Origin of the sequence: Methylomicrobium lacus LW14, assembly GCF_000527095.1 — a bacterium.
GTDB lineage: Bacteria > Pseudomonadota > Gammaproteobacteria > Methylococcales > Methylomonadaceae > Methylomicrobium > Methylomicrobium lacus.
Genome location: NZ_AZUN01000001.1, coordinates 2397501 through 2455171, shown reverse-complemented (window position 1 = coordinate 2455171; position 57671 = coordinate 2397501). Strand labels below are relative to the sequence as shown.

Annotated in this window: 44 protein-coding genes and 1 pseudogene (2 of these 45 cut by a window edge); 31 read left to right on the top strand and 14 right to left on the bottom strand. The window is 54.3% G+C overall.

The features are described 5' to 3' along the window. From METLA_RS0111060 to METLA_RS0111040, 5 genes are all read left to right on the top strand, one after another. A protein-coding gene (locus METLA_RS0111060) for an SPFH domain-containing protein (RefSeq protein WP_024298617.1) crosses the window boundary here: on the top strand, positions 1-684 show its 3' portion. Its footprint begins 243 nt before the window's first position; the window shows 684 of its 927 coding nt (coding positions 244-927); its start codon lies beyond the left edge, outside the window; the stop codon is at positions 682-684. Between the two features lie 11 nt (positions 685-695). Continuing rightward, positions 696-1139 carry an NfeD family protein gene (locus METLA_RS0111055; protein ID WP_024298616.1) on the top strand — a complete coding sequence of 148 codons (444 nt, stop codon included), beginning with the start codon at positions 696-698 and terminating at the stop codon, positions 1137-1139. 157 nt (positions 1140-1296) lie between these two features. Continuing rightward, complete coding sequence (locus tag METLA_RS0111050) at positions 1297-3009, top strand: type I secretion system permease/ATPase (RefSeq protein ID WP_024298615.1); 1713 nt, start codon at positions 1297-1299, stop codon at positions 3007-3009. Between the two features lie 18 nt (positions 3010-3027). Continuing rightward, complete coding sequence (locus tag METLA_RS0111045; RefSeq protein ID WP_024298614.1) at positions 3028-4350, top strand: HlyD family type I secretion periplasmic adaptor subunit; 1323 nt, start codon at positions 3028-3030, stop codon at positions 4348-4350. Between the two features lie 7 nt (positions 4351-4357). Further along, the gene (locus METLA_RS0111040) at positions 4358-5728 is read left to right on the top strand and encodes a TolC family outer membrane protein (RefSeq protein WP_024298613.1); all 1371 of its coding nucleotides are present in this window, start codon (positions 4358-4360) and stop codon (positions 5726-5728) included. A 290-nt stretch (positions 5729-6018) separates the two neighbouring features. Here METLA_RS0111040 and METLA_RS22610 read toward each other — a convergent pair whose 3' ends face one another. Beyond that, the gene (locus tag METLA_RS22610; protein ID WP_024298612.1) at positions 6019-6435 is read right to left on the bottom strand and encodes a hypothetical protein; all 417 of its coding nucleotides are present in this window, start codon (positions 6433-6435) and stop codon (positions 6019-6021) included. A 1031-nt stretch (positions 6436-7466) separates the two neighbouring features. On the opposite strand from METLA_RS22610, the gene METLA_RS0111030 reads away from it, so the two are divergent. The 4 genes from METLA_RS0111030 to METLA_RS0111015 all read left to right on the top strand — a co-directional run bounded on the left by METLA_RS0111030 (position 7467) and on the right by METLA_RS0111015 (position 21826). Next, on the top strand, positions 7467-18629 hold the full coding sequence (locus tag METLA_RS0111030; RefSeq protein ID WP_024298611.1) for a beta strand repeat-containing protein: 11163 nt from the start codon (positions 7467-7469) through the stop codon (positions 18627-18629). 413 nt (positions 18630-19042) lie between these two features. Beyond that, positions 19043-19912, top strand: a complete 870-nt coding sequence (locus tag METLA_RS0111025; RefSeq protein ID WP_024298610.1) for a SapC family protein — start codon at positions 19043-19045, stop codon at positions 19910-19912. 125 nt (positions 19913-20037) lie between these two features. Next, on the top strand, positions 20038-20544 hold the full coding sequence (locus METLA_RS0111020) for a hypothetical protein (RefSeq protein ID WP_024298609.1): 507 nt from the start codon (positions 20038-20040) through the stop codon (positions 20542-20544). 271 nt (positions 20545-20815) lie between these two features. Further along, positions 20816-21826 (top strand): IS110 family RNA-guided transposase, encoded by a 1011-nt coding sequence (locus METLA_RS0111015; protein WP_024298608.1) that lies wholly within the window; start codon positions 20816-20818, stop codon positions 21824-21826. A 401-nt stretch (positions 21827-22227) separates the two neighbouring features. Here the strand turns inward: METLA_RS0111015 and dbpA are convergent, their stop codons facing one another. Then, positions 22228-23610, bottom strand: coding sequence for an ATP-dependent RNA helicase DbpA (dbpA, locus tag METLA_RS0111010; protein ID WP_024298607.1), 1383 nt, complete (start codon positions 23608-23610; stop codon positions 22228-22230). A gap of 124 nt (positions 23611-23734) precedes the next feature. Here dbpA and METLA_RS0111005 point away from each other — a divergent pair, with 124 nt between their 5' ends. The 4 genes from METLA_RS0111005 to tadA all read left to right on the top strand — a co-directional run bounded on the left by METLA_RS0111005 (position 23735) and on the right by tadA (position 28293). Further along, a complete protein-coding gene (locus METLA_RS0111005; protein ID WP_024298606.1) occupies positions 23735-24577 on the top strand; it encodes a PA4780 family RIO1-like protein kinase in 843 nt (280 codons plus the stop codon). 105 nt (positions 24578-24682) lie between these two features. Further along, a complete protein-coding gene (gene guaB, locus METLA_RS0111000; RefSeq protein ID WP_024298605.1) occupies positions 24683-26149 on the top strand; it encodes an IMP dehydrogenase in 1467 nt (488 codons plus the stop codon). A 105-nt stretch (positions 26150-26254) separates the two neighbouring features. Continuing rightward, positions 26255-27841 carry a glutamine-hydrolyzing GMP synthase gene (gene guaA / locus METLA_RS0110995; protein ID WP_024298604.1) on the top strand — a complete coding sequence of 529 codons (1587 nt, stop codon included), beginning with the start codon at positions 26255-26257 and terminating at the stop codon, positions 27839-27841. Beyond that, on the top strand, positions 27832-28293 hold the full coding sequence (tadA, locus tag METLA_RS0110990; RefSeq protein ID WP_024298603.1) for a tRNA adenosine(34) deaminase TadA: 462 nt from the start codon (positions 27832-27834) through the stop codon (positions 28291-28293). Before guaA ends, tadA begins: the two co-directional genes overlap by 10 nt. A 105-nt stretch (positions 28294-28398) precedes the next feature. On the opposite strand, the gene pgi is transcribed toward tadA, so the two are convergent. Beyond that, positions 28399-30036, bottom strand: coding sequence for a glucose-6-phosphate isomerase (gene pgi / locus METLA_RS0110980; protein ID WP_024298602.1), 1638 nt, complete (start codon positions 30034-30036; stop codon positions 28399-28401). Between the two features lie 271 nt (positions 30037-30307). On the opposite strand from pgi, the gene METLA_RS0110975 reads away from it, so the two are divergent. From METLA_RS0110975 to METLA_RS21995, 17 genes are all read left to right on the top strand, one after another. Next, positions 30308-30898: a hypothetical protein gene (locus tag METLA_RS0110975; protein WP_024298601.1), complete on the top strand. Its 591-nt coding sequence runs from the start codon at positions 30308-30310 to the stop codon at positions 30896-30898. Positions 30899-30996: 98 nt separating this feature from the next. Further along, on the top strand, positions 30997-31896 hold the full coding sequence (locus METLA_RS0110970; RefSeq protein WP_024298600.1) for a cupredoxin domain-containing protein: 900 nt from the start codon (positions 30997-30999) through the stop codon (positions 31894-31896). Positions 31897-31965: 69 nt separating this feature from the next. Beyond that, the gene (locus METLA_RS0110965) at positions 31966-32391 is read left to right on the top strand and encodes a YqaA family protein (RefSeq protein ID WP_024298599.1); all 426 of its coding nucleotides are present in this window, start codon (positions 31966-31968) and stop codon (positions 32389-32391) included. Positions 32392-32410: 19 nt separating this feature from the next. Then, entirely contained in the window at positions 32411-33193 is a 783-nt protein-coding gene (locus tag METLA_RS0110960; protein ID WP_024298598.1) for a hypothetical protein, read from the top strand. Between the two features lie 25 nt (positions 33194-33218). After that, complete coding sequence (gene rfaQ, locus METLA_RS0110955) at positions 33219-34307, top strand: putative lipopolysaccharide heptosyltransferase III (RefSeq protein WP_029646602.1); 1089 nt, start codon at positions 33219-33221, stop codon at positions 34305-34307. A 57-nt stretch (positions 34308-34364) separates the two neighbouring features. After that, positions 34365-35096 carry a glycosyltransferase family 25 protein gene (locus METLA_RS0110950; RefSeq protein WP_024298596.1) on the top strand — a complete coding sequence of 244 codons (732 nt, stop codon included), beginning with the start codon at positions 34365-34367 and terminating at the stop codon, positions 35094-35096. 11 nt (positions 35097-35107) lie between these two features. Continuing rightward, the gene (locus METLA_RS0110945; RefSeq protein WP_024298595.1) at positions 35108-36328 is read left to right on the top strand and encodes an O-antigen ligase family protein; all 1221 of its coding nucleotides are present in this window, start codon (positions 35108-35110) and stop codon (positions 36326-36328) included. After that, a complete protein-coding gene (locus METLA_RS0110940) occupies positions 36321-37073 on the top strand; it encodes a glycosyltransferase family 2 protein (RefSeq protein ID WP_024298594.1) in 753 nt (250 codons plus the stop codon). Before METLA_RS0110945 ends, METLA_RS0110940 begins: the two co-directional genes overlap by 8 nt. After that, positions 37070-37903, top strand: coding sequence for a glycosyltransferase family 2 protein (locus METLA_RS0110935; protein WP_024298593.1), 834 nt, complete (start codon positions 37070-37072; stop codon positions 37901-37903). The genes METLA_RS0110940 and METLA_RS0110935 overlap by 4 nt, the downstream gene beginning before the upstream one ends. A gap of 3 nt (positions 37904-37906) precedes the next feature. Continuing rightward, on the top strand, positions 37907-39676 hold the full coding sequence (msbA, locus tag METLA_RS0110930; protein WP_024298592.1) for a lipid A export permease/ATP-binding protein MsbA: 1770 nt from the start codon (positions 37907-37909) through the stop codon (positions 39674-39676). 35 nt (positions 39677-39711) lie between these two features. Further along, positions 39712-40287 carry a D-sedoheptulose-7-phosphate isomerase gene (locus tag METLA_RS0110925; protein ID WP_024298591.1) on the top strand — a complete coding sequence of 192 codons (576 nt, stop codon included), beginning with the start codon at positions 39712-39714 and terminating at the stop codon, positions 40285-40287. Further along, complete coding sequence (hldE, locus tag METLA_RS0110920) at positions 40268-41692, top strand: bifunctional D-glycero-beta-D-manno-heptose-7-phosphate kinase/D-glycero-beta-D-manno-heptose 1-phosphate adenylyltransferase HldE (protein ID WP_024298590.1); 1425 nt, start codon at positions 40268-40270, stop codon at positions 41690-41692. The genes METLA_RS0110925 and hldE overlap by 20 nt, the downstream gene beginning before the upstream one ends. Continuing rightward, the gene (rfaD, locus tag METLA_RS0110915; RefSeq protein ID WP_024298589.1) at positions 41689-42651 is read left to right on the top strand and encodes an ADP-glyceromanno-heptose 6-epimerase; all 963 of its coding nucleotides are present in this window, start codon (positions 41689-41691) and stop codon (positions 42649-42651) included. The genes hldE and rfaD overlap by 4 nt, the downstream gene beginning before the upstream one ends. A gap of 316 nt (positions 42652-42967) precedes the next feature. After that, positions 42968-44170 (top strand): AAA family ATPase, encoded by a 1203-nt coding sequence (locus METLA_RS0110910; RefSeq protein WP_024298588.1) that lies wholly within the window; start codon positions 42968-42970, stop codon positions 44168-44170. Further along, positions 44167-44763, top strand: coding sequence for a DUF4276 family protein (locus METLA_RS0110905; RefSeq protein ID WP_024298587.1), 597 nt, complete (start codon positions 44167-44169; stop codon positions 44761-44763). The genes METLA_RS0110910 and METLA_RS0110905 overlap by 4 nt, the downstream gene beginning before the upstream one ends. 353 nt (positions 44764-45116) lie before the next feature. Next, positions 45117-45626, top strand: a complete 510-nt coding sequence (locus METLA_RS0110900) for a hypothetical protein (RefSeq protein ID WP_024298586.1) — start codon at positions 45117-45119, stop codon at positions 45624-45626. Between the two features lie 4 nt (positions 45627-45630). Then, positions 45631-46518 carry a DUF4868 domain-containing protein gene (locus METLA_RS21995; protein WP_084480121.1) on the top strand — a complete coding sequence of 296 codons (888 nt, stop codon included), beginning with the start codon at positions 45631-45633 and terminating at the stop codon, positions 46516-46518. A 112-nt stretch (positions 46519-46630) separates the two neighbouring features. Here METLA_RS21995 and METLA_RS22605 read toward each other — a convergent pair whose 3' ends face one another. The 6 genes from METLA_RS22605 to METLA_RS0110875 all read right to left on the bottom strand — a co-directional run bounded on the left by METLA_RS22605 (position 46631) and on the right by METLA_RS0110875 (position 50700). After that, on the bottom strand, positions 46631-47035 hold the full coding sequence (locus METLA_RS22605; RefSeq protein ID WP_152539421.1) for a hypothetical protein: 405 nt from the start codon (positions 47033-47035) through the stop codon (positions 46631-46633). Positions 47036-47198: 163 nt separating this feature from the next. Then, positions 47199-48791 (bottom strand): IS66 family transposase, encoded by a 1593-nt coding sequence (gene tnpC / locus METLA_RS0110890; protein ID WP_024298584.1) that lies wholly within the window; start codon positions 48789-48791, stop codon positions 47199-47201. Positions 48792-48855: 64 nt separating this feature from the next. Further along, the gene (tnpB, locus tag METLA_RS0110885) at positions 48856-49206 is read right to left on the bottom strand and encodes an IS66 family insertion sequence element accessory protein TnpB (RefSeq protein ID WP_024296659.1); all 351 of its coding nucleotides are present in this window, start codon (positions 49204-49206) and stop codon (positions 48856-48858) included. Next, a complete protein-coding gene (tnpA, locus tag METLA_RS21990) occupies positions 49194-49481 on the bottom strand; it encodes an IS66 family insertion sequence element accessory protein TnpA (protein ID WP_024297133.1) in 288 nt (95 codons plus the stop codon). Before tnpA ends, tnpB begins: the two co-directional genes overlap by 13 nt. A 170-nt stretch (positions 49482-49651) precedes the next feature. After that, positions 49652-50146 carry a DUF488 domain-containing protein gene (locus METLA_RS0110880; RefSeq protein ID WP_029646600.1) on the bottom strand — a complete coding sequence of 165 codons (495 nt, stop codon included), beginning with the start codon at positions 50144-50146 and terminating at the stop codon, positions 49652-49654. Then, a complete protein-coding gene (locus METLA_RS0110875; protein WP_024298582.1) occupies positions 50143-50700 on the bottom strand; it encodes a DUF488 domain-containing protein in 558 nt (185 codons plus the stop codon). The genes METLA_RS0110880 and METLA_RS0110875 overlap by 4 nt, the downstream gene beginning before the upstream one ends. A 423-nt stretch (positions 50701-51123) precedes the next feature. On the opposite strand from METLA_RS0110875, the pseudogene METLA_RS22600 reads away from it, so the two are divergent. Next, positions 51124-51272, top strand: a pseudogene (locus METLA_RS22600) (IS3 family transposase); the annotation flags it as partial. A gap of 246 nt (positions 51273-51518) precedes the next feature. On the opposite strand, the gene METLA_RS0110870 reads toward METLA_RS22600, so the two are convergent. The 5 genes from METLA_RS0110870 to METLA_RS0110850 form a co-directional block, all read right to left on the bottom strand. Continuing rightward, a complete protein-coding gene (locus tag METLA_RS0110870; protein WP_024298581.1) occupies positions 51519-53657 on the bottom strand; it encodes a CHASE2 domain-containing protein in 2139 nt (712 codons plus the stop codon). Continuing rightward, positions 53638-54504 (bottom strand): HD domain-containing protein, encoded by an 867-nt coding sequence (locus tag METLA_RS0110865; protein ID WP_024298580.1) that lies wholly within the window; start codon positions 54502-54504, stop codon positions 53638-53640. Before METLA_RS0110865 ends, METLA_RS0110870 begins: the two co-directional genes overlap by 20 nt. Positions 54505-54516: 12 nt before the next feature. Continuing rightward, complete coding sequence (locus METLA_RS0110860) at positions 54517-56694, bottom strand: HD domain-containing phosphohydrolase (RefSeq protein WP_024298579.1); 2178 nt, start codon at positions 56692-56694, stop codon at positions 54517-54519. Positions 56695-56808: 114 nt separating this feature from the next. Beyond that, the gene (locus METLA_RS0110855) at positions 56809-57411 is read right to left on the bottom strand and encodes an OmpA family protein (protein ID WP_024298578.1); all 603 of its coding nucleotides are present in this window, start codon (positions 57409-57411) and stop codon (positions 56809-56811) included. A gap of 5 nt (positions 57412-57416) precedes the next feature. Then, positions 57417-57671, bottom strand: partial view of a FecR family protein gene (locus METLA_RS0110850; protein WP_024298577.1) — the 3' portion only. It continues 195 nt past the right edge of the window; only the last 255 of its 450 coding nucleotides appear in the window; its start codon lies off the right edge, out of view; its stop codon occupies positions 57417-57419.

The window sequence follows — 57671 nt, the reverse complement described above, 5'->3', positions numbered from 1 at the left end:
ATGGTGACCGTCGACGGCGTGGTGTTTTACCAGGTCATGGACGCCGCGAAAGCCGCGTACGAAGTCAGCAAGCTGGAATGGGCGATCCTGAATCTGGTGATGACCAACATCCGGACCGTGATGGGCTCGATGGATCTGGACGAGTTGCTGTCACGGCGCGACGACATCAATGCGCGCCTCTTGACCGTGGTCGACGATGCGACGACGCCCTGGGGCATCAAGGCCACCCGTATCGAAATCAAGGACATCGCGCCGCCGAAAGACCTGGTCGAAGCGATGGGCAAACAGATGAAGGCGGAACGCTTGAAACGCGCCTCGATCCTGGAAGCGGAAGGGCTCCGGCAATCCGAAATTCTGCGCGCGGAAGGCGCTCAGCAGGCTGCGGTGTTGGAAGCCGAAGGCCGCAAGGAAGCCGCCTATCGGGATGCCGATGCGCGGGAGCGCCTGGCGCAAGCCGAAGCCAGGGCGACCCTGATGGTGTCGGAGGCGATCGGCAAGGGCGACCTGAATGCGATCAATTATTTCATCGCGCAAAAATACATCGACGCGCTGCAAAAAGTCGCTTCCGCGGAAAACGCTAAGTTGATTTTCATGCCGCTGGAAGCCTCCAGCGTGATTGGAGCGCTGGGCGGTATCGGCGAACTGGCCAAGGAAGCGCTGGGCAAAAACACGAAAGGCGCGTAATGGAAATGGCGATGAGCGAACTGGATTTTGTCTTCTGGTACTGGTGGGTCTGGGCGCTGCTGCTGTTGGTGATCGAACTGGTCGCGCCCGGCTTCTTCTTCCTGTGGATGTCCGCGGCGGGTTTCGTGACCGGCTGTCTGGTCTTCCTGTTTCCCGATACGCCTGAAAATTTTCAAATCTTTGAGTTTTCGATACTGTCGGTCGCCGCGATCGCGGTCTGGCGTTTTTATGTCAAAAGACACCCGATTGAAAGCGACCGCCCGCTTTTGAACAAACGCGGCGCGCAATACATCGGCCGCGTTTTCAATCTGTACACGCCGATCGAAAACGGCCAGGGCAAGATCAGGGTGGGAGATTCCATTTGGACGGTGCACGGGCCCGATTGCGACATTCACACCAAAGTCCGGGTGGTTTCGGTGAACGGTACCGTCTTTGAGGTTGAGAAGGTCGAATAATGCGGCAGGGCAAGACGGACGCTCTGGCGATTTAGGCTTTGGCCAATCAATTGCTTTTTAGTATGTGTAGAAATGAGTTGCATCGTTATATTAAGACTGAGTTAAGGCGATTTATGAGACAATCATTGGATTTATTTGAAATTGAAACAATTTGCGCATGAAAACCATCAAGACCGATTTGGAACAGGCTCTAAAACTTTGTAAAGGAGCGTTTCTGTCTGCTGCGGGTTTTAGCTTGTTGATCAATTTCTTAATGATCGCGCCATCGATTTATATGCTGCAAGTGTATGATCGCGTGGTGTCGACCGGCAATAAAACAACGCTTGTGATGCTGACATTGATCGTATTGATGTTATACATCACGATGGCATCCTTGGAGTGGGTGCGATCACAAATTTTAGTCAAAGTCAGTACGCGTTTGGAAATGCTGCTGAATGAGAGGTTGTTCAGGGTTGCTTTTAAGCAAGCCTTATTTTCGGGCGGGCGGCAAGCTACGACGCAGGCGCTCGATGACCTGACCGGATTACGCCAGTTTTTAACCGGAAACGGCTTGTTTGCTTTTTTTGATGCGCCCTGGATGCCGATTTACTTGGGGTTGTTGTTTGTATTTCATCCCTGGTATGGCTGGTTTTCGGTTTTTACCGCCATCTTAGTGAGTCTGGTCGCTGTCGCGAACGAAAAAGCCACGGCTAAGACACTGAGTGAGGCGAACCAAATCTCGATCGCCACGCGTGGGCTGTTAGGCAAGAACTTGCGAAATGCCGAAGTGATCGAGTCGATGGGCATGTTGGGCAATATACGCCGGCGCTGGATGGAAGGCTCGGTAAAAGTCTTGGATTTGCAAGCCATCGCCAGTTCCCGTGCCGGGCTATTAACCTCCCTGTCCAAAGTCATTCGCGTTTCATCGCAATCACTGATTTTAGGGTTAGGCGCCTATTTGACGATCGAGCGCGAAATTTCAGGGGGGCTGATGATTGCCGGCTCCATCCTGATGGGGCGGGCGTTGGCTCCCATCGATATAATGATCGGCAGTTGGAAGGGCTTTGTCAGCGCCCGCGGACAATACAAGCGTCTGAATGAAATTCTGCAGCAAATCCCTGCCGAAAAGGAGCACATGCAATTACCCGACCCCGAGGGGTGCATTCAGCTCGAAAATGCGATTATCACGCCGCCGGGCAGCAAGGTCCCCGTTATCAAGGGGCTCAACCTGGTGATCGAAATAGGCGACATTGTCGGAATGCTCGGCCCTAGCGGCGCCGGCAAGTCGACGTTGGCGCGGGCTATATTGGGTATTTGGCCAACCGCCAACGGTTCAATTCGTCTGGATGGCGCGGAAGTTTTCAACTGGGACCGCGAGCATCTCGGCCGTTTCATTGGCTACTTGCCGCAGGACATTGAGCTATTCGAGGGCACCATCAGCGAAAACATCGCCCGTTTCGGCGAAATTGATCCGGAAAAAGTCGTCGAAGCCGCCAAAATGGCCGATGTGCACGAGATGATTTTGCGCTTGTCTGAAGGCTATGACACTGTCATCGGGGCGACGGGCGGAAACCTGTCGGGAGGGCAGCGGCAACGCATCGGTTTGGCGCGGGCCTTATATGACAATCCGGTTCTGGTTGTTCTCGACGAGCCGAATTCCAATCTCGACGAGCAGGGCGAAAGCGCGCTCGAAAAAGCCTTGCTCAAGCTTAAACAAAAACAGACGACGGTGATTATCATCACGCATCGAAACAATGTGCTGTCCCGCGTTGACAAGCTGCTGATTCTGAATGAGGGGGTTTTGGTGGCTTATGGGCCGAGAGTCCAGGTCGTCGAATATTTGCAGCAACAGCAGCAAAAACAGCAACAGATTGCCACCCCCGTGGCTTAAGCCGCAGATACGCTCAATATGACCGAAAACACTCAAACAATAACAGCGCCTAAAGACTTGCAGACCAATGATCGCTCCGTCCGCCTGATCGGCGCGGTGATCGTGACTTTGACCTTCGGTATTTTTGGCGGCTGGGCATTTCTGGCGCCGTTAGACAGTTCGGCGCTGGCGTCAGGCGTTGTCGTCGTAAAATCGCACCGAAAAACCGTGCAGCATCTCGATGGCGGCATTGTCGCCAAAATCCTGGCCAAGGACGGTGATGTGGTCAAGGAGGGCGATACCTTGTTGATTCTGGACGATACGCAAATAAAAGCCCAGATGGAAATCGCGCGCAGTCAATTCATCGTCTTGTCGGCGCAGGTAGCGCGCTTGCGCGCCGAAAAAGACCTGCTCAATGCGATCAAGTTTCCGGAAGCGCTGAATGATGAAAGCGACCAAAGAATTACGGAGGCTAAACAGGCCGAGAGCAATGTTTTTCACTCCAGAAAAAAAGCCCATGACGGAGAAATGGCGGTACTCAAGGAAAGAATCAGCCAAATTTCCAGCAAAATAAAAGGTTTGCAAAGCCAGGGCGAGAGCAAAAAAATATTGGTCGACTCCTACGGTGAAGAAATTCATGATTTAAAGGAGTTATTGGCGGAAGGCTTCGCCGACAAGCAGCGTTTGCGCGATATGGAGCGCAATCATGCCATGCAGAGTGGCGAAATCGCCCAGCTCAATGCGGAAATCGCCACCAACCAGATGCTGATCAGCGAAACGCGCTTGCAAATCCTGCAGGTCGAAAAGAAATTTCAAGAGGAAGTCGCCGGCAAACTCAGCGAAACGCAGGCCGAGTTAAACGATGTCAATGAGCGGCTGGCCGCATCCCAGGACAAGCTCGATCGAATCATCATCAAGGCGCCAGCCAGCGGCATGGTGATGGGTTTGTCGGTGCATACCCAGAATGGCGTCATTTCGCCCGGTGGTGCGATACTCGACATCGTGCCAAAAGACGCCGAATTGATCATCGAAGCGCAGGTGTCGCCTAACGATATCGATCGTGTCACGGTGGGCTTGCAGGCCGAGGTGCGTTTTAGTGCATTCAAACAGGCAATAACGCCAAAAATGAACGGAACGGTCATTCAATTGTCGGCGGACCGCTTTGTCGATGATGAATCCGGCGTGCCTTATTATCAGGCCCGTGTGGAACTGACGCCTGAGAGCCGAAAGGATCTCGGCAAATTGCAATTGGTGCCCGGCATGCCGGCGGAGGTATTGATCAATACCGGCGAGAGGACCTTGTTTGAATATTTGGCTCAACCCGCGACCAATGCGTTTGCGCGTGCGCTTATCGAAGATTAGACGGTACATGAATAAATTTTACATGCTGTTGGCGTTAGTGCTTGGCTTGCACGTCCAGACGTCGTGGGCGGATGATCTGCTGACCATTTATCGCCAAGCCCTGGAGGCCGATCCGCGGCTCAAGTCGGCGGAAGCAAAAATGGAAGTCGGCGCGGCACAAAAAGGCCAGGCGTTAGGGCAGATGCTGCCGCAAATCAATGCCAGCGCCAACTGGTCGAAAAACAGCCAAAGTAGTGATTCCGGCTTGCGTATTACCAATAGTTCCTATAACGGAACGCGCTACTATGTTTCGCTGAGCCAGACCCTGGTCGATTTTGCCAAATTCTGGGAATGGCGGCGCGCGTCCAAGGTAGAAGATCAATATGCTGCCGAGGAGATCGAGGCCCAGAATGAATTGATTTACAATGTGGTCGATCGTTATTTCACCGTGCTCGAAGCCGAGGATCAATTGGAATTGGCGCGAGCTGAAAAAGAAACAACTCAGCAACAGTTGGTGCAGGTACAAAAACAGTTTGCCAAGCAAGTGCTGAAAATAACCGATGTGTACGCCGTGGAAGCGCGTGTGGATCAGGTCGCTGCCGACGAAATCAAGACGGAAAGCCAGTTGGTAACCAGCCAGCAAGGGCTGCGCGAATTGACTGGGGTTGCGCCTTCAAGCCTGCAAAGGCTGCAAGAAAACATCGAGTACAAAGAACTCGAAGGCGAATTGCAACAATGGATAGACATGGCGCAAGGCCAAAATCCCGCCTTGTCGGCCAAGCGCGTCGCGATAGAGGCGGCGGAAAACAATGTGGCCGTACAAAAATCCAAATACCTGCCGGTTGTTGACCTGCAGTTGAATTATTACGACACCAACACTGGCTATAATAGCCAGAATTTGAACTCGACTGTGCAAACTCAGGTTGCGGCGATCAATGTCAACGTGCCGTTGTTCGCCGGCGGCACGACCACACACCAGTTGTTTGAAGCGAAAAGCCAATTGCGCTTGAGTCAATACGATAATGAGGCCACCTTGCGCGGTCTGGTCAAGGAAACCAGCGATGCCTTCCTCAGCACCAATGCGGACGTCAGGCGCATCAAAGCGGGGCGTAAAGCGCTCGAATCGTCGGTCAAATCGCGCGAATCGATGGAGCGAGGTCTCTACTACGGTGTTGTCACGGTAAGCGATCTCCTGAAGGCGCAAGAGGGTGAGTTTGTCGCCAAAAGAGACCTTGCGCAGGCCAAATACAGCTACATCAAAAATCATATCCGCTTTTTGCTGGCCCTCGGCTCTCTCAGCGAAAGCCACTTGCACGAGATCAATGGCTGGCTGGAGCCGGCGGGGACAAATATAGCGCCGGCTAATCATAAGCTCGAAATAGGGGAGGCGCCTGAGTAAGTTTTTGCCGCATAAGTCATAACAATCACAACCCGGGCGAAGCCCCCACTGCCATTAAGTTAAGGATTTCTCCGTTCGCCCTGAGCTCGTCGAAGGGTGAACGGAGAAATCCGAGCCGCATAAGTTAAGCCGTTCATGCTTCGACAGGCCCAGCACGAACGGCTTAACTTAATGACAGTGGGGGTGAAGCCCTGCCGCCGATGGCTGCCGGTTGACTCGCTGGATAGCTTTCTGGCATGCCCGGTTTACCAACAGTTACCGATGTCAGCCGTAGATGAGCGGTGAGTCGATTATTTGAGTTTCTTGAGTGAGCAGACTAGAGTGCCGTCCGTACGCCAAAGTTGACGGAGCCTGCCTGTTAAGTGCGATTTCGGGTTTTGGGTGGCGGTTGCTCCGGCATTGATTTCTCCGCATTCAGCAATGTCGAGGCCAGGACGAAAGCTGGCTCGCAACAACACCCCCGCAGGCATGCAAGTGTTGCCGCCATGTGCATCGTTAATGTCGCTCTTACGCGCAGGCACAGAGCGGGGCTCGCGGGCATTGGCGACGATGACATCGATACCCGCGCTTTCGAGAATCTCAAAGGCAGGCACCCAGTAAACCCCCGTGGATTCCATGGCGGCTGTCTCAATACCAATAGTCAGCCAACCAATCCGCCGTGCGCTGAATATCAACAGTAAACGCCTGAAAAGTTTGTACGGGCTCATTGCTTAGACTGGGTGGGACCGCAACGACGTGAAATCGGGAACCAATATCGATCCCGGCTGCACGTCACTACCATTAAGTTAAGCCGTTCGCTGAGCGAAGTCGAAGCGATTTGTTGGCTTCGGCTCCGCTCAGCCAACGATAAGTTATGCGAGGAAAACCTTAACTTAATGGCAGTGGGCTGCACGTGGATGAATAACGGGTAGGCCGTTCGTGGGGGGGGCTTGCTTTCGACATGTTCACCTCATTCCGTTGCGCCAGCGCTTGCTGGTAACGGGCTAAGAATTTCTCGTCTTTCTCCCTCGTCATAAGCTTTCCAGTCTGTCGAATCCGTCGCGAGAGGGGGGGGATTCTTTGCCGCCTATTTCTGATGTTTTTTATTTTTGTGAAATAGAACGCATTCTTCAGGAATTGTTAAGCTGAGATAAATATACTGTAGTGGCAGTATTACGTCGGCAGATAGTTTGCCTTAATAAAATTGCAAGAATATTTTAAGTTTATATTAATAATGCCGTTATGGCGTATTGGTGGGTCGGCATCTCAATTTTATGAGAATATTAGGTTTGATAGGTAATCGGACTAAGCGAGATGCGCAAAGAGGGTTTCAATCAATCTAATACAGTTTAAGGCTAAATTAAGCATGAGCGGTAATTTTGCGCAATATTTAAGATTATCCTAACACTTTGATAATGTCTAAGCGCGGATAATGCGGATTTAATAAAGCAATTACGCATAAATACTCATAATAATAGAGTGTAGAGTAATTCGTCATTTCCTCTAAAATGTTTTTAAATTAAACAGCATAGGAAAGAAGGCTGTAAGCGAGGCCTGGTGATCAGGTGACGAATTAAGCAAAAAAATAGACAAAATTGTTTGAATGACCATATACTTCATGCTGCAAGCAAATGAGTGATTATTTAAGGCGCATGAAATAAGTGAAAGCCAATTCAGTCGTTTGTCATGTTAGACGTGGCATTTCTCATCTTTTCAAGTTGTATCAAAAACAAAATCTTGTAACTAAACGGAGTAAATCATGGCGATTAATTCTACACAAAAAGCTCAAGTGATCATCGGAGCTCTTAAGGGAAGCGGTGTCAATTTGACGACTAGCCAGGTAGCGAAGCTGACTGGCTCTATTGCAACTCTATATGCTAAAGGCAAAAGCGACGACTATATTGCCGCGTATGTCCTTAAAAAGCTGTATGTTAAAGCGCAATTAAGCAAGCTGATCAAAGCGCATGACCCACGAGTGGGTGTTGTGGATACCGATGGCAACGGCAAGTTTTCTACTGCCGAAAAAAAGGCGTTTTACGCCCATCTGGCCAGCGACCTTGTCACTGAAACCCAAAAATATGCGCCGACAACGCTGACGCAAGATAAAACGACTGTCACGGAAGGCGTCGATGCGATCACCTTTACGGTGACGGGCACACCAGGCGTGACCCTGAATTGGAACGTTGATGCCAATCACGTCGCCGATGTGAATAACGCTTCCGGCACTGTGACACTGAATGCGGCGGGAACCGCAGTCTTTACCGTAGCTGCAAAAGCGGATGGACTGACCGAAGGTAACGAGCAAATTAATGTCGCCCTGACGAATGATGCCGGCGTAGTCCTCGGCAGCAGTGCGCCTACTACACTTGTTGATACGACGGTACCACCGGATCCGCAATTGCCTGCGGAAAATTTATTTACCTTGACCGAAGTCATTGCGGAACCGGGTACGCCGGCTATTCCTGATTCGACGGTCATCTATTGGGGTTACGACCCGCAGGGGAATGGTATTCCTGTTGCCGATTTGGTCAACTTCCTGACCACGATCACCGGTCTGGACCTGAAGGAACTGGGTCTGATCGATGCAGACGGCCAAGATCCGTTCCAGAACGTCACCAGCCTGACACTGAGCAATCCTCTGTCTCCGACCAGCAACAACTCTGGCGGTGCCTCTCAGGGTGGAGAAATCGACCAAAGCACCAACCTGCGCATCACGTTCGCGGACGGCACTTTCCTGAACGCGGAAGTGGCGCTGGGCGACTCCTATTTCCAATTCCTGAACAACCTGCTGTTCGATGCCGAAGGAAATTCACGTCTTTTCGAAAAAACCGTGGATGGTACTTCCGGCACCGGACCTGTCCTTGCGCCGATCGTTCTGACCCCTACCCAAAACAATGGCGGCACCATAGAAACTGGCGTGACCAGCGCTGACGACGATACGATCGTTGCCGGTCGTCTTGAATTGCTGCACCAGGCCTATATCGACGGCGGCGCAGGTTACAATATCTTGGAAGTTGACGCCAAGGGCACCTACGCGCAACCGCTGACGCTGAAAAATATCCAGGAAGTTCGCGTTAATGACTTGCCGAATTTCTATACTACATACTACGGCGATCCTACTGCCGACGGTAATTTGGACAACACCCAGTTCACCGACACCACTTTGAATTTCCCGACACCGATCGGCGATGGCAGCGACAATAGCTGGATTGATCTGAGCCGCGCTACTGACATCGAGCGACTGGTCGTGACTGACGGGGGCATTGACGATACCGATTACCCTTTCAATAATCATATCGATGGTAACAATCATTTACCGGGATATGACAGTGAATCCGGCGACTTGTACATCGTGGGCGTCCGCAACGCGGCGACCCTACGTTTGGAAGGCGCCTTCCAGAGCGGCACTACGACGATCCAATACGGCCAAGGCCAAACTGGCACCCTGAACGTCGAACTGGCGCTGGGCGATGTCGAGCAAGATATCAACATTCTGCAAAACGCCGCTGTGCTCAACATCGATTCCCAAGGTGTTGAAAACCACATGCACAATTTCTTCGCGGGTGGTTCCGTCAGTCGTTTGCTTGTCAAAGGCACCGGCGTCTTCGGTGTTGACGAAGATCTAAACAGTAGCTTTAACCAGGGCCGTCCCGCCCTGATCGACGCCAGCGCCAATACCGGCGGCCTGGATGTCACCCTGAACGGCCACTACAAAGTTACGATCAAAGGCACCCAAGCCGACGACGAAATCATTTCTAATGGTTATTCTGATAGTGATCCTAACCAACCCGATTATCAGAATCCTGTAATCAGTCAGGGCGACGTCGTCATCGAGGCCGGTAACGGCAACAACGCCATCCAGGCTGATGGCCGCAACATCGTCAAAATCACCAGCGGCATCGGCGATGACAACATTTCTGCCCAAGACGGCAAGACGGTCGTGATCAATGCGGGTGAAGGCGACAATGTCATCAACGCCGATGGAGCAAAAGACTTGGATCGTGTGGTAACGATCACTACCGGGTCCGGCAATGACACCATCTCTGCGGTTCGTGCAGGCACGGTGACCATCGACGCGGGCAACGGCAACAACAACATTACGGCTGCCGCCAACGAAATCACCATCACCACGGGTACCGGTAACGACAAGCTGGTAGTGTCGGGGATGGATGTTTTTTACCTGAATGGTGATAACACCGATACCGACAACAACACGCACGATCTGGAGGGTATCTCCGAAATCCTGACACCAGGCGCTTTGCTCAACATTAACGTCGGCGCTGGCAGCAACACCATCATCCTGGGTCGTGATACCGATGGCTCTCATGGTCCCGCTGCTGATTACGGCGTCACTGCCCTGGAAGGCTCCAGCATTACAGGCTCCAATATCGCGCTGTTCGTCGAGAACACCAGCGACCTGACTGAAGCCGCTCTGTCTGGCATCACCAAGGTCACTCTGAAGCAAGAGCTGACCATCACCGACGATCAGTTCAAGAGCATCGGCGCGTCTGCATTCAGCGTTTACCATGCGGTCTTCGGCGCGACGGAAGACCTCCATATTCGAGTCGATTCCGACGCCAACCTGACCGACCTGCTGAACGCTCAGGCTCTGAGCACCAACGTGCGTCTGAACTTCGAACTGCACAACGGCGCTACCCTGACCCTGACTGCTGAGCAACTACATAAGTATGTGGCAGTAGGCGGTATTGACGGCGCTGATGGCCTCAACGGCAAGATAATCGTTACCGGTGCCGGCGCTAATTTCGATCCGTTCGACAACGGTGCGACGCAACTGGTCATCGACGGCGGCACCATTTCTGCCGGTGACTTGTACGGAGCAGAAGACGTCACCATCATTCGTGACGGCACCTTCGAGCGTCCTGTAGTGGGCGGTCTGGGCGACTTCCTGACCATCAATTCGGACACAACTCCGGTTGTCGACGCCGACGTCATCACCGAAGCCCAAACGCTGAAGATCACCGGCAGCCACAACATTGAATTCAAGCATGTGGTTGACCTCGGCGGCGAAGTTAGCGCGAGTGGCAAGGATATTGTAACTGGCCAGTCTGTCAATGATGTTCTAAACCCTGGAACTCTGGAAACCGACGGCTTCACCGTCGACTTCCACACTCTGACCGGCACAGTCACCGGCCTGACCCTGGACCATTTCCAGGATGTCAAGTCCATCGTCGGCAACAACACCGGCACCCGGATCGATGTCAAGCTGAACGCTGACGTCGGTGCGGCAGGTGTGAACAAGGGCTTGAACACCCAAGGTGTTGCGCAATATGTGGTCACCTCCATTGATGTGGATCAAGACGGCGACATTACCGACGGCGGCAACAACGTCATCGTCCACCTGTGCGATCTGACCAAAGACGTTCAAGTGATCGGTCTGCACGGCAACGCGGGTAACAGCGTGACCTTCACGGCAGTGCCTTGGGGCCTGGTTGCTCCAAGCATCCTGCTCGAAGGCGACGGCTATGCCAACTGGAATGGAGGTCTAAAGGTTGACGGCAATCCGGATACCTCCGACATCGGTACGGTCAACGTCGAGTACTTCACTCCAGGCGCGCCGGCGGTTATTAACATCAACAACGGCGGCGTTGAACTGGGTGTGACCTCCACTGGCACCGAGCGCAAGTTCTTGGTTGATGGCATCAATCTGACCAATGCGGCCTCTGCAACTATCAATGTCACCCAAGGCGATGCGGTCATTACTGAAATCAGCAGTGATTCCGGCCTCAAGACCTTGACTGTAACGGCCACCGAAGACGTAACGATCAACGGCGAGCTGCCCACATCGCTGACCGCAATCAACGCGTCTGGCGTAGTCGGTCACTTCACCGCCACAATCGACCAGCCGGCTGATGACTTTACCTTTGTCGGTTCGCAAGGCGGTTCCAACCTGACCTTGCAAGAGGTCTTAGATGCCACTGCGGACACCCACATCGACGGCGGTGTCGGTGGCGTGGTGCTGACCATCGGCGGCGATTATCCAGGGGATGATAACGTCGATCTCAGCGCGGCCACACTGACCCACGTGACTGCTGTGGTGTTGACTGACGGTGCTGATCTGTCATTGACGATTGAGCAAGCTAATCAAATCGGCGCGGCGAATTTCTCAGTAGAAGAGGGCGCTACGGCGAGCCTGCACCTGAGTGGTTTGAATGACCAGCCTTTCGCGCTGGCAAACTTCGCTGACGGTATTACTGTCTCTGTTGTTGATGTTGCGGCATTGCCAACTGTCACGCTCGATCCGGCTACCGACCTGACCGGCATTGGTGGCTTGCTCGTGCACGAAGGCACCGTGTTGAACCTGACCGCGGCGCAGTATCAACAACTGACCGATAACGGCAGCATTGTAGCCTCTGATGAAAATGGCGATGGAAACATCGACGTCACGGTCAACATCACCGATCTGACCCAAGCCGATGTCGACAATGGTTTCGATACTTCCGGAATTACCGGTGGTATCAACCTGACTCTCACCCTGGCAGAAAACGTCGCCTTCCCAGACGATGACGGTGCGACCGTTCTGACTAATCTGAGCGGTGTAGAGGCGATCAATGTCGGTGACAACCTGACTCTGACGTTGCCGCATGTCGAAGACGCTGACGGTGTCGATATCAATGGTGGCGCGAACTCCACACTGGCGTTCACCGACACCAGCGCTGGGGCATTCCAAAGCATCGATGCTTCCGGCTTTAACGTTGATACCCTGAAGATACTCAACGTCCTGGTTGATCATCTCAACGTCGACCTGCTGTTTACCGGCCTGCCACAAGCTGTGACGAAGGTGATTTACAACGGCCAAGGCTGGGTAGAAGGCGTCAACCAAACCGTCGTGATCGAAGAAGGTACTACGGTTCCTGGCTTTGTGGTGTTCAACAAGCCAGAGGCTGACGTTGAAATTCAGAACTTCACCTTGAATCTGAATGGTGGTACCGAAATCGGCGGTAATCTGCGCCTTTCCTCTTCAGTGAAGGAAGATGCTTCGGGTAACGATCTGATCCAGACTCACCTGAAGACCGTAACGATCAACTCGACCGGCACCGGCGCAAACCTGTTGTCGGGTAAAACCGCTAATATCATCGATGGTGCGATTACCTCGCAAGGTACGGGTAATCAAGTTTCATACATCAGCGTTGACAACAACCTGCTCGACGTAACCATCAATGCCGAACAAGGGCTGATTGTCCAAGGTGGCATTGTCTTTGAATCGGTGACAGGGGATGACTCTGTAACCGCCAACGACAACGATGAAGCAGTCGCACTGCTGACTGTCAATGGTACTGCGGATGTCAATGTCGGCGCTCTCAACACCAGCGACAGCGATGTCGATGGTCTGAACGTAGTGAACAACGGCACCGGCACCCTGAGCGCGGTCCTCGATAGCGGAGTGATCGACGCAGACGATGCGCTGAGCTTCACCGGCACCGGCGACATCGATCTGACCATCGAAGGTAACGTTGATCTGTCCGACGATGTCCTGACGGCCGTTGATCAGATTAAGATCGATGGCAACGGTGAACTCACGTTGACTCAGGCGCAATTTAATGCGCTGGGCGTGGCAAATCTGTTGCCTGATAGCAGTCCCGCAACGACAGCGCATCTGAACATTGTCGAATTGGGTTCTGCTCCGTTTGATGCGAGCGCGCTTGCCGATGGTATCGTCGTTGACAGCGTGACCATCGCAACTGGCAACATCACGCTCGATCCGGCGACTAATCTGACCGGCGTGCAGCAAATCATCGTACCGGAAGGTAGTACGCTGACTCTGACCGCTGCGCAGTTCCAGCAACTGCAAGGTTCTGGTTCAATCGTGGGTGTCGATGCAACAGGTGCGCCTTCCACCGAATTTACCGTGCATATCACCAGCCTGACTCAGGCAGATGTGAATCACGATGAAAACGGTGACGGTGACTATATCGATGCCGGCGACTCGTTCGTGCTGACGGGTATTGCGGCTGATAACGTCACGGTAGCCCTCGGTGAATCTACCGTGACACTGGGCACCTACGATGAGGACGGCAACCTGCTGGCTGCCGCGGATCTGAATGGGGCCGACGTGATCTTGGCGAACAACCAGACTTTGCGCCTGGTGAACTCGGATCAAGCCGATGGCCTTGATGTCAGCGGCGGCAGCAACACCACACTGGTATTCCTGTTCGACAACACCGGTCTTCCAATAGTTGGCAACGTAGGAACGATTGATGCTTCCGGCTTCAACGTGAGCACGCTGCGGGCGCTGAATACCTTTGTGGATGGAACCGACGTAGAAAACCTGCTGGTAAATCTGCCTAGCGCTGTCACTCTGGTTGTCTATCAAGATCCAGCTGAATTGGGCTTCGTCTCTGCGACCAACCGCGTTGTGGTGATCGAACCCAGCGTTACGGTTCCAGGTTTCCTCGTATTCAACGATTGGCAGGATGACCATGAAGTTCGCACGCTGTCTCTGACTCTGAGTGGCGGCGTCGAAATCGACGGTAACCTGCGTCTTTCGACGACCGACAAGGATCCGGGCCTGGTTGCTCGCTACTTCGATACGCTGACCATCGTGTCTCAAGGCACCGCAGAAAACATCGATAGCCATGAAACCGCCAACGTGATCGATGGCGATATCACCGGCGAAGCGACCTTTGGGCCATCGCGTGAAAACAACCTGCTGAACGTGAACATCAACGCGACGCAGGACTTCATCGTGACTCAAGACATCGTCTTCACCTCGATTGATCCGGACAAGACTGACGCCAAGCTGACCATCACTGGTTCGGCAGATGTGACGGTTCATGGCCTGGATGCGTCGGACGATGACTTTGCAACGCCTGGCGCGGATATCACCACGCTGACCATTGCCAACAACGGCACTGGTACGTTCACTGCCACCGGCGGCACACCAGCTATCTTTGGCGACATCGAAGAACTGGTGTTGACCGGTACGGGCGATATGGCCTTCGGTACCGACGAGCCAGGCGCGGAAGGTGTAACTTCTTCCACCCTGTCCGTGATTGACGCCTCCGGCCTGTCTGGCGACCTCGACCTGGGCGAAGTGAACGACGTCGACTCCGCCGACTTTACCTTCACTTCGGGTACTGGTGTCACCAAGCTGACCCTGACTAGCGATACGCTGGACAGCACCGGCTTGGATGCTGCCCCGGGTACTGCCGACGACACCGCAGGCTGGACTTTTGATTTCAGTTCTGCGGCGGCAGGTAGCGACTTCCATCTGGGTGCAGGTTTGAATCTGGTGGATGGTTCGGTGTTGAACATCAACATGGGCACCAACGGTACGCTGTACATCGACCAGTCGTATGATTTGTCAGGTCTTGACCTGTCCATCCTGCAAAATCAACCGATCGTGTTGGCCGACGGAGCGATACTGACCTTGACTGCTGAACAGGCCAATGGTCTGGATATCATCGCAGGTCCTGATACAGGCGCTGCCGGCATAACCGCGAAGGTGAACATCATTGACCTTGGCGATACTCCGGTCGATTTGAGCGGCATCGCCACTAACATCGCTGGCGTTGTGACGCTGGAAGATAACGATGTGACGCTGGCTGCGGCGACCGATCTGGGCGACTTCACCGTGCAGCTTGATGACATCAGCGGCGACAGCGGTAGTCTGTCAGGTCAAACCATCCGTTTCACGACGGTCGATCAAGCCGCGCGTGCAGTTGATGTGGTTGATACAGGAACGGTTGGAGACAGTTCGGCCAACGTGGTCTGGCTGTTTACCAGCATCCCTGGACCGGTCGATACCAGCAAATACGATTTGGCATTGGGCCGCCTGTGGCTCAACGACGACCTGATCAACAATCAGGGCGGTTTGGTGGAAAATCTGTTCACGACACTGCCAAGCACTATCCTGCGTGTCGATTTTGCCGACTTGACCCAGCTGAACGTCCTGCTGTCTTCCAACGCGGTTGATCGCACGGTCGAGTTTGTGAACTTCACTTCGCTCGGCAACTTGACCTTCAGCGATATCGGGGCGACGCCAGACGAGTATATCCGCAACCTGACGCTGGATCTGGGTGGTCAGGCGACCATCGGCAACATCGTGGTGGATGACGTGATCGGTGGTTCGAACATTAATCCGGCCAGCATTGATTTCAATGCGCTGACCATCAATTCGTTCCGCGCAGTCCGCACTGGGGACATCCTGGCTTCGGAAGGCTTCGTCAACGATAATGATGGCAGCAGCGAAACCAAGGCAACGTCGGATCTCAGCACTGCCCCTGGTGAACAGAATGACGCCTCGTTGGTCGGTAATGAAAACACGCTGCCGAACAACATCAACACGGTCGGCGAAATCAAGGTGGGCGGTGCCAATGGCATCGATCTGGACCTCGTCAACATCAACACCGGTGCGGTGACGGTCATCGTCGACGGCAGCGGCCAGCAGGGCGCGGCGATTGCCACCGGCAAGATCACCTATGACAGCGAAGTGGCCGGCACCGTAGTGAACCTCAACGTGACCGGTGCCAACAATGTCACCATCGCGGCGGTGAACACAGGTGACGCGCAAATCGTCGGCATCGACACCAACACGGCTGGCTTCACCGCCACGCTGAATGCGCCTGGCGCGAGCCCGGCATACGACGTTGACAACACCGAAGGCTTGGTCTTCAGAAATGGTGGCGCAGCGGCCGGTACGATCAACCTGGGTTCGGCGACCAACGCCGGTGTGGCCGGCAACCAGCTGAGCCATATCGACGCCTCGGCCTTTGGCGGTACGCTGAATCTGGGCATCGTCGCCGAGATCGACAGCACCGATGATCTGGCACAGGACTTCAACGGTGACGGTGACACGCTCGACGCCTATGAAGGCGCCAATGTGGCGTTCTCTTTTGTCTCCGGCTCGGGTGTAAACACGTTGACGCTGGCGACTGCGAATGGCAGCACGCCGCAGCTCAACGCAGGCCAAACCTGGAGCTTCGACTACACGGGAGCCGATCCTGGCAGCTACCTGGAAATCACCGATGACGTGATCTTCCAGCCAACGGTCGATCCGCTGGATCCGACCACGCTGAAGCTGATCAATGTGCCGCTGGTCATCAACGGTAACGTCGACTTGTCCAAGATCACGCTCGATATAACCGGTGGCAGCATCAGCGTGCCGGCGGGATCATCGCTGACGCTGACGATCGATCAAGTGGACTACTTGCATGCACAGGGGGTATTCGTTGAGGGCAGTGGTACTACTTATGTGGTGGGCGATGGCACGGATCATGATCTGACAATCAACGCCGACGTGCTGAACACAGTAGGTGTTGACTACTCTGGCGTGACGCTGGATACGACGCTGCCAGCTCCGCAGGACGCAGATGGTCGGTTTGCGTTTAAGGTCTGGGGTGCGGTGGACGATACCAACGTTGCTGCTGTGCAGAACATCGTCGGCTCGGATTACGGCGACGATATCGACGAGTCGTTGAACTCCATTGTCGGTGCCACGGTGACCGGCGGACTTGGCGATGATGCAATCAATTCGCTGTTCAATGGCGGCTCGACGACCTTCAATGTCGATGCTGGGACGGACACGATCCAGGGGATGTGGACCAATGGGGCTGGAACTATCCGGGATGTGCTCGTGGTTTCGGCAGGCGCTACTACAAACGCGTTCGTCTACGACTCCTCGAACTTCGTGGCGACCGCCGCGACTACGAACGCCGGCACCGCCAACATCAGCAAGGATCCAGGCACCGTGTCCAACACCACGATCGATGTTTCGCTGGCTGGTGGCCCCAATGGCTACAACCTGACGGGCTCCGACAGCGCAACCTCGGCGATCGATACCCTGATTGGCAGTGCCCAGGCTGACGTGATCAACGGCGGCAACCTCCATCAGACCAATGCGGCTGCGGCGGATGTCCTCACCGGTAACGGTGGCGCGGATATCTTCGCGTTCGATCTCGATCTGGGTACTGCCGCTGATCTGGTGGCCGCGACGACGACGGCGGGCGTGGATCGTGAGCTAATCACGATCACCGCTGACGCGACCGATAATGGTAATGAGTCACTCACTGTCAACTACATGATCAACGGTGTCTTAGACAGCGTGTTGGTTGATTTGACGAATGCCTTTGACATTACCGATGCCAGCGCCATCGCGGTGGCTGTTGCCTCTGCACTGAATGCGAAGGCGAACATCGGTGCGACGGCGTCGACTAATGTGGTAACCGTCAGCGGTGATGCCGGCGGTAACCTGACTATCAACTCGGTGACGAACGGCGGTACGACTGACACATTGAGTGGGGTCATCTCGAACGGCACCGATGATAAGCAGGTAACCACCCTTACCATCAACGGTACGCCGAACCCAGGTGATTTCTACAGTCTGGTTGCCGACTACGCTTCTCCGTTGACCGGCGAGTCTGCCGACTACACCGCGTTGCCGGGCGATACTGCAAATAACATTGCAGCAGGTCTGGAGGGTAACTTCACGGACGGTGAAGTGACCGCGACGGTTGTAGGCAATGTGATCACGTTCACGGATAATGGTGGCGATAACGGCGGCTTTGCTTTGGGTACGGACGCCACTGCGGCCTTCGCAGGGTCGGGTGCATCCGATAACGGCGCACTTGACTACACCACTGCCGATGTGATCACGGACTTCCTGTCGGGAGTCGACAAGATCGACTTCGGTCTGCAGGCGGGATCGGGTGGCAACTACCTCGAAGTTGCTGAGGTGGCTACCTACAGTGCCGCTAAGGCTGCCGCCGATGTTGCGTTCTTCACCAACGGGGGCAGTCTGCAGTACTACCTGACCTCGGCGACGGATCTGGATGGTGCTGGCCCGGAAACGAATGGTTCCGGCCTGCTGTTCTTCGATGCCAACCTCGACGGTCAAGTGGATGGTGTGGTGCTGCTGACAGGCGTGACGAACAACTCGTTCTCAGCCCTCGACATCCAAGCCTAAACCCGTAAGGCGGAACCGGTTTACCGGGTTCCGCCGCACGAGCCGCAGGATGACGCATCAGCCGGTCGGATGGCGGATCGCCTAACGGCATCCGCCCTACGTGGGTGATCAATCGCGAACCGAACATAAATAAACCAGGAAAAACGTAAGGTCAAGGATGGCCTGTTAAAAGCCTCCTCGGGGAAATCCGGGGAGGCTTTTTGTTTTTCTGGCCTCCTGATTTCCTGGTTCCCAAGCTCTAGCTTGGGAACCCATATCGTGAAGTTCCGGCTTCACGGCTATACTGGAAGCGGGAGCTTGGGAACGAGAACTGTACGAATTATCCTGGCCCAACCGGACGCTGGAGATCGAAGGGGACAGACGGCCGCAGCCGCTAGGTCCCATATCTGTTTTAATCAACCTTAACGATACAGATGAAACCAAATTACCAACCAATAGACGCAAACACCCATCGGCAACACGGCCGGAAACAATCGAGTGGCTATGCATTTGCCCAAGGCGATGCTTTCGCGCCGTTGTTGATGGCCGAACTGTCTCATGCCATCATTCATTACCCCTTGGCTTTTCGCTCAAGCGAATCCGGCCGTTTTCAATTGATCGCTCTGTTGGGGGTGCACGCAGGCGAAAATCTGTTCGTCGATGCAAACGGGCAATGGCGCTCGCCTTACATCCCGAGCCATTTCCGAGCCTATCCTTTCAGGCTGCTGCAAGTCCTGGCAGAAGGCAAACAATTGATCATGCTGGGCTTTGATCACAGCAGCGGACTCTATCGGGAAGCGCCGGATCCTCTACAGCAAGAGGAACGCTTCTTCGATGATCAGGGACAACCGCAGCCCTGGATGCAGCAGGTGAGCAACTTTCTGGTCGAGAGCGCCAAGAATCAACGCATCACCCAAATTGCGGTCGAGGCCCTGGCTGCCTCCAAAGTGTTGGTGCCTTTGGAATTGCCGCAGTCCAACCCCAAGGATGAACGCGAATTGCTGGGAGATGTCTATTGCATCAGTCCCGACGCGATGAAGACATTGCCTGGCAGTGTGCTGGAAATTTTGCGCGATACGCAGGCTCTTGATCTGGCCTACGCCCAGATGTTTTCGATGCAGCGTTTGACCGAACTGCGCAATTTAGACAGGCAGCGTGCCCAACAAAAAGCCAATACGCCTCTGCCTACGGGGCTGGGGGCTAGAAATGGTAATGTGCCTCTGCCCGGCGGCCTGGATGGATTACTCGGCGCATCAACCCAAAAGGATTCCATCGACCTTGAATGGTTAAAAAATTACAAATAACTTCTGGTTCCCAAGCTCCAGCTTCACGAAAGGCATACGGGACGCTTGAGCTTCCCAGGCTATAGAGCCTGAAAGCAAGGGTGCAGCAGTCTGCACGGAATGCTATTTTTATTCGTTACTAAACCATGACTCTATTAAAACGCATCACAACCGATTATGACGAAGCGGAAGATCGAATCAAACTGGTAGGAGAGTATCAGTCTGGCAATCTAGGCGTGATATGGCTGACGCAGCGCTTATTGTCACGCTTGTTGCCGGTGATACTGGATCGTCTGCAAAAGGCAATGGGCGACATACATCAAGTGGGGCAAGTGGGAAGTGTGGTGCAGGAGTTTGCTCAGCAAGCCGCGCGCGCTCAAATGCCGCCATTACCCCCCTTAAAACCCGAACCTGATGCTCAGGCTTGGTTGGTGAAGTCGATCGACATCGCATCCGTTTCGAATGGTATTCGTCTCACTTTTAAAGGTCCCGGCTTTGAGCAAGCGATTCTAAAATTGGAAGGCCAGTTTTTGCGGCAATGGTTAAACATTCTTTATGATATCAATCGCAAAGCAGGCTGGCCTGTGACCATCTGGCCGGATTGGATCCGTGAAAGCGCGCGCCCATCTGAACAGCAGGTGGTGAAACATTAAGGGATTGTTCGGAAATGAATTGACTCCATTGCGATGTTGTCGTACGGGCAATATAGGAAAATTAAAGGCAAGCCGTGAGTGTGCCACGGCCGTAGGATATAGGGCGTGTTTCATCGAGTCTTGCGGCTATGTGTAGATGTAATAAAGCGGCCCGCAGCCATCCTGCACCGGAACGGGTGGACAGTTTGAATAAAAAGTGTCAGCCTCCGAAAGTTGATTAAACAAACACGGGGCATCCGCAAAGGAAGCCCCAAAATAACCGGAGGCTGAGATGAACTACTGTGGCATTGATTTAGCAAGCAAAGCAAGCGCTATTTGCCTGATGGATGGAACTGGCGCCATTGTGCGGGAAGAAGAGATACCGACCGATGCGGATGGTTTCCGTATCTGCCTTGGCGGTGAGGAGGCGATGAAGTGCGTCGTGGAGGCGTCGCCCTTGGCGGAATGGGTGGTGCAGGTGTTGGAAAGGTTAGGTCACGAAGCGGTGATCATTGATGCGAGGCGCGCCAAGGCGGTGGTCTGTACCAAGAAGAAGACCGATCGCGTGAACGCTCGCGACCTCGCGAATATGGCACGCACGGGTTGGTATACGGCGGTGCACCGTAAATCCGGAGCGGCACGGGAGTTGCGTACTTGGCTGGCGGCGCGGGCGGGGCTAGTCGAGACGGCGAATGCACTCAATGCCCGCATCCGAGGCTTGTTGCGGGCGCATGGGATCAAGTTAGGGAAGGTGGCGGAGCGGGAGTTCGAGATGAAAGTCCAGGCCGTGGTCGAGGCGCGCGAACCTGCCTTGGCGGGCGCTTTAACGCCATTATTGAATCTGTGGCGACAGTCGATCGATGCGGCGGAAGTGTTACGCAAGGAGATCAAGGTGCGGATCCGGCAAGACAGCGTTTGCCGGCGATTGATGAGCGTGCCAGGCGTCGGGCCGTTGACGGCGGCGGCTTACCTGGCCACCATCGACGATCCTGAACGTTTTCAACGCAGCGACCAAGTCGGCGCGTATCTCGGCTTAGTCCCGAGCGTCTATCAATCCGGCGACATCGATTACCGAGGGCGGATTACCAAGGAAGGCGACGGTTTACTTCGCTGGCTGCTGGTGGAGGCGGCGCATAGTCTCTTGAGCCATACGCGGCGAGATTGCGCCTTGAAACGTTGGGGTGAGCGGTTACAGGCACAAAAAGGCATCGGCAAGGCGCGGGTGGCGGTGGTGCGGAAATTGGCGGTCATCCTGCACCGCTTATGGATCACCGGAGAGACATTCGACTGGCAACGGGTTTAGTGCGAAAAACCGAAAGTGTTGTTCAAAATGACTTAGATTCAACGCCTTAACTGCATTCGAAAGGTTAGGAAAGGAGCGGCATTTTTAAAGATAAAAGGTTTCGGAAGGTTGGACCTCGTTCCGGGCTTGGATACAATCCGTCACAGTAGATTGAGGCCAACCCTCCGATTACATCGTGCGGCATTGACCGCGGAGAGAAGCCTGAAAACTTTTTGTCTTTAAACATGAACTGATCGAAATTTCCGAGGAACGAAAAACTGATAAAAATATAGGCACGGGGACTTGGCAACAAGGGCCGCTTTAGAGAAGCCCGGATGCAACGCAGTGGAATCCGGGGGAGCGGAGCATAGTTCCCTCGGATTACGCAAAGCTTCATCCGGGCTATGCTCATCTAGATTCGCTCAACGAACCTTCCAAACCCTAAGCTTACGCCCCTTAATCGTGCCGTCCGCCAATTGCTTGACCGCCTGATTGGCCATACTTCTCTCGATGGCGACATAAGAATAATTATCGGTAATATCGATTTTGCCGACAGACTTGCCTTCAATCCCCGCCGCGCCGGTCAAAGCGCCTAGAATATCGCCGGGCCGGATTTTGCTTTTGCGTCCGCCGTCGATGCAAAGGGTGATCATCGGCGCCGTGAGCTCAACCTTTGTTGCCGGTTGCAAGGTGGCGATATCTACGTAAGTGACAGGATGTTGCTGATAATCCTCAATCGCGTTGATTCTATGGGCATCTCTGGGGCTATACAGACTCAGCGCCAGGCCTTCTTTGCCGGCTCTGCCGGTGCGGCCGATACGGTGAATATAAACTTCGGGTTCGTAGGGAATTTCGTAATTGATTACCGCCTCTAAGTCCTTGATATCCAGGCCGCGTGCGGCGACATCGGTGGCGATCAACAGCGGGCAGCTTTTGTTGGTGAACAGCAATAATACCCGGTCGCGGTCTTTTTGTTCCAGGTCGCCGTTCAATACCAGGGCATGCTGGCCGTGTTTTTCGAGTTCGTCCGCGACCTCCTGGCACTGGACTTTGGTATTGCAGAAAATCACCGCCGATTCGGGGCGGTAATGGGCCAGCAACGTGACTAAATGGTTGCTTCTTTCAGCATGGCTGATTTCAAAAAACAATTGCTCGATCGGATTGTCACGGTGCGTGATTTCAACTTTGACTTCGACCGGATTTTTTTGAATGCCGGCGCTCATTTTCTTGATTTCGTCAGGATAAGTCGCCGAGAATAATAACGATTGCCGGTCTTTCGGCGTGGCCTTGATGATCTTGATGATGTCGTCGTAAAAGCCCATGTCCAGCATGCGGTCGGCTTCATCCAGCACCAGCGTGTTGATTTGGTCCGGATTCAGGGTGCCTTTATCCAGATGCTGTTGAATTCGCCCCGGCGTGCCGACCACGATATGCGGGCTGTGCTGTTGCAGCGACTCGTATTGTGGGCGAATCGGCGTGCCGCCGCACAGGCTGAGTAATTTGATATTCGGGATGAAGCGGGCGAGGCGGCGAATTTCTTTGCTGACCTGATCGGCCAGTTCGCGGGTCGGGCAGAGAATCAGCGCCTGAACCTGGTAATCCTGCGGGTCGAGCCGGGTTAACAGGCCGATGCCGAAGGCGACGGTTTTGCCGCTGCCGGTTTTAGCCTGGGCAATTAAGTCCTGGCCTTTTAAAATAGCCGGGAGGCTGGCTTCTTGAATCGGCGTCATGTGCTGGTAGCCCAGCGAGTCGAGATTGGCGCGCAGGGCGGGGCTTAATAAATCGAGGAAATTGGAGTTGGACACGAATGATGGGTCTCAAGGAATGGAAATAACCGCTATCATAACAGATAAGGGCTCTCCGATTTTTGGCTGCGGCGAATTGACGCCTTTATTTTCACACTTTACAAACTAGGGTATAAAGCCTGTCATGAAAACCCCAAAAACTCTCGAACCCTTGGTGGAAGCCGGCCTGATCGATGAAGTGCTGCGGCCTTTGAAAAGCGGCAAGGAAGCGGCCGTTTATGTGGTGGCCTCCGAAGGCGAAATCCGTTGCGCGAAGGTTTACAAGGAAGCCAGCAAGCGCGGCTTCCATAAACAGGCGCAATACAGCGAAGGGCGCAAAACCCGCAATAGCCGCCAGGCGCGGGCGATGCAAAAAAACACCCGCTACGGCCAACAGCAACAGGAAGCCCTGTGGCAGAATGCCGAAGTCGATGCGTTGTACCGGCTTGCGGGCGCCGGCATCCGCGTGCCGAAGCCGCACAACTTTATCGAAGGCGTCTTGTTGATGGAACTGATCACCGACGAGGACGGCAACGCGGCTCCCCGCTTGAACGACCTGGAGCTAACTCACGAACAGGCGCTGGAATTCCATCAATTCCTGATCCGGGAGGTCGTCAAAATGCTCTGCGCCGGCATCATCCACGGCGATCTTTCCGAATATAACATCCTGGTCGACGGCCAGGGGCCTGTCATCATCGACTTGCCACAGGCGGTCGATGCCGCCGCCAACAATAACGCCGCGAGGATGCTGGAGCGGGACGTCAATAACCTGGCGACCTATTTCGGCCAGTTTGCGCCGGAGCTGCTGACCACGCGTTACGGCAAGGAAATCTGGAAGCTCTACGAAAGCGGTAGCTTGAATCCTGACACGCCGCTGACCGGTCGCTTCAAAAGCAGCGACAAAAAGGCGGATCTAAAAGGCGTGATGAAGGTCATCAAGGATGCCAAAGAAGAAGCGATGCAGCGCAGGTTTGAGCGCGAGAATTAGCGGCAGGCCGGTAGAGTGCGCACAATCAAGCGCAAAAAGCCGCTATAAAAAATGCGTTAGTTATGATAAAGTATACGGTTATTTAATTGCTTTTAGGTCCGGTTTATGCATATAGTTCAAGAAGCGCTCACATTTGATGACGTGTTATTGGTGCCTGCGCACTCGACCGTTTTGCCGCGTGAAGTCGAATTGAAGACGCGGCTGACGCGCGACATTACGTTGAACATTCCGCTGGTTTCCGCGGCGATGGATACGGTAACCGAGGCCCGGCTGGCGATTGCGATGGCGCAGGAAGGCGGCATCGGCATCATTCATAAGAATATGACCGCCGAGCAGCAGGCGCGCGAAGTGAGCAGCGTCAAAAAATACGAAAGCGGCGTGATCAAGGACCCGATCACGGTAACGCCGGAGACCAGCATTCGCGATGTGATCCGCTTGACCCGCGCGAAAAATATTTCCGGGGTGCCGGTCGTGGACGGCGATGAACTGGTCGGTATCGTGACCAGCCGCGATATGCGCTTCGAAACCCGCTATGATGAGCCGGTCACCAAAATCATGACGCCGAAGGATCGCCTGGTCACGGTCAGCGAGAATGCCGACCGCAAGGAAGCGATCGCGTTATTGCATAAGCACCGGATCGAAAAAGTGTTGGTCGTGAATGATGCGTTTCATTTGCGCGGCATGATCACGGTCAAGGACATTCAAAAAGCGAAAGACTACCCGCAGGCCTGCAAGGACGAGTTGGAAAGATTGCGCGTCGGCGCGGCGGTCGGCACCGGACACGGCACCGAAGAGCGCGTCGAGGCATTGGTCGCGGCCGGCGTCGATGTGATCGTGGTCGATACCGCGCACGGCCATTCGCAGGGCGTATTGGACCGGGTGCGCTGGGTCAAGCAGCATTATCCGAACGTGCAGGTGATCGGCGGCAATATCGCGACCGCAGAAGCGGCACTGGCGCTGGTCGAAGCCGGCGCGGACGGCGTCAAGGTCGGCATCGGTCCGGGCTCGATCTGCACCACCCGCATCGTCGCCGGCGTCGGCGTGCCGCAGATCACCGCGATCAGCAATGTCGCACTGGCGCTGAAAGGCACCGGTGTGCCGTTGATCGGCGACGGCGGCATCCGCTATTCCGGCGATGTCGCGAAAGCCTTGGCGGCGGGCGCCTATGCGGTGATGCTCGGCGGCCTGTTCGCCGGCACCGAGGAAGCGCCGGGCGAGACCGAATTGTTTCAGGGGCGTTCGTATAAATCCTACCGGGGCATGGGGTCACTCGGCGCGATGGCGCAGACGCAGGGTTCCAGCGACCGTTATTTCCAGGAAGAAACCGATTCGGCCGAAAAACTGGTGCCGGAAGGCATCGAAGGCCGAGTGCCGTACAAAGGCAGCCTGATTGCGGTGATCCATCAGTTGCTCGGCGGCATCCGCGCCAGCATGGGTTACACCGGCAGCCAGACGATCTCTATCATGCACGATAGGGCGCAGTTTGTGCGCGTAACCAGCGCCGGCATGCGCGAAAGCCATGTGCACGACGTGACGATCACGAAGGAAGCGCCGAATTACCGGCTGGATTGAGATAGCTTCATGTAGGGCGGATCAGCTTCGCGCATCCGCCTTGGGACAAAGGGCTCTTTATCGAGCCCTTTGTTTTTTTATAGACCTGGTCAACGAGTTTTAGACATGCAACATACGCACGCGAACATCCATACCGACAAAATCCTGATCCTGGATTTCGGCTCGCAATACACCCAACTGATCGCGCGCCGGATTCGCGAAATCGGCGTGTATTCGGAAATTTTTTCCTGCGAATGCAGCGCCGACGAGATCAAGCAATTCGCGCCGAACGGCATCATTTTGTCCGGCGGCCCCGAAACGGTGACCAGCGGCGGCACGCCGCGGGCGCCGCAGTCTGTGTTCGAGGCCGGCGTGCCGGTGCTGGGCATCTGCTACGGCTTGCAGACGATGACCGAACAGCTCGGCGGCACGGTCGAATCGTCCAGCCACCGCGAATTCGGCTATGCGCAAATCCGGGCGCGCGGGCATTCTAAATTGCTGGCCGATATCGAGGATCATGTGTCACAGGAAGGCTATGGCCTCTTGGATGTCTGGATGAGCCACGGCGACCGGGTCACTGAGTTGCCTGAAGGCTTCAAGCTGATCGCAAGTTCGGAAGGCGCGCCGATTGCGGGCATCGCGAACGAAGAAAAAAACTTTTACGGCTTGCAGTTTCATCCCGAGGTCACGCACACGAAGCAGGGCGGCCGGATACTCGCACGCTTCGTGCTGGAGATTTGCGGCTGCGAGGCGCTGTGGACCGCGGACAATATCATCGAGGACAGCATTGAATCGGTGCGCGCGAAGGTCGGCAGCGATCAGGTGATTCTGGGGCTGTCCGGCGGCGTCGATTCGTCTGTGGTCGCGGCGCTCTTGCACAAGGCGATCGGCGATCAGCTGACCTGCGTATTCGTCGATACCGGCCTGTTGCGTCTGCATGAAGGCGACCAGGTGATGGCGATGTTCGCCGAGCACATGGGCATCAAGGTGATCCGGGTCGATGCGGAGCCGCGCTACCTGGCCGCATTAAGCGGTGAGGCCGATCCCGAACGGAAGCGCAAGATCATCGGCAATTTGTTCGTCGAAATCTTCGACGAGGAAGCCGGCAAGTTGACCGACGCGAAATGGCTGGCGCAGGGCACCATTTACCCTGACGTGATCGAATCGGCCGGTGCGAAAAGCGGCAAGGCGCACCTGATCAAGTCGCATCACAATGTCGGCGGCCTGCCCGAAAACATGAAATTGAAACTGGTCGAGCCGCTGCGCGAACTGTTCAAGGATGAAGTCAGAAAGCTGGGTCTGGAGCTGGGCCTGCCGGCCGACATGATCCACCGGCATCCGTTTCCGGGGCCGGGCCTGGGCGTGCGCATCCTGGGCGAGGTCAAGAAGGACTACGCCGATCTGCTCCGCAGGGCCGATGCGATTTTCATCGAGGAACTGTACCGCCACGACTTATACCAACAAGTCAGCCAGGCCTTCGCGGTGTTCCTGCCGGTCAAGTCGGTCGGCGTGATGGGCGACGGCCGCCGCTACGATTACGTGGTCGCGCTGCGGGCGGTCGAGACGATCGATTTCATGACCGCGCGCTGGGCGCATCTGCCTTACGATTTTCTCGACCTGGTGTCGCGGCGGATCATCAACGAAGTGCCGGGCATCTCGCGGGTCACTTACGACATTTCCGGCAAGCCGCCCGCGACGATTGAATGGGAGTAAGCGAAACCGACGATGCCGCCTGGATGCGCCATGCCTTCAGGCTCGCCGAGCGGGCCGAGGCGCTCGGCGAGGTGCCGGTCGGCGCGGTCGTGGTCAGGGATGATCGCTGCTTGGCCGAGGGCTGGAATAGCCCGATCGGGATGAACGATCCGACCGCGCATGCGGAAATCATCGCGCTGCGCGCGGCGGGCAGCGCGGTGGGCAATTACCGCCTGATCGATGCGACCTTGTATGTGACGCTGGAGCCCTGCGTGATGTGCATGGGGGCGATCAGCCATGCGCGGGTCAAAAGGTTGGTATTCGGCGCTTTCGATCCGAAGCGTGGGGCGGTCTGCCATGCCTTGAACCTTACCGATGCGCCGTTTTTGAATCATCGCGTGGATTGGCAGGGCGGTGTGTTGGAAGCTGAATGCTCGGGGCTATTAAAAAACTTTTTTAAGTCCCGGCGCTGACTTAGGTTTGCAGAAAAGCATCGCGTAGCATCAATGGAGCGCCGCGGAATCGAGGATTCAAAATTTCGGTCCCTGCGGCATCATCGAAGCGACTTTCGTTCGGCATCAAGCTTCCCGATAGTGTTTATATGCATTGATCAGCGCATTCGTCGAGCAGTCATGGCTGACGACGGTATCGTTGCTCTTCAGCTCCGGTAAAATCACCCTCGCGAGCACCTTGCCCAGTTCGACGCCCATCTGGTCAAACGAATTGATATGCCAGATCACGCCCTGGGTGAAAATCTTATGCTCGTAAAACGCGATCAGCGAGCCCAAGGTTCTGGGTGTCATCTTTTTGAACAGGAAGGAATTGGACGGTTTGTTGCCGTCAAACACTTTCGACGCGACCAGGACCGGGTCGGCGAGGTCTTCAGGCGACAATCTGGCCCTCACTTCGTCCTCGGTCAGGCCGTTCATCAAGGCTTCGGGCTGGGCGAGAAAATTCGAGATCAGGATGTCGTGGTGCTCGGGCAAGTCGTAATGGCTGTTCGCGGCCGCCATGAAGTCGCACGGGATCAGCTTGGTGCCTTGGTGAATCAATTGGAAGAAGGCGTGCTGGCCGTTGGTGCCGGGCTGTCCCCAAATGATCGGGCCGGTGCTGTAATCGACCCGGTTGCCGTCCCTATCGACGCTCTTGCCGTTGCTTTCCATGTCGCCTTGCTGCATGTAATCGGAAAAAAAGCGCATCGACTGGTCGTAAGGAATCACCGCATGCGAGTCGGCGTCGAAGAAATTGTTGTACCAGACGCCAAGCAGCGCCATGATGACCGGAATGTTCTTGTCGAATGGCGTATGGCGGAAGTGCAGGTCGGCCTCATGCGCGCCTTGCAGTAATTCCTCGAAATGGTCCATGCCGATTTGCAGCGCGATCGACAAGCCGACCGAAGACCACAGCGAATAGCGTCCGCCGACCCAGTCCCAGAATTCGAACATGTTGTCGGGATCGATGCCGAATTTGGCGACATTCTCCGCATGCGTCGAGATCGCGACGAAATGTTTCGCGATCGCCTCTTCGGATTTGAGCCGGTCAAGAAACCAGTTTTTCGCCGATCTGGCGTTCATCATGGTTTCCTGGGTGTTGAATACCTTCGAGGCTACCACGAACAAGGTCGTCTCGGCATTCAACGGTTTCAGCACTTCGACCAGATCGGTCTGGTCGACATTCGATACATAATGGACTTTGAGATTGTCCGAGCCGTACGGATTCAGCGCCGCCGAAACCATCTTCGGTCCGAGGCCGGAACCGCCGATGCCGATGCTGACGATGTCGGTGATCGCCTTGCCGGTATAGCCCTTCCAGGCGCCGGACCTGACCTGATCGCAAAAGACGCGCATCTTGGCCAAGGCCCGATTCACATCCGGCATCACATCCTTGCCGGCAAAATAAACCGGATCATTGCTGCGATTGCGCAGAGCGGTATGCAAAACCGCGCGGCGCTCGGTCGTGTTGATCATTTCGCCGCTGAACATCGCCTCGATTTTTTGCTTGAGGCCTTGGCTTTCCGCCAACTCGACGAGCAATGAGACGGTTTCTTCGTTGATGCGGTTTTTGGAGTAATCGAAAATGATGTCGTTGAGCTGGAGAGAGAACTTTTTAAAACGCTCCGGGTCTCTCCTGAAAGCATCCCGCATCGAATCGTTTTGAATGTGCTGAAAGTGGGTTTTGAGTGCGGTCCAGGCTTTAGAATTAGTCAATAACGACATTTTTTAGGGACTCCAGTTTGAATAATCCGAATAATGTGGCGTAAGTCTACGGAAATGAGGGTTCCATGGCAATAGAACATTGGCAGGTCATGGCGTTTGGCTTTGTTACGTTCGCGCGTGATCATCATTGCCTTGAATTTAAGGGTTTTGATGTGCTAGAGTGGGCCGCTGGCAATTGGCTTTATTCGAAATAGGGTTATTTTGAGGAGTTCAAGCGCTGAATAGAGCTTGTTGTTTAAATTATAATAATCTATCAAAACTGGAAGGCATTATGAACAGAGCACATTTTTTTGCAAAGGGTTTTCTAGGGCTTTCGGCTTTGCTGTTGTCGGCTGCGGTCTGGGCGCACGGCGGCGCGGCGGGCACCGATACCGACCAATGTAAATTCGAACTGGAACCCAGCCATTGGATTCATTACACCGCTTATCAGCCTAAATCCTATCCGGCCGAGGAGTTCTGCGGCAAGCTGCCAGGTACAAATACCCCGACCCAATTGGTTTTCGACTATCAGGACATGAGATACCGGAAAATGTCGATTGAGTTCGAAGTGACCAAGGAGCCGGAAGGCACCCGCGTCTTCTTTTTACCCAGCAAAAAGCATTCATCCGGCACCGTCAATCTGGAATTGCCGAACGGCGTGCCGGATGCGGGCAAATATTTGATTCACATCACGCTGGTGCCTGATCAAGGCGAGCGTCTGGATGCGCACATGAGCTTCACCGCCGGCACCGGCGCCAAGACAAGCACATCCAATTTTGTGTTGTATGTCCTGTTTGTATTGGGCGGCCTTTACGTGCTGTATCTATCGAGCGCGCCAGTCAGAAATACGGTTAATTCGTTGATCGGCAAGAAGAAATCCTAGTTTTTGGGGCCCATAAGGGCTCGGTTTTATTCGCGTTAACGTTCCCGTGCGCGCGGGCGTTAACGCGGAATCGTCGAAAAGTCATTTGAGGTAAGGTAATGGTGAAATTATTGTTGGCCGGAGCGCTGATTTTGGGGGCTGCTGCGCCGCTCGCGGCACAGGAATATGAAGACCATAACAAGATGCTGATGGATCACGGCGCCGGCCACTTGATGGACATGGGCGGCGGCATGGTGATGGGGCAAAATACCGAAACGCTGCCGGGCGGTTGCGACAAGATTTCCGAAACGAAGGAAATCACCGTGCACGCGGGCCATAAATATGCCGAGAAATTTCCGGGCAGAATGTTTGCGTTCGATACCCAGGAATATCAGTTCAAGCCTTGCACCAAATTGACGGTTAATTTTATCAATGAAGATAACATCCGGCATCAATGGATGATGCACGGGCTACCGAAATATCTCTATCCTAAAGGGATGTTTCATCTGGAAGTCTCAGGTCCCGCCAAGATTTCCGGCACGTTGATTCTGCCTCCGGGCGACAGAACCTACCTGGTGCATTGCGACATCGCTCAGCACATGGAAAAAGGCATGAAGGGCCAGTTGAAAGTCGGCGCGGGCAGCGGCGATCTGCCGAGCATTCCCGGCGTCACGGCCTATGAAATTCAGGACGATTATCAAGACAGCGGCATTCCGGTGATTGCGAAACCGGCCGCCAAGGCGGCTGCCGCCCCGGCGGATGCTTCGGCGCCTGCGGGCTCTACTGCCGCGGCTCCACAGGAAGATTCTTTCGTTTCCGGCATTACCGTGATCGGGCTCGCGATCGGCTTTTTGTTGGCGCCGGCCTTGGCCCGCGCCTTCAAGGGCATGACCTTTTCGGAAGCGGTCACGCATGCGTTCGTGTTGCTGCGTCACTTGATCGGGTTTGTCTTGGGCGCTATCGCCAGACTGGTCAAGAAGATTACGTCGAATAAATCGAAGATGTTGCCGGGCGGTTAAGCCTTTGAGTTATCCCATAAAACCCCTGCTGCATTTGCGCACGCAGGGGTTTTTTATTATGAATTAAAAATGACAGAAGCCTGGTTAGAAATCGGCGGCCTGTTCGTCAGCGCCTTCGTGTCGTCCACGATCGCGCCGGGCGGCTCCGAAGCGGTGTTGGCCTACCTGATCGCGGAAGGTAGGCATCCGGCCCTGCAATTGGTCGGCGTCGCGACGCTCGGCAATACGCTCGGCGCGATGACGACCTGGGGACTCGGCATGCTGGCCGCGAAGCGTTACCCGGTCGCCGGGCTGCTGCCGGAGAAATCCCAAAAAGCGCTGACTCTAGTCCAAAAACGCGGCGTTTGGGCTTTGTTTTTCTCCTGGCTGCCGGTGATCGGCGATGCGCTGTGTTTCGCGGGCGGCTGGCTGAAATTGCCGCTGTTGTCCGGCGCCCTGATCATCTTGCTCGGCAAACTCGGCCGTTACGGCGCGATTGCCTGGGCATTCGATTAAACAATCCATCGAGGTACGTGTGTTACGCCATTTTCCGAAGGCAGGAGTTGCCTACAGCCATCGAAAACGCGATTATTTCATTGCCGGCTTTACCTTTTTTTGTGTCGCGATCTGTCTGCTCAGCGATGCGACGGCGGGCATCGAAAAACAGAATGCGCTGGGCGTTTGCGGCTGGGTATTTTTGATCGGCCTGCTGCTCGGCGAAAACAAGGAAATTCGGGTGCAGGTCGCGATCGCGGTCGCGTTCGCGACAATCGGCGAACACTTCGCCTCGCCGTTCATGGGCGGCTATACCTACCGCTATCATAACGTGCCCGCCTATGTGCCGCCCGGCCACGGCATGGTCTATCTGACCGCCGTCGCCTTGGCGCGTTCCGGCTTGTTCCAGACCTACGCGCGCGAAATCGCCGCTTTCGTGGTGCTGGTCTGCGGCGCCTGGTCGTTCTGGGGCATCAGCGGCCTCAGCGAACAGGGCGATTGGGTCGGCGCGCTGCTGTTTGTGGTGTTCCTGATTTATCTATTCAAAGGCCGCTCGCCGATGGTCTATCTGGCGGCGTTTTTTATCACCACCTGGCTCGAGCTGATCGGCACCGCGGTCGGCACCTGGAAATGGGCCTCGATCGATCCGGTTTTGCATTTGCCGCAAGGCAATCCGCCGAGCGGCGTCGCCGCCTGGTATTGTCTGGTCGATGCGGTCGCATTGGGCGGCGCGCCGCGCGTGTTGGCGTTTGCCAAAACGCTGGGCGGACGCTGGCGGGCGAGAGCGGATAAGCGTGCCTGGCAGGGCGCGAGCAGCGAATAGACCGATCGCAAAGCCAAGGAAGCCGATGGCTAACCGAATAGTGTTCAAACGTCCTCCTGCGAGGATTTTACTGATCGCCTTGCGCTATCTCGGCGACGCCTTGCTGACGACGCCGCTGCTGCATTCGCTCAAACAGGCCTATCCCGAGGCAAAGATCGACATGCTGATCTTCCGGAATACGGCCGGAATGTTCGAAGGCAATGCCGATATCGATCAGATCATTATGACGCCGAATCGCCCGACATTTAAGGAACTCCGCAGCCTGACCCAGCGCATATTCAGGCGCTACGATCTGGCCGTTGCGGTGCAGGCGGGCGATCGTCCGTTCCTGTACAGTCTGCTGGCCGCGCCGAAGCGTATCGCAGTCGTGCCGCCTAAAGGCGAGACCGGCTGGTGGAAGCGCTATTTTTTGCAAGGCCATGTCGAGCATGACAACGAAAATACGCATACCGTTTTACAAAACCTGAAACTGGCGGATTTGCTGGCGATTCCCCGCTGCTATGCGCTGGTTCCGCCCAGGAGCGAAGCGGCAGCACCAGAAGCTTGGATTGCCGAGGATCGCGCCTATGCGGTGCTGCATCCTTATCCGCAATGGACCTACAAACAGTGGCCGCTGGACGGCTGGGCGGACATCGGCCGCTATCTGGCGGAGGCTGGCTTGCAGCTGGTGTTGTCGGGAGGCCCTGCGGAGCAGGAAATCCGGTTCGTCGCCGAGCTGCAAAAGCGCCTGCCCGAAAATACGGTCAATCTGGCCGGGCAGCTGACATTGGCGCAATTGGCGCACGTCATCGCCGGCGCACGCTGTTTCATCGGTCCCGACACCGGCATCACCCATCTGGCGGCCGCGACGCGGGTTCCGGTCATTGCGCTGTTCGGGCCGACCAATCCGGTCAAATGGGCGCCCTGGCCTTGCGATTACCGGCAAGATCGCAATCCGTTCGAAAAAGTCGGCGACCAGCAGGTGAATAATGTGTCTCTGATCCAAGGCCAGGGCGACTGTGTGCCGTGCGATTTGGAAGGTTGTGACAGGCACAGGCAAAGCCGGAGCCGGTGTTTGGATAGTCTTCCTTCTGCAACCGTTAAACATAGAATCAGACAAGTGTTGGGCCGATAAAATGAACCAGGTTTCGGTCCGGGATACGTTCAGTCTGCCAATTGAGAGCCAAAAATAATGCGCACAGAAACTCCAAAGCAACTCGATCATGTCTATGTCCTTAACGTGAAGGCATTCACCGAACGCCGCGCATTCATGGAAAAGCAGCTTGCGGAAGCGGGCCTGCAAGCGGAGTTCATTTTTGATTGGGATGCCGATGAGTTGAGCGATGACATCGTCGACCGCTATTTCACGAAAGAGAACAACTTGTCTGCGGCGCAAAAATCCTGCGCTTTGAAGCATGTTGTGGCTTTGCAGAAAGTGGTCGAAAACGACAGTCCGTTTAATCTGATCCTGGAAGACGATGCGGTTTTCGCTAAAGATTTTCATGTGGGATTGGCGCGGGCATTGGCGCAAAGCGGGCAGTTTTCGGGCGAAAAAGTCATCTACATCGGTTCGGGCGGGAATTTTTTTACGCCGAAGAGTCAACGCAAACCGGGGCAATATCTTTATCTCGGCGCGCGCGGCCGTTTTACCGATTCCTTCATCATTGATTCGGCCACCGCACGTAAAAGGTTGGACTGGATCACGGCGCACAAGATCAGCGACCCCATCGATAATCAATTTGATAGAATCGACAGACAGCTAGGCATCCAAATCGTTTGGCTGGAGGACCCGGTGGTTGAGCAAGGCAGTAAAAATGGACTGTTTGACAGCGCCGTCGAGCCGGCGCCGCCGACGTGGCTGCAAAAAGTGTTGTTTAACTTCGAAAAGTTAAAGCGCAAATATATTTACCAATTATGGAGATAATTCAAAAAACCATGTTTTCTTACTCCGCTGTGGCCGAGAAATCTCTCCAAACCTGCCGCTATCTGGCGATCATCGCGGCGATTGCCGCGCCCATGTCGACCGCCGTGACCAGCGTGGCTTGCGTTGTGATGATTTTGACCTGGCTGATGTCCGGACAGATCTGGCAGGGCCTTAAACTTTCCGCCGCGCAGCCTGCCGGAAAAATGCTGTTGCTGTTTTTTGCCTGGCTGATTATCGGCAGTTTGTATGCGGATACGTCTTGGGCGGAAAAAATAACCACGCTCACGAGTTGGAAAAAATTAGTTTACACCTTCGTGCTATTGGGGATTTTTTATCAAACGTTATGGAAAAAGCGCTTTGTTGAATACTATTTGGCCGTGATGGCATTCGGCGCGGTGGTTGCGATTCCTTTGTGGTTACTGGATATTCCGATCAAGGGGCGGGGAGAAGCCGGCATCTTTATGACCAACCACTCTTCGCAAAGCATGGCCTTCGTGGTCGCCGCGTTATGTTGTATTTTCCTGCTCAAAGAAGCGCTTAGCATCCAAAAGAAGCGCATATTGCTGGGGATGTTGGCGTTATTTTTACTGAATGTTTTCTTTATCAGCCCTTCCCGGAGCGGCTATCTCGCTTTGCCTGTCGCGGCGGTTTTCGCGTTTATCAACCTGTACGGCTATAAGAAAATTCCGCACATACTGGGCGTTGCCACTCTTGCCCTTGCGCTGGTTCTATTGACTTCGAGCACCTTGCAACAGCGCATCCAGCTCGGCGTGGAAGAAATCACCCATTATCAAAGCAGTGAAAAAGTGACTTCGATGGGAGTCCGCGTCGTTTTTTATCAAAACGCCTGGGAATTGATAAAAAATAAACCGGTGCTCGGTTACGGAACCTCGTCTTTCAAGAATGTTTATAGCGCGCATGTCGCCCCCAAATATCAGGATTGGCGCGGCGAGCCCGCCACCGATCCGCATAATCAGTTTTTATTTGTCTGGGTGGAAAATGGCTTGGTCGGATTGCTGCTGTTTTTAGCGTATATCTTTACGGCGGTCAGACAGGGCGCGGCCCAGCAACCTTATGGAGCGATTGCGGCGAGCGTGTTAGTCGCGATTGCCGCCAGCAGCCTGTTTAATTCAAACTTCAAAACCTTTCCGGAAGGCAATTTATTGGCGTTTTTTGTCGGCTGTTTGCTGGCGCGACAGTCCACCCAGGAGGCGAAGACAGACCGTGCTTAGTGTGATTGTGATCACCAAAAACGAGGCCGCGCACATCGGGCGCTGTCTGGAATCGGTCGCCTGGGCCGACGAGATCATCGTGCTCGATTCCGGCAGCAGCGACGAGACGGTGGCGATTTGCCGCCGCTTTACCGACAAGGTTTTCGAAACCGATTGGCCGGGCTTCGGCATACAGAAGCAGCGCGCGCTCGACAAGGCGCAAGGCGATTGGGTCTTGTCGATCGATGCGGACGAGGTGGTCGGCCCTGAATTGCGGCAGGAAATCGAACAGGCTATCGCATCGGCACAGTTGAGCGGCTTCGAAATTCCGCGCCTGTCCGATTACTGCGGCAGAGCAATTCGCCATGGCGGCTGGTGGCCGGATTATGTGCTGAGGCTGTTCCGCCGTGAGTCGGGCCGCTTCACCGATGCGGTCGTGCATGAACGAGTCATCGTCGAAGGCGAGATCGGCCGCTTCAAATCGCCGATTCTGCACGAGGCCTTTGTCGATTTGGGGGAGGTCCTGCATAAGGTCAACGCTTATTCGACCCTGGGCGCGGAGATGCTGCAGCGAAAAGGCGTGCGTTCCTCGCTGAGCAAGGCGGTATTGAAAGCCTTGTGGACGTTTATCCGCACCTATTGCATCAAGGCGTCTATCCTGGACGGACGCCAAGGCTTCATGCTGGCCGTTTCGAATGCGGAAGGCGCTTATTATAAGTACCTGAAGCTTTGGGAACTGCAAAACCGCAACCTAGGGCCGAAATGAAGCGGATCAGCGTGATCGTGACCACCTATAACTGGCCGGAGGCGCTGAAACTCTGCCTGGACAGTTTATGCGCGCAGACCGACCGTGATTTTGAAATCCTCATCGCCGATGACGGCTCGCGTCCCGAGAATCTCGACAAAGCGCGGCGCTATTGCGCGGAGGCGCAGGTGCCTGTCGACTATGTTCATCATGAAGACAAAGGTTTCCGCGCCGGCACGATTCGAAACAAGGCCGCCGCGCTTAGCCGTGGGGATTATTTGCTTTTTGTCGACGGGGACTGCCTGATGCGGCCCGATTTTATTTCGAAGCATCGCCAGCTGGCGGAAGCCGGCCATTTCGTGCCCGGCAACCGGATCCTATTGAGCCAGGCTTTTACCGCCGAAGTATTAGACAAACCATTGCCGCTTTATTTGCGGAATTGGCCCTATTTCTGCCTGCTCAGGCTTCAGGATAAGATCAACCGGGTTCTCCCGCTGCTGCAATTGCCGCTCGGACCTTTGCGTCTTTTGCAGCCGCAGAAATGGGAAAAGGCGATGACCTGCAATCTGGCCGTCTGGAAAAGCGATTTTATCGCGGTGAATGGCTTTGACGAGCTGTTCGAGGGCTGGGGTTACGAAGATTCCGATCTGGTGATCCGGCTGATCCATGCCGGCATCCGGCGCAAGGAAGGCCGTTTTGCGGTGCCGGTTCTGCACCTGTGGCATCCGCATCACGACAAAAGCCGCCAGGACATCAACTATCAGCGTTTAATGGAACGACTGGCACGGCAGGAGTTTACGGTTGCCGAGCGCGGCGTCTCTCAATATTTGCCTTCCGTACCGGCGCGATAAAACATGAAAGCCAATAAAAAAACCCAAGAAAAAGCCGGCGCCCAAGTCTACAAGCGGCTATTGCGCTATGTGATCCCGCACCGGGGGCTGTTTCTGATCAGTATCCTGGGCTTCCTGCTGTATTCGGGGACGCAGACGCTGTTTGCGGCGCTGGTCAAACACATCATCGATACCCTGCAAACCGAAACGCGCGAAGGCATGTTTTATCTGCCGCTGCTGTTCAGCGGCTTGATCGTGTTCCACGGCATCGGTGCTTTTTTTGGCAATTACTTTCTCGCGAAAGTGTCGGCCAATGTCGTGCATGCGCTGCGCTGTCAGATTTTCAATAAATATACCGAACTGCCGACCAGTTACTTCGATTCGAACAACAGCGGCTACATGATCGCCAGAATCACGAACAATGTCGGCGAAGTCACCCGGGCGACCACCGATTCGGTGCGCACCTTCGTGCGCGAAGGGATGACCTCGATAGGTCTGGTCATTTATTTGTTTTACACGAACTGGCAGATGTCGCTGGTATTTGTCGCGATCACGCCGATCATTGCGGTGTCGGTCACCTATGTCAGCAAGCGGCTGCGCATGATCAGCAAGCGTATTCAGGAGTCGGTCGGCGACATGACCCATATCACCTCCGAATTGGTCGGCGGCCACCGGGTCGTGCGCAGCTATGGCGGCGAAGCCTACGAGAAACGACGTTTTCTCGAAAGCAGCCAGTATAACCGGCGGCAATCGTTGAAGCTCGCGACCACGATGGCGATCCATAATCCGTTGATGCAGTTAATCATCGCGATCGCGCTGTCAGGCATGATGTATCTGGCGCTGTTCTTCATGCAGAAGGCCAGTGTCGGCGAATTCGTCGGCTATCTGACCGCGGCTTTCTTGCTGCCGCGGCCGATCCGCCAACTCAGCGATGCGAACAGCGAAATCCAGAAAGGCATCGCGGCGGCCGAATCGCTGTTCGATATTCTGGACGAGAAAGGCGAGCCGGATCAGGGCGACTACGAAACGGGTCGCAGCCAGGGCGCTCTGGAATTCAAAAACCTGTCGTTCCGTTATGCGGGCGCCAACGATTGGGCGCTGAAGGATATTAGCGTCAGGATCGAGCCGGGCCAGACGGTCGCGCTGGTCGGCGCTTCCGGCGGCGGCAAGAGCACATTCGCGAATCTGATCTCGCGCTTCTATCCCCATGAACAGGGCGAGATTTTGCTCGACGGCATCGAGATCAACCGGTATAAGCTGGCCAATCTGCGCCGGCAGATCGCCCTGGTCACCCAGCAGGTGATCCTGTTCAATGATTCGATCGCGAACAATATCGCCTATGGCGCCATGGCCGGCAGCGAGCGGGAAAAAATCGAGGCCGCCGCGCGCGATGCGTATGCGCTGGAGTTCGTCGACAAGCTCGATCTGGGGCTCGATAGCGAAATCGGCGAGAACGGCGTCAAGCTGTCCGGCGGACAAAGGCAGCGTCTGGCGCTGGCCCGCGCGCTGTTGAAGGATGCGCCGATTCTGATTCTGGATGAGGCGACTTCGGCGCTCGATACCGAATCGGAGCGCTACATTCAGGCGGCGCTGCAAAAAGTGATGCGGGGCCGAACCACGCTGGTGATCGCGCACCGGTTATCGACGATCGAAAATGCTGATATGATTCTGGTCATGGAGCATGGCCGCATCGTCGAGCGCGGCTCGCATCGGGAATTGCTCGCGCGGAACGGCGCTTATGCGAGGCTGCACCAGTTGCAGTTTAAAGAACCCGCCGAAGACGATATTACCTGATTGACCTGTCTTAAAAGTATTGAGAGGACGTTATTTTGAAAACATTTATGGCCGAGCTTGAACAGCATCAGGCGATGATCGAAAAGCTCAGGACCCGCAGCGACGTGATCGAGTCGGCGGGTGAGCTCTTAGTCGATACGCTCAAGCAGGGCGGCAAAATCCTGTTGTGCGGCAACGGCGGCAGCGCGGCCGACTGCCAGCATATCGCGGCCGAGTTTGTAGTCCGCTATGAAAAGCACCGGCGGCCCTTGGCGGCGATCGCGTTGACGACCGATTCCTCGATTCTGACCGCGCATTCAAACGACTATCATTTCGACAGCGTCTATGCGCGCCAGGTCGAAGCGCTCGGCAACGAAAACGACTGCCTGATCGCGATTTCGACCTCGGGGTGCAGCAAAAACGTGCTGAACGCGGCCGAGGCGGCGATCGACAAAGGCATGGCGGTGATCGGCCTGACCGGCTGCGGCGGCGGCATGCTGGCCGGTATCGCGACGATGTCGGTGGTAGTGCCGGAACAGGTTACCGCGCGGATTCAGGAAGCGCACATTTTAATCGGGCACTGGTGGTGCGGTCTGGTCGAGGAGGCTTTTAGTGATCGCGACAACGCCTGATTTCAGCCGCGCCCGGATCATCGTCGTCGGCGACGTGATGCTGGACCGCTACTGGTCCGGCCAGGCCGCGCGCATCTCGCCGGAAGCCCCGGTGCCGGTCGTCAAGGTCAAAGGCAGCGAAGAACGCATCGGCGGCGCCGGCAACGTGGCGCTGAACATCGCCAAGCTCGGCGGCAAGGTGACCCTGCTCGCGGTGGTCGGCGATGACGCCGAAGGCCAGACGATCAAGCAACTGCTCGAAGCCGAGGGCGTCGTTTGCGATTTCGTGATCGCGGAAGGCGCGCGCAGCATCTGCAAATTGCGCATCATGGCTCAGCATCAGCAATTGCTTCGGCTCGATTTCGAAGATACGCCGATCGCTTTCGACCGCGAGGCGATGACGACCAAACTCAGAAAGCATCTGCCTGACCATCAGGCGGTCGTGTTTTCGGATTACGACAAAGGTACGCTGGCCGATGTGACGCACCATATCGCGACCGCGAAACAGGCCGGGCTGAAAGTGCTGGTCGATCCGAAGGGCGTCGATTACCTGCGCTACCGGCTTGCCGATGTGATCACGCCGAACCTGTCCGAATTTCTCGCGGTGGCCGGCGCTTGCGCGGGCGAGCGCGACATTCTCGACAAAGGCCAGGAGCTGTTGCAGCGCTGCATGATGCAAAGCCTGCTGTTGACCCGCGGCGAAGCCGGCATGACCTTGATTCAGGAAAGCGAAACGCATTCCCTGCCGGCGCAGGCGAAAGACGTGTTCGATGTGACCGGCGCCGGCGATACGGTGATCGCGGTGATGGCGCTCGGCGTGGCGCTCGATCTGCCGCTGCGCGAGGCGATGTGCCTGGCCAATCTGGCCGGCGGCATCGTGGTCGGCAAGCTCGGCACCTCGACCGTCTCGGTCGAGGAACTGAGCCGGGGGCTGCACGGCGACCGCGGCGCGCTGTACGGCATCGTTTCGGAAGACGAATTGATGCACATCGTCGCGCGCGCGAAAGCGCACAACGAGAAGGTCATCATGACCAACGGCTGCTTCGACCTCCTGCATGCGGGTCATGTGACCTATCTGGAGCAGGCGAAAGCGCTCGGCGACCGCCTGGTCGTGGCGGTCAACTCGGATGCGTCGGTCAAACAACTGAAAGGCGAGTCGCGCCCGATCAACGGCCTGAAGGAGCGGATGACGGTGCTGTCGGCGCTGGCCTGCGTCGATTGGGTCGTCGCCTTCGAGGAAGAAACGCCCGAGCGTCTTTACTGCCGCCTGCTGCCGGATGTGCTGGTCAAGGGCGGCGATTACATGCCCGATCAGGTCGCCGGCGGCGACTGCGTGATCAAGGCGGGCGGCGAAGTCAAAATTTTGCAGTTCGTCGACGGGCAATCGACGACATCGATGATCAACAAGGCGAGGGGAACAGCATGATCGTAGTCACGGGCGGCGCCGGCTTTATCGGCAGCAATCTGATCAAGGCATTGAACGAACGCGGCGAGCGCAATATCCTGCTGGTCGATAATCTGTTGAACGGCCGCAAGATGCACAATCTGGCCGATCTCGACATCGCCGATTATCTGGACAAGGACCAGTTTCTTCATAAACTCGACTCGCCGTGCTTCCTGAATCAGGTGCGGGGGGTCTTCCATCAGGGCGCCTGTTCCGCGACGACCGAATGGGACGGCCGTTTCGTGATGGAGAACAATTACGATTACTCGAAGCGCATCTTGCATTGGTGCATCGCAAAAAATACATCCTTCCTTTACGCCTCGTCCGCCTCGGTATACGGCAGCGGTGAGCACGGCTTTAGGGTCGAGCGCGCCTGCGAAAAGCCAATCAACATGTACGCCTATTCGAAGTTTCAGTTCGATCAGTATGTGCGGAAGATTTTGCCCGAGAGCCGGATTCCGATCGCCGGCTTCCGTTATTTCAACGTCTACGGGCCGCGCGAACAGCACAAGGGCGCGATGAGCAGCACCGCATTCCATTTCAACCGCCAGGTGAGCGAGCAGAAAAAAGCCCGCCTGTTCGAAGGGGTCGACGGCTACGCGAACGGCGAGCAGAAGCGCGATTTCGTCTATGTCGGCGACGTGGTCGACGTGAACCTCTGGTTTTTCGATCACCCGGAGCAACGCGGCATTTTCAACGTCGGCACCGGCAGGGCCGAGACCTTCAATCAGGTCGCCAGGGCGGTAATCGACTGGCACGGCGAGGGCGAGATCGAATACATCCCGTTCCCGGATCATTTGAAGGGCGCTTATCAGAGCTATACCCAGGCCGATATTTCAGGCCTTAGAGAGGCCGGTTATCAGAAAGAATTCCTGACCGTCAAGCAGGGGGTCGCGAAGTATTTGGATTGGCTGAATGGCACTGATCGTAGCGCAGATTGACGGTAGAACGCATCGCGTTCCAAAAATTAGGCACACTTGGCTCTGATATTGATAGGCAGCTTTCTACCCTTTTCCGCCAATATGCACTCATTTGCAAGAACAAGATAAGGGCAAATAAGCTTTCATTTGCAAATGTGAGTGCGATTAGCTTGCGTAATCGCACATTTTGAGGTCAATATTCCTCCGAGTACGTTATCGCTAATGACTTGAACGCTGTTGATACAGTGCGACGGAAAAAAGCAGGTGTCAATTACCGAGCTTGGCCAAGCAGTTCAATTGCCGTTAACGTACATCAAAATATAGAGAACCTAACCCCATGGCCCATGCCCGTATCAACTGCGTCGTATTACGAAATTACAAAAGTATTGGTTATTGCAACGTAAAATTGGACCAACTCACCTATTTAGTGGGGGCAAACGGTTCTGGTAAAAGCAATTTCCTCGATGCCTTACACTTGGTACGAGATGCCTTAACAAGTTCGTTGGACAGCGCATTAAACGAACGCGGAGGACTTTCGGAAGTACGCAGATATTCCAGCGGCCATCCAAACCATTTCGGCATTCGTCTGGAATTCTCACTAGCTAATGGGCAAAAAGGACATTACGCCTTCAATGTTGGAGCACTTTCCGGCCAAGGCTACGAAGTGCAAACCGAGGAATGCGTATTGGAGGGTATCGGTAAAGGTCCGTTTTTCCAGATCGATAAAGGCAAACTGCGCAACAGTAGCGAGGCGACGTTCCCTACCGTGACCTCCGACCGTTTGGCTTTGGTAGCCGCTTCCGGCTTGACCGAATTTCGTCCGGTTTTCGACCTGTTCTCAACAATGGGATTTTACAATTTGAATCCCAAGTTAATGCGCGAACTGCAGAAACCGCAAGAGGGTAGATTACTTAAACCGGTTGGCGAAAACATTGCTAGTGTCATTGGGCACTTAGAAAGAGTATCTCCGGAACGCATGGCCATCATCCAGGAATATTTGCAAACCGTCGTACCTATGGTTCATGGTGTAAAACGTAAGCCCATTGGCCCGATGGAAACCCTTGAATTTCGTCAGGACATGGCCGGCGCCAAGCATCCCTGGCGTTTTCTTGCGCAAAACATGTCTGACGGCACCTTAAGGGCATTGGGAATATTGGCTGCACTGTTTCAAGGTAACCGGGATTACGCCCCCACCTTGATTGGCATCGAAGAGCCGGAGACGGCGTTACATCCGGCGGCAAGTTCAGCTTTGCGCGAAGCGTTGAATCGGGCTTCGCAAGAAACTCAAATCATCGTCACCAGTCACAGTCCGGACCTGCTCGACGACCTGAAATTGAGCGCCGATTCTTTATTGTCGGTGGTTTCCGATAAAGGCGAAACCCGGATCGGCCCGATCGACGAAGCGTCTCGGCAAGCGATTCGAGATTCACTGTTCTCTGCCGGCGAGTTGCTGCGCCTAAATCAACTGGCTCCCGACCGCAAACAACTGGAAGCACAAGAACAAAAACAAACCGATTTATTCGGAGACAGCCAGCCGTGATCAATGTGACCGCGATTGTGGAGGGCGATGGCGAAGTCATCGCTTTACCTGTCCTACTACGGCGACTCAACGAGTGGTTAACTCCGGATATATACGTCGATGTAGGCCACCCGATTCGTGTCCGCCGCGACCGCTTCCTAAACAAGGACGAGGAATTTAGTCGCCACCTCAGCCTTGCCGCCAATAAATGCGGCGATGAAGGCTGGATATTAATCCTATTCGATGCGGACGATGACTGCCCCGCCGAACTGGGTCAAAAGACTTTGCTCCGCGCCCAAAGTATCGCACCACACCGGAAAATTTCTGTGGTGTTGGCAAATAGGGAGTACGAAGCCTGGTTTATCGCAGCCGCCGAATCGCTGCAGGGAAATCGAGGCTTCAATTATGACCCGGCAAAGGCCGTCGATCCAGAACGACCGCGCGATGCCAAGGGCTGGATCGAGGCTTGCATGGCCGACCGTTCGTATGGCGAAACCACCGATCAACCGGCGTTTTCCGCGCAAATAGACTTGCAGCTAGCGTTTGACCGTAGTCGCTCGTTTAGAAAGCTTTGTAGCGAATGGAACAAATGGTCACAGGTTCCTAGTGATTAACGCCTATCTTTCGATCATCAATCCCCCACCGTGTGATACTCTTTCATCATGTTTTGTCGCAGCGCGGTAGGCAGCTTCCGACCCTTAAGCGACAATCGGTTTAATTTGCCAATGACTGCAAATTGACACAAAGCTTATGTTGAGTTTGCAAAAGTAGGCTGGGTTGAATGATAATGAAACCCAGCTTCGAAGCTGATAAGTATCGTAATCCAAAGGGCAGTTTGAATGCAAAGAAACTCGGTTATTTCAAAGCATCTGCTGGGTTTCACGTTGTTCAACCCAGACTACGGCCCTGACCAGCCAGCGGCTTTGGCCTGTCTGAATAATTAATTGTTAGCCAGAGGACGTGAGGAATGAGGAATTGGTTAAAAACCATACTTTTTGTATCAGCTTTTTCGCCAACTCTCCTTGTATTAGCGGGCGTTAGATGCTACTCAAGGGGTGATGTAGACTCTTTGGTTGTTCAATTAACAGTTATTTCGGCTTTAGGGACTTTATTGCCATTGTTGATTCTTGCGCTGGTAAAAAGAGAAGCTGAAATCTTAAAGTTTGTAGCAAAAAAAGTTGAGTCAGCTGATTACTTTTTGCTGGTGTTTATTGGAAGCTACGCAGCGCCTGTAATCATGAAAATTGCAGAAGTAGATTTTTTCTTAACAACTTTAATTATTGTAGTTATTTTTTTGGTAGCATGGGTTATTTCAAATATACCATCGCATCCAATTTTATATTTAATAAAATTTAGATTTTATAAGGTAGAATCTTCGGACGGAATGGTTTATATACTTATAACGAGTGAAAACATCAGAAGTCCTCGAGATATTAGTTATGTTAAGAAAATATCTAATGGAATGTTGATGGAGTAAAGTAATGACACTAAGCCTCTTTGCCTTAACGAATAATCCTGCAAAAAGAATTGTGAAGTTTGAGTTATCAAATCCGGTGCAATCTGAGTTAACTTTTTATATTAAAGTCCAAGAAGAAAAATTTGACGCGACTGACGAAGAAATAGAGTTTGATGGGAAATATAAGCCTGAAGCTGGAGAGATTTTATATATCAATAATTATGATGATATTGATGAGTTGGGAGAAGGTATTAGGAATCCGTTAGGTGTTGAGCCAGTCGAACCCACCGAAGATTTTTTTCTGGAAATAAAGGCACTTTTTACGGGGTACGAGACCCAAGAAGGAAATATAAAAGTTTTGTTGCAAAATTTTGACAGGAGAAAAATTTTATCTACTAATGGTCTTTCAATTTTCCATTCAGGAAATGTGTATAAGAAAATAGAAGGTATTGGAGTAACTCTTGACAGCAAGCTTACAGCAACCCTGGAATCTGGCAAGCTCAAGTTCTACAGTTTTCATTCTGCACGGCAAATTTTTGATCTTAGTGGATATTTTAAAGTCGCAACCGATGATGATTTAGTGGAGTTTTTGCAACTTGATCTTATACAAAGTGTTAATACACAAAGATTCTTAGAAATATCGGATTCTTGGATTCGTAGAAAAGTATCCCTTGTTCAGCAAAGTGGGATATTGCAAAATGTCCCGTTGCATGAAATGAAAGCTGTCGCAATCGATTTCAGTATTCCATTTTCAACAGTAAGCGAAAATGGAAAAGAAGTTATAGAAATCCCAGAAAATAAGTCGGATTTAAAGAAGCTTTTAAGATTTTTAGACGAGGACTACTATAAGTCTCCCCTTTCGAAAACAAATTTTGTAACCAATTCAAAGCGTGTTGTTGGTGAACAGTCGTAATTGCTAACGATGCAAAATATACAATGCACCGTTTAGGATGCATCAATGTGTTGGGCTAACAATAAAGCTGTTAACCCATTTTTTTCCAGCTATTTAGCATTACGAGCTTTTATCAGTACCAACCTGAAAGCTGTAAATAGCATGCTTCCGAATCTGCCTCTGGTGGAGTCCACCATCTCGCAAGAGACATACGAACTATGGTTCCTGCGGGAATCACATTGACTACTGGCTCTGTACCAACATACGAAAAACAGGCGTTAAGGGGAAAGCGAAAATAACGATATTTGTCTTTGTCAAATGATGTGAAATGATCGAGATCCTCATCAGTCCTCCAAAAGCAAACACTATGATTTGGTATGTTTTGGGAATCAATATAGGCAGCATGGCCGTCTGGCGTGTGCAGCGCCCCGCCGAATAAGCCGCCGATACTTCCATTGTGAATATTGCAATTGTGCAATATGAAATTTTGTAAATCTGTACCCGCTAAATTTGAATGGAGCGAGCCACTTTGAAGCATAACGTCTTCGACGTGTGGCGGTGTAACTGTGTTTTTAGGCAAATAATTTAGATTCCAAATCTGCCCAACTTGATATGGGGATGTGCCCGGTTGATTGCTTCCGGTTGACGTCAGAAGGTAAGCGTCCAACCCTACCACATAGCGAGGTTGATGGGGGCGTGATTTAATGTGATTTGCCGAAAGGCAGTAGTTCGTCGATACGGCTGTTAGGCCAGGTAGGCAGTTTTTCGAGGGTGTCTTTTAGCCAGGCCGAAGGATCGAGGCCGTTGAGCTTGGCCGTGCCGAGCAAGGTTTGAATCACAGCCGCGCGCTTTCCGGCGCGTTCCGAGCCGGCAAAGAGCCAGTTCTTTTTACCCAAAGCGATAGGTCGGATGCTGTTTTCAATCGGGTTGTTGTCGATTGGCAGATCGCCGGTTTCAGCATAGCGTGTGAGAGCGATCCAGCGTTTCAAGCTGTAGTCGATGGCTTTAGCGGTCGCGGTATTGGGCGCGGCGTGGGTTCGGGTGCGTTGCAGCCAGTCGTGCAGGCCGGCCAGTGCCGGCCGGCTTTTCTCGGCACGCAGGCGTTGGCGTTCCGCTGAACTCAGGCTTTGGCCTTCGGCTTCAATCGCATACAGCACCGCGATGCGCTGTAAGGCTTCTTGCGCAATCGGGCTCTGGCTGGCCTGGAACAGGTCGAAGAATTTCCGCCGCGCATGCGCCCAACACGCCAGTTCGATACATGGCTCAAGCCGAAGTCGAGTTTCGGGATGGGCGCGGGCGGCCGCAAACAAGGCTTTATAGCCGGCGTAGTCGTCGACCACGAGATGGCCTTGCCAATCGCCTAGAAACTGCCCGGCATGCCGGCCGCTGCGACCGGCTTGATAGTCGAAGACGATGATCTTGGGCCCCGGTTGTAGGTCATTGCTGCGGTAGGCCCACAGGTAGGCTTTCTTGGTTTTGCCGTTGCCGGGATCCAGTTGCGGCACCGGCGTTTCATCGGCATGAAGACTCGGCCGTTGTTGAAGATGCCAGGCCAGGCGATCCGCCAAAGGTTCCAAGGCGACGCCGAGACGTCCGACCCAGTCGGCCAGGGTGGAACGGGACAAGATCACGCCGTCGCGGGCGGCGATCTGCTCCAAGCGGTAGAGCGGCAGATGGTCCTGGAATTTGCTGATCATCACCCAGCTCAACAAGCCGACCGCCGCCAGACCGCCATCGATCACCGCCGGCGGAATCGACGCCGCCGTCACGGTCTCGCAGCTCCGGCAGGCATATTGCGGGCGGATATGGCGATGGACGAAGAACTTCGCCGGCTCGACATCCAGTTGCTCGGTCACATCTTCGCCGATCTTGACCAACTCCCGGCCGCAGTGCCCGCAGGTGCAGGATTCGGGTTCGTGGCGGTGTTCGATGCGCGGCAAGTGAGACGGTAACGGTTGCCGGCCGGCGCGCAGGCGTTTGGGGCGGACCACCGTGGTACAAGGACTGGCGTCTTGCAGTTGCTCGACTTCCGCGTCGATGGCCGAAATATCCGTGTTCCAGGTTTCCTCGAACACATCCCGCTGCAGCGGGGCCAAGGCTTCGCTCTTGGTGCTGAAACGGATGCGCTTGTAATACGCCAACTCGTGGGTCAGCGCGGCGATTTTGACGCCTTTGCTCTGAATGGCTTTGGCATCCCGCTCAGCCTGCTCGATCAGCGCTTGAATCAATGCGGCTACTTCGGTTTTTGCCGAAGGCTCCAGGTTCAACTGATCGAGTTTGGCGAGGGGATTCATGGCCGTTATTATACTGCATAAACCCACTGAACGCCTTGATTTTACTAGGTTTCAATACCGTGCCTTACACCCGCCATTCTGTTGACGGTTGTGCCGATAGCCGTTGCCAATCGACACCAGCCACAAGCCACTGCCACTGGGCCTGACTGAGCGCAAAGACCGGGTCAGAGGCTTTGGGCCAAACAAAACTGCCTCGATGCAACCGCCGCTGGCACAGCCAAACCCCATTGCCGTCCCACAGCAACAGGCGCAAGCGGTTGCCGGCACGGTTGCGGAAGATGAAGGCCGATCCGCAGCCAGGCGGGTGCCCCAGGCTTTGCTGGACGATTGCGGTTAAGCCATCCAGGCCGCGCCGCATATCGACCGGCGCCACCGCCAGCCAGATCTGTGCCGGACTCGCAATCAAGCCAGGCATCGCAACAACTCAGCCACCCAGCGCGCTGATACGGTAGCGGACAACTCCAGGCGGTGACCTTGGGCATGCGTGAAGACAATCGCGGCAGGCGCAGACGGCTGAACATGCACCGGTATTAAGGCTGCCGACTCTGGCTGGGGCAATTTGCGATAGTCGCTCAAACGCGCCGTGAAGGTACGGACATTGAGTTGCCGCTCGGCGCAATACGCGGCTTGTGATAGCCCGCTACGTTGCCACGCTTCAATATGCTGACGCCATTTCGCTGTGATAGCCATGCCAAAACTCCTGACAAAAAAAGGACAGGATGCAACAGACGAAAATTATTTTATAGGCGGTACGGTTGAACGCTTACGTCAGAAGGCGCACACTTTGCTTACTTTCAATATCGAAACCACCAATGCATACGTTTCCGTTTTTCATTCTTGTGCGAGAAACAATCAAAACGCTACTCATTCAATGCTCCTATGTGAGTTATTTGGATTTTTAACGCAGCTGAAAGCCAATCTGCAACAAGTGCTCGGTGACATGCTTTAGGCGTGCCCTCCACACAGAAGAAACAGATGCGTTTATATGGCTCTAACTTCTTTTGTAAAGCGTATTCTGAGTTTTTACTCAGAATCTCTGATTCATATAGCGTTATAAAACATTCAGACAGAGTTGACCGATCTCTTTTAGTTGTTTTTGACGCAACATCAGACGATTTTTGAGCATCACGAATCGTTGTTGTGGGTGCTAGTTCTTTCAGGTGAATATACGCTATGTTGCGATTACGCAATTCCTCCTGAAGTGCACTGGCGTTTAAAAATGCGTATTTTATTCCACGCATTCCGCGGCGTTGCCGTATATCGACTAAGACTTCAATATTATTTTCGCTTAACTGGCCGAAAAAACTATTCAAAGTGTGGCCATAACCACCGATTGTAAAAATGTGCTCGATCATTTTGCGGCTTTCAAATAAGAACCGCGAGAGCGAGATATAACTGGGTCTGCTTCAAATATATTATCTTGGCCTCCAGTCAAACGAGCAATAACCTCTTCCTGGGATACATCTTTATCATTTTCATCAATATGGATAATTTCAACACCATGCTCTTTGAGCTCAGCGCCAATTAGTTTCGTCCGGTGACAATCTTGAGGCCGTAGTTCGCTACACATGATGAAAGAAACTAATTTTTTATTATTGGCGGTAATTAGCCTGGAAACTCCAAATTGAAATTCTCGCGTTTCGGATAATTTGATGTAATCGATTTTTCCGCTGGAATCAAAATATTCCTCTGAAGAGGGTTTTCCCCCCAAGGTATCGCCCATGAAAACATAACGTATGCCGGCTTCTTTGCATAACTTAAGCAATGACTCCCGGCTAAATGACTGATTGAACTTTGAGTAAGGACTACTACGGACATCGATAAGAAATTCGCAGTTTTTTGCCTTCAGCAGATTCAAAAAGGATTGCCATGGCCGATTTCCGTAACCTATGCTATATAAGTTCGCCATTGTCTCTCCAGGCTTTAAAATATTTAAATAAAAGCCGTAGGATGTACGGACAATGATAAAGAAGCATTGGATCGAGCACAGATGTACTGTGCCCCTCCAGCGCCAACGAAAACCGACAGTACTACAACCCAACTTGCTAGGAATTTTAAGTTGAATCTCTTCATAGATACCTCCTTGGTTTGAAGTGCTATGGGTACATTGTGGGGTTCATTGTTAGTGGGAATTCCACCCAGCATTCTGACGGTTTTTTCAGTTACATGAATTCTTTGGTATTCAAGGCTGATAGAACTCTCGGTCTTCTCGCTCCGATGCATCCTTAAAAAATCAGGCGTTTAAAGTCTACTCTTTCTGTATGGGCTTGTAAATTCTTGCATGAATCGCCCCGGGTTTGATGGAGGCTTCAACTTTTGAGAAGATGAAGCGATGAAAGAGAAAACCACAAATTATTATTCACCCGAATTTCGGGAACGGGCAATTCGCATGGTACGGGAGTATCAGGACGAATATACTTCGGAATGGGCTGCAATTCATCCATTTCTGCCAAGATCGGTGGTACGGCAGAGACGTTACGTACCAATTACGGTACCAGCTCAATTACGGTACCACTCAATTACGGTACCAGGTCTTGCAATCAAGCATCTACAATAACCGACCGGCAGCTAACGAATCGCCTGCTGCCACGGACGCTTATAATGTGGCAGTCAGCTTTTGGCCGGTTTGTATCGATCAATTTAGGTGAATTTTTCCTTAATTTTCAATGAAGCGGAAATTCTAAGCCAATTTCAGAACATTTCGGCTCAATTTTAGATTTTTACAGCTTATTTTCCTGTCAATTCAATCAAATCGCCGGTTTTGTTTGCACTCAGGCGTTGCAGGTGAAAAGCCGCGAGCGCATCGTCAGGATAATTGGCCGTCAGTTTCCGGAACGCATCAAGGGCACTTGCCTGTTGATCGCGCAGCAATTGATAGGCGGTCAAATAATCGTGCAGCGCTGCGTGTCCGGCCTCTGCTGCCGCCAGCGGTTCGAAAACCTGCAAGGGAATCGTTTTTCCCTTGACCCGCAAACGTCCGATCGGGCGGGCGGGGATATCGGGGCAGCCGGCCAGCGCCGCTTCCGATACGCAGATCGACGTGCCGAGATATTTATTCGCGCCTTCGAGCCTTGAGGCCGTATTAACCGGATCGCCGAGCGCCCGGTAATCGAAAATGGTATTGCCGCCGAAATTGCCGACAATCACTTCGCCGGTATGGACGCCGATCCGGGTCTGTCCGAAGCGGATGCCTTTTGCGTTCAAATCCTGGCTGTATCGGTGGGCGAAACGCTGCATGTCGATCGCGCATTCCAGCGCCCGGCGTTGATGGTCTTTTTGCTCCAAAGGCGCCGAAAACATGATCGCGACCGCATCGCCGACGATGCGGTCCAGCGTGCCGTGATGCAGAAAGGCGATCGCGATCATCTCGTCCAGATAATGATTCAGCAAGGCCACCGCTTCGCCGGGGTCCATGCTTTCCATCAGGCCGGTAAAGTCGGCCAGGTCGCTGAACACGAAGCTGCAAACCTGGCGGCGGCCGCCGAGCTCGAGCGCTTCGGGATGCTCGATCAGATGCTCGACCCGGTTCGGCGAGATGTAACGTGAAAACGCTTCCTTGACCCAGCGTTGCCGGCGTTCACTGTATAGGTGCCGGAAGACGCTGGCGACTAGAAAAACCAGCCCGAGGCCTGCGCCCGGAACCATCGGATCAACGAGCAGATGGTGGCTTTGATAGGTCTGCCAGGCGCCAAGCCAAAGGCATGCCAGGGTCAGCATGAAAACGCCGAATGAGGCCAGGGCGCCGGCATTCAAAGTGATCAGGCCGACCGCTACGCCGCTCAGCGTAAAGATCAGCAATTCGAGTGAATTCGACCAGGAAGGGCGGAGCAAATGGTTGCCGCTCAGCATTTGTTCGAGCGCCTGCGCGTGAATTTCGCTGCCCGGAATAATGTCGCCGTGCGGGCTGAAGCGCAGATCCATCAGGCCCTGAGCCGAAGCGCCGATCAGCAGGATGCGGCCTTGCAATTCGGCCGCGGGAATATTCCCGGAAAGGATCTTCCATGCCGGTATCAAACGCCTGGCTTCCGGTCGGGTGTAATGAATCCAGATTTCGCCCTGCGCCGTCGTCGGCACGGTAATCTTGCCGATGCGGATTTCGCTGATGCCGGCGCCGTTCTCGATGCCAGACGTGATCGTGAAGTTCTTGGCCTGCTGCGCGATGCGCAAGGTTTCGGCGGCAAGCGATGGCACGAGCGTGCCGCGATAGTTCAGCAGCAGCGGGATTTTCCGGATGATGCCGTCCGCATCGGGGATGAAGGTGAGGGCGCCGATGCCTTCGGCGGCCTCTTCGAAAGGCGGCAACGGCGCAACGAAGCCCTGAATGGGCGGCAGATAAGGCTTCGGCGAACCGCCGATTTCGACGAAGCGCGCCTTCGATGGGGGCGGTTGGGGTTCGGCACTGCTTGTGTCATCGGGGGAGAAACCGATGACCACGCGGCTGCCGGCCATTTCCTCGGCAAAAATCCGGTCGTGGTCGGGCAGTTTGGCGAGCAGGCGGCGCAGATCCTGGGAAACCGGCCAGAGATTCAGCATCGCTTGCGGCGACGTGCGGTCGGCTTCCGCGAACAATATATCGAAGGCAATGGCTTTGGGTTCCGCCTGCTTCAAGGCCGCAAGCAGCTTGGCCAGGCGAGTGCGCGGCCAAGGCCATTGCCCCAGGCGCTTGAGACTTTCGTCATCGATATCGATGATCCTGACCGGTGCATCCTGGTAAGTGCGCGGCTGGAAGCGTTGGAGCTGGTCGAAAGTCGTGTTGCGCAGGGTTTGCAGCGGGAGAGGATTGGACAGTTGCAGAAATGCGGCAGAGGCAATTGTCAGCAGCGTGAACCCAAGGCCTGCGCGCGACTTAGCCGATTTTGCGTGCATTGTGTTGAGTCTGAAGCTGATCCATTAAATAGGCTTTGAGGCGATGAATGTTCGGCGCAAAAAAATCGCAAACGGCAAAAATAGGCAGGGTGCTGTCGATGAAGCGCAATTTATCCTCAATGCCTAGATCCGCACCCCATTCTTTAGACAGTTTTTCCTGCAATGCCAGCGCATAAGCTATCGTTAGGCCTATCGATGGCAAGATGTCCGCAGCGCACAGGATCAAGGCGTGGTCGGCGGCGGGGCGGCTGTGGAGTGCGATCAATTCGGGTGCGGCGGCGGGAATTTCCGGCAGCGGCGCGCGATGATGATGGTGATTGTAGCTGCCATGGGCGACCGGTTGGCCGGCGCTCGGATGGGTCGCCAGCACCAGCGCCGCCAGTTTGCGGCGTTGGGCCGGTGTGACTCCGGCGGCAAGCAAATAAGGTTCGGCCAGGACGACCGAATTGCGCTCTAAGCGGAAAGGTAAGCTGCCATTGCTTGTGCCGTCATGCCGGAAGTCGTGGAAGAGCGAGGCCAGCAGGATTTCGAGCGTCTCTCGCCGATCCAGGTTGAGCCGCCGCGCCAGATAATGACAACACAGCATCACCTCGCAAACATGCTGTTGATTATGATAGGGCAGGTCGAGGCGGGGATCGTCATGATCGATGGCCCGGGCCAGGCGATGACCGGCAACGGCGAGCGGATCATCCGGCGCAGCATCGAGGCAGCTTAGGAGAGTCGCAAAAACCCGGCTGACTTTTTCGGGCAGATTTTCGATCGCTATAAAGGCCTGCACGATTTCGACGCCGGCCTCTTCGGCTGTCTGGGCGGAATCGACTCGAAAAGGCGGGCGTGCAATGTTCAAAAAACCTCCGGTTTAATGGCTGGCGGAACTTAGAAAGGCGCTGATATCGACATCGTCGATTTGCCCCGGCTCCAAAAACAGTTCGGCAAACTTCCGGTAAGTTCCCGAGGTTAAAAAAAGATCGAATAAGTCAGGATCAATATGCCGCTTGAGTTTCATGTCGTGCAGAATTTTGAGTGACTTGGACAGCTTGTAGGGCTGTTTATAAGGTCTGTCGGCTGAGGTCAGCGCTTCAAAAATATCAGCAATCGCCATGATCCGGGCGGGTATCGACAAATCGGATGCGGATAATCGGCGCGGATAACCCTGTCCGTCAAGCGTTTCATGATGTGTGGTGGCATACTCCGGGACGCGCTTCAACGTATCCGGAAACGGCAATTGTTCGAGCATTTTGATCGTTTCGATGATATGTTCGTTGATCTTATAGCGATCTTCAAGAGTCAGCGTGCCTTTTTGCACGCTCAAATTATAGAGTTCGCCGTAATTATAAAGATTTTCGGGAACGGTCATTTTGATGCCGAGCTCGGCTCTGGGTTTTTGTTGAGTCTTGCGCGGGATGACGTGGCAGGCTTTGTCGCTCAACAGGAACTCTTCAACCGGCAGCGGTGTTTGGGTTTCGCCTTGGCGGCGATGCAGTTCGTCACGGGACAGGCCGAGTCTGTCGTCAAAATGGCGCAGCCATTTCGTTTGCGCAATCGTTTCGATACGCTCGATATCAGCTGGGTGCATCGCTTCCTTGCCCAAATTGCACGCGGCGATGAAGGCGAAATCATCCATGAGTTCGGCCTTTCGTTGTTCAAAAGTCGCGTTGACTGCCGTTTCATCCTGACCTCGCAGCCGGGCTTGCAGGCAGGCAATCTCGGCGTCCCGCAACAGGACTTCAAAGCGCGTCCGAATTTCGTGAATGCGATTGTGAATCGTATCCAGCTTGGTCGCTTTTTCAATCACATATTCGGGCGTCGTGACTTTGCCGCAGTCGTGCAGCCAGGCGCCGACGCGAAACTCGAACCATTCATCTTCGGAGGCAAAATTGAAATCGGCCAAAGGGCCGTGGGTTTCTTTACAGGCGGCTTCGGCCAGCATGAACGCCAGTTCGGGCACCCGCACGCAATGGTGCCCGGTATGCGGGCTTTTGCTGTCCAGGGCCTCCGCCATGATCCGGATAATGTTCTCGGTCGTGTCCTTTTGGTTTTGCACCAGTTGCAGATTGTCCAGAGCCACCGCGGCTTGCGCGGCAAGCGCACCGACCAGATCGATGATGTCGGGAGGAAATGACATAATCTTCCCGGTCGAGGAATCTTTGGCGTTAAAAAACTGTAAGATGCCGATTACCTTGCCGCCGCGCGGCGCCATCGGCACGGTCAGCAGGGAGACCGTGTGATAGCCGGTCAGGGCGTCAAACTTGCGGGTGCCGCTGCAGTCGAAGCGGGTTTTCTGGTGCACGTCATCGATGATGACCGTTTGATTATGCAGCGCCGCATAAGTGGAGGCATACATCTCATTGGGCTGGCCCGTTGCCTTATCGTAAAGCGCGATTTCTTCGAAGGGCAAGTGATCGTCGCGGGTCCGTTCGGCAAAACGCAGCGTATTTTCCTCGGTGACGAGGTACATGGTGCCGCCGTCGCAATTTAACAGGCGCTGGCCTTCCACCAGAATATGTTTCAACAACTTGGATCGGCTTTTTTCCATCGACATCATCAGTCCGCTGTCGATCAGCATGTCGAGTTTTGCGGTTCGGGTTTTTATTTCGTCTTCGAGCTTATTCTGGATGGCTTTGTTGGAGCGGTATAAAGTGCCCAGAGTCAGGCAATTGTTGATTCTTAGCATCGCTTCGGTCGTATCGATCGGGTTGCTCAGCCAATCGTTCGCGCCGGCTGCCAACGCGGCATTGCGTTTATCGAGCGATAACGGGCCATGGCTGATCAGCACCGGCAGTTCGACCGGTGCAAAATGCGCTCTTATCGCTCGGACTAGGTCTTCGCCGTCAATCCGGCTGCCGTCTATATCGATCAGCACGAGGGCATAGTGATCCTGTAATAAGGCAGGAACGATTTGCCTGGGATCTTCAAGCCATTTGACCGTGCAGTGCGGCGATGAAGCGAGCAATGCTTGCTGAAAGTTCAGGCTAGCATTCGGGTCGGCGCAAATTAAAATTGCGATGGGGTTGGAATTCAATGCGTCTAATTTCATCGAGCGCTTGGGCCGCAAAAGAGTATCGTTATGATTGAGTGGAGCGTGTTTTATAAGCTGCACTTTACAGAATGGCGCAAAAAAGGATTGAGAAGCAGGAAGCAGTTTGTGAAGTTACCTGACCGTCACTTCCACGCGGCGGTTGCGAGGTTCGCCGGTGTTGTCGGGCGTCGGCACCAACGGATTCTTTTCGCCATGCGATTCGACCGTGATATTAATAACATGAGACTGTTTTTGTTGCAGCAAAGATGCGGTAGTCTTGGCTCGGTCGAGGCTCAAACGCTCATTGTCTTGGTCGTTGCCGATCGTGTCGGTATGACCGATCACTGAAATATCGGGGGCTGGGCGGCGGCCGATTTCTTCCAAAATTTTCGGCAGGCCAGCGGCGGAAGCTTCGGTTAAACGGATGCCGCCTTCCTTGAAATAAAGCTGGAAAGACACCGGCTTTATCGGGCTAGCCGCTAATGCGGCGCCAAAATCCTGATCGATTTGTTGCTGGCTGACGGCAAATGTCTTTCCTGTCTTGCCGCCGATCTCGGCGCCTTCGCGTGCTTTTTCCAGCACCGTCGTGCCTTCGGGGGTCGTAATCTGCACCTTGCCGACGCTGCCTTCGTCTTCCAGCAGTACCACATAAGATGGGGAGCAAGCCGTAAGGCCGATGCCCATGATGGCAAAAAGTGCCAGGCGCGACAAGATGTTGATGGAATTCGTTGTCATCATGATCAATCTTCCGCTTTTACCACAAATCGTGTGCCTCTAACCCCGATAATGCCGGTCGGTGTGTTGATCGACACTGCTTCGGGTTTGAGTTTGGCGATGACGCCGGAGATGTAATGCAGGGTGCCCTTGACGATGCTGGCGGCTAGTTTTAAATCGCCTTTCGCCGGCTTATAAAGGTATTCATCAACGGTGACTTCGGTGTCGGGGCCGAAAGACATCACGGTGTTATCCCTAAACGTCACGCCCAGACTGCCTGT

Bases quoted from the DNA above. Each gene is read 5' to 3' on its own strand.
- METLA_RS0110975 (WP_024298601.1), top strand. From the start codon at position 30,308: ATGAACAGAGCACATTTTTTTGCAAAGGGTTTTCTAGGGCTTTCGGCT.
- METLA_RS0110970 (WP_024298600.1), top strand. From the start codon at position 30,997: ATGGTGAAATTATTGTTGGCCGGAGCGCTGATTTTGGGGGCTGCTGCG.
- tnpB (WP_024296659.1), bottom strand. From the start codon at position 49,206: ATGCCTGGCTTGATTGCGAGTCCGGCACAGATCTGGCTGGCGGTGGCG.
- METLA_RS0110945 (WP_024298595.1), top strand. From the start codon at position 35,108: ATGTTTTCTTACTCCGCTGTGGCCGAGAAATCTCTCCAAACCTGCCGC.
- msbA (WP_024298592.1), top strand. From the start codon at position 37,907: ATGAAAGCCAATAAAAAAACCCAAGAAAAAGCCGGCGCCCAAGTCTAC.
- pgi (WP_024298602.1), bottom strand. From the start codon at position 30,036: ATGTCGTTATTGACTAATTCTAAAGCCTGGACCGCACTCAAAACCCAC.
- METLA_RS0111020 (WP_024298609.1), top strand. From the start codon at position 20,038: ATGACTCTATTAAAACGCATCACAACCGATTATGACGAAGCGGAAGAT.
- tnpC (WP_024298584.1), bottom strand. From the start codon at position 48,791: ATGAATCCCCTCGCCAAACTCGATCAGTTGAACCTGGAGCCTTCGGCA.
- tadA (WP_024298603.1), top strand. From the start codon at position 27,832: ATGGGAGTAAGCGAAACCGACGATGCCGCCTGGATGCGCCATGCCTTC.
- METLA_RS0111025 (WP_024298610.1), top strand. From the start codon at position 19,043: ATGAAACCAAATTACCAACCAATAGACGCAAACACCCATCGGCAACAC.
- tnpA (WP_024297133.1), bottom strand. From the start codon at position 49,481: ATGGCTATCACAGCGAAATGGCGTCAGCATATTGAAGCGTGGCAACGT.
- rfaD (WP_024298589.1), top strand. From the start codon at position 41,689: ATGATCGTAGTCACGGGCGGCGCCGGCTTTATCGGCAGCAATCTGATC.
- METLA_RS0111015 (WP_024298608.1), top strand. From the start codon at position 20,816: ATGAACTACTGTGGCATTGATTTAGCAAGCAAAGCAAGCGCTATTTGC.
- METLA_RS0110855 (WP_024298578.1), bottom strand. From the start codon at position 57,411: ATGACAACGAATTCCATCAACATCTTGTCGCGCCTGGCACTTTTTGCC.
- METLA_RS0110875 (WP_024298582.1), bottom strand. From the start codon at position 50,700: ATGGCGAACTTATATAGCATAGGTTACGGAAATCGGCCATGGCAATCC.
- METLA_RS0111040 (WP_024298613.1), top strand. From the start codon at position 4,358: ATGAATAAATTTTACATGCTGTTGGCGTTAGTGCTTGGCTTGCACGTC.
- METLA_RS22610 (WP_024298612.1), bottom strand. From the start codon at position 6,435: ATGAGCCCGTACAAACTTTTCAGGCGTTTACTGTTGATATTCAGCGCA.
- METLA_RS0110870 (WP_024298581.1), bottom strand. From the start codon at position 53,657: ATGCACGCAAAATCGGCTAAGTCGCGCGCAGGCCTTGGGTTCACGCTG.
- METLA_RS22605 (WP_152539421.1), bottom strand. From the start codon at position 47,035: ATGCTTCAAAGTGGCTCGCTCCATTCAAATTTAGCGGGTACAGATTTA.
- METLA_RS0110880 (WP_029646600.1), bottom strand. From the start codon at position 50,146: ATGATCGAGCACATTTTTACAATCGGTGGTTATGGCCACACTTTGAAT.
- METLA_RS0111030 (WP_024298611.1), top strand. From the start codon at position 7,467: ATGGCGATTAATTCTACACAAAAAGCTCAAGTGATCATCGGAGCTCTT.
- METLA_RS0111045 (WP_024298614.1), top strand. From the start codon at position 3,028: ATGACCGAAAACACTCAAACAATAACAGCGCCTAAAGACTTGCAGACC.
- METLA_RS21995 (WP_084480121.1), top strand. From the start codon at position 45,631: ATGACACTAAGCCTCTTTGCCTTAACGAATAATCCTGCAAAAAGAATT.
- METLA_RS0110935 (WP_024298593.1), top strand. From the start codon at position 37,070: ATGAAGCGGATCAGCGTGATCGTGACCACCTATAACTGGCCGGAGGCG.
- METLA_RS0111055 (WP_024298616.1), top strand. From the start codon at position 696: ATGAGCGAACTGGATTTTGTCTTCTGGTACTGGTGGGTCTGGGCGCTG.
- rfaQ (WP_029646602.1), top strand. From the start codon at position 33,219: ATGGCTAACCGAATAGTGTTCAAACGTCCTCCTGCGAGGATTTTACTG.
- METLA_RS0110910 (WP_024298588.1), top strand. From the start codon at position 42,968: ATGGCCCATGCCCGTATCAACTGCGTCGTATTACGAAATTACAAAAGT.
- METLA_RS0111050 (WP_024298615.1), top strand. From the start codon at position 1,297: ATGAAAACCATCAAGACCGATTTGGAACAGGCTCTAAAACTTTGTAAA.
- guaA (WP_024298604.1), top strand. From the start codon at position 26,255: ATGCAACATACGCACGCGAACATCCATACCGACAAAATCCTGATCCTG.
- METLA_RS0110965 (WP_024298599.1), top strand. From the start codon at position 31,966: ATGACAGAAGCCTGGTTAGAAATCGGCGGCCTGTTCGTCAGCGCCTTC.
- METLA_RS0110950 (WP_024298596.1), top strand. From the start codon at position 34,365: ATGCGCACAGAAACTCCAAAGCAACTCGATCATGTCTATGTCCTTAAC.
- METLA_RS0110860 (WP_024298579.1), bottom strand. From the start codon at position 56,694: ATGAAATTAGACGCATTGAATTCCAACCCCATCGCAATTTTAATTTGC.
- METLA_RS0111005 (WP_024298606.1), top strand. From the start codon at position 23,735: ATGAAAACCCCAAAAACTCTCGAACCCTTGGTGGAAGCCGGCCTGATC.
- METLA_RS0110900 (WP_024298586.1), top strand. From the start codon at position 45,117: ATGAGGAATTGGTTAAAAACCATACTTTTTGTATCAGCTTTTTCGCCA.
- guaB (WP_024298605.1), top strand. From the start codon at position 24,683: ATGCATATAGTTCAAGAAGCGCTCACATTTGATGACGTGTTATTGGTG.